Raw genomic sequence first — 57,671 nt, forward strand, 5'->3', positions numbered from 1 at the left:
AGATGTGTATAAGAGACAGGTAAAGCAGGGATATTTAAAATATAAATATTTTTCGAAATTAAGACATTTGGTTTGACAATTTCTCATTATCAAAAAACAGCTACCAGTAAGTAGCTGTTTTCGATTTATTATTTTGTTTCGTCATTTGTTTCTTCTTGGCTGATAATCCATGTATCGATTACTTCTCCCGCTTCATCTGAATCAACTACAAACGAACCATTGCTATAGCGATCATTTGGACGTAATGAAGTTGGAGCGACTGATTCAATTTTACCCTTTTGGGTTTTAAGGAAAATTTGATCTGCATCTGTAATAAAATGGGCCCCTGCAATACGGTGTGGATGATTCTTTAACTCACGAAGCATGACTAAACCACGTTTTGCTCGGGTTGCTTTATCAAATTCCGTAATTTTCATTTTCTTCACTGCACCACGTTGAGTCACAATACTTAATTCAGCTGGTGTGGATGGCGGGACAACGTATCCAGCGACGACATAATCGTCGTCTTTTAAGTTAATCCCTTTAACCCCTGCCGCTCTTTGTCCTACAACGTTTACTTCGTCTTCCCCAAACCATAATCCATAGCCTAGATGTGTAACTAAGAAGACGTCCATATTTCCATTTGTGATGTGAACATTGACGACTTCATCATCATTTTTCAAATTAACCGCAACAAGTGGTTTTGAATATCGCTGCGCTTTATATAACGAAAGCTCAGATTTTTTAACCATTCCATTTTTTGTGATGAAAAGAAGATATTCCGGCAGCTCAAAATTTGTAACCGGGAATGCTTCAATTATAGACTCATCGCGGTCGATACTGATAATATTAGCCACATGCTGGCCAAGATCTTTCCATCTAATATCAGGAAGTTCATGGACCGGAACATATAGGTAGTTCCCTTTATTTGTAAAGAGTAGTAATGTGTCCGTTGTATTAATTTCGAATTGCCGTAACAATCGATCCGTATCTTTCATGCCGAAATCAAGACCATTTGATGCGGCGTACGATCGCGGACTGGTTCGTTTTACATAGCCATCCTGGGTAACTGTTACAATGACATCCTCTGATGGAATCATAACCTCAAGATTAATTTTAATCTCTTCAATCTCGTCTTCGATTTTTGATCGGCGATTATCGGCATATGTCTTTTTCACGCGTTTTAGGTCTGTTTTAATGACTTGTAACAGCTTGCGTTCGTTTTGAAGAATTTCTACCAATTCCGCAATCTTTTTGTTTAACTCATCAAATTCCTGCTGAAGTGCTGTAATGTCTGTATTTGTTAAACGATATAATTGCAAGGAAACAATTGCTTCTGACTGAGGCTCCGTAAAATCAAATTTAGCGATTAAGTTATTTTTCGCATCCTTTTTATCTTTTGAAGCACGAATGGTTGCAATGACCTCATCCAAAATGGATAAAGCCTTAATAAGTCCTTCTACGACATGCTGTCGATCACGGGCTTTTTCCAATTCAAATTGAGAACGGTTGGTAATAACTTCTTTTTGATGGTCAATATACGCATCTAAAATTTTTGGCAAGCTCATTAATACTGGTCTTCTATCTAAAATCGCAACCATATTAAAGTTATAGGTTATTTGAAGATCCGTATTTTTATAGAGGAAGTGTAGCACTCCCTGTGCATCTGCGTCCTTTTTTAGTTCAATGACCACTCTCAAGCCTGTCCGGTCAGTTTCATCACGGACTTCGCTTATCCCTTCCACTTTTCGGTCTAAACGAATCTCGTCAATCTTTTTAACCATATTCGCTTTATTTACTTCATATGGAATTTCCGTTACGACAATTTGCTGTTTTCCACCACGAAGATCCTCAATGTCCGCTTTTCCACGCACGATGATTTTTCCTTTTCCGGTTTCATAAGCTTTTTTAATGCCTTCAATTCCTTGAATAATTCCACCAGTCGGAAAATCAGGGCCTTTAATCACTTGCATAAGTTCATCGACAGTTGAATTTGGGTTTTCAATTCTCTTGATGACACCATCAATGACCTCAGCAAGATTATGAGGAGGAATATCTGTTGCATATCCTGCTGAGATTCCAGTCGAACCATTTACGAGCAAATTAGGAAAACTAGCTGGTAATACAACAGGTTCCTTACTTGTATCATCAAAGTTTGGTATGAATTCGACTGTATTTTTCTCAATATCACGTAAGAGCTCGGAAGCAAGACTGGAAAGACGAGCTTCCGTATAACGCATGGCTGCTGGTGGGTCACCGTCATTACTACCGTTATTTCCATGCATTTCAACTAAGACATTTCGAACCTTCCAGTCCTGACTCAAACGAACCATCGCATCATATACAGAAGTATCACCATGTGGATGATAGTTACCAATTACATTACCTACTGTTTTGGCCGATTTACGGAAACCTTTCTCAGACGTATTTCCTTCAACATGCATGGCATATAAAATACGTCGTTGAACTGGCTTTAGACCATCCCTTGCATCTGGCAATGCACGATCTTGAATAATATATTTACTGTATCTACCGAAGCGATCACCAATTACCTCCTCAAGAGGCAGATCACGAAATTTTTCTGCTTGTACCATCTATCTGTTACTCCCCTTCTACGACCGATAAATTTTCATTGTCCAAAATATTCGAATCATCCTCAAGACCAAAGGCAACATTGGATTCAATCCACTTACGACGCGGCTCTACTTTATCGCCCATAAGTGTTGTTACTCTACGCTCGGCTCTTGCTCCATCATCGATTCGGACTCGAATTAGCGTTCTCGTTTCAGGGTTCATAGTTGTATCCCATAGCTGGTCAGCATTCATTTCTCCTAAACCTTTATAGCGCTGAATGATATAACCTTTTCCTATTTTGCTAATTGCATCCTTTAACTCGTCATCACTCCATGCATATTCAATGACTTCCTTCTTGCCAGTTCCTTTGCTTACCTTATAAAGTGGTGGAAGGGCAATATAAACCTTACCCGCTTCAATTAAAGGTTTCATATAACGATAAAAGAACGTTAAGAGCAAGACTTGAATATGCGCCCCATCGGTGTCAGCATCCGTCATAATGACGACTTTGTCATAATTGATATCCTCAACAGTAAAGTCCGCACCTACTCCGCCACCGATTGTATGGATAATCGTATTGATTTCTTCATTTTTAAAAATATCAGCAAGTTTTGCCTTTTCCGTATTGATAACCTTACCTCTTAATGGAAGAACCGCTTGGAAACGACGATCCCGTCCTTGTTTAGCTGAACCTCCAGCAGAATCACCCTCAACTAAGTAAAGCTCATTTTTATCAGGGTTACGAGATTGAGCAGGAGTTAGCTTACCACTTAATAGTGTTTCGGATTTCTTTCTCTTTTTTCCACTTCTAGCTTCTTCTCTTGCTTTTCTCGCAGCCTCTCTTGCTTGGGATGCTTTAATTGCTTTTTTTACAAGCAGGGTACTGACATCTGGATTTTCCTCAAGGAAATAAGCAAGGTTTTCAGATACAACTGAATCTACAGCTGAACGTGCTTCACTTGTACCAAGCTTACCTTTTGTTTGTCCTTCAAATTGTAAGAGTTCTTCAGGTATACGAACAGACACAATTGCCGTTAACCCTTCACGAATATCAGAGCCATCGAGATTTTTATCCTTCTCTTTTAATTGGCCGATTTTCCGAGCATATTCATTAAATGCACGTGTTAATGCCGTTTTTGAGCCAACTTCATGAGTCCCTCCATCCTTTGTTCTAACATTGTTTACAAAGGATAAGATATTTTCTGAATACCCATCATTAAATTGAAATGCAAAATCTACTTCAATTCGGTTCTGAACACCTTCAAAAGATACAACAGGATGTAACGTATCCTTTTCCTCGTTCAAGTAGTCAACAAACGCTTCTAGACCATTTTCATAATGATAAACTTCCTGAACATCATTTCGCTCATCGATGATTTCTATTTTTAGCCCTTTTAATAAAAAGGCTGATTCTCTCAAGCGTTCACTAAGTATTTCAAAATTAAAAGTGGTTGTACTAAAAATCGTTGTGTCTGGTTTGAAATGAATCGTTGTCCCTGATTGATTCGTTTTTCCAATGTTTTCAAGTGTAGTGGCAGGTTTTCCGCCGTTTTCAAAGCGCTGCTCATAGACAAATCCATTACGCTTGATCGTAACAGTTAGCCATTCTGATAATGCATTAACAACAGAAGCTCCAACCCCATGGAGACCTCCACTTGCTTTGTAGCCGCCTTGTCCAAATTTTCCACCTGCGTGTAGGACAGTGAAAATAACTTCAGGTGTTGGTTTACCCATTTTATGCATTCCCGTTGGCATACCACGTCCTTTATCCTGAACGCTAATACTATTATCTTTATGGATCTTAACGATGATGTGATTTCCATAACCAGATAATGCCTCATCCACAGAGTTGTCTACAATTTCATAAACAAGGTGGTGAAGACCTTTGCTATCTGTGCTTCCTATATACATACCAGGTCTTTTTCTTACAGCTTCTAGTCCCTCTAGTACCTGTATTGCATCATCATTGTAATCAAATTGTTGCTTTACCAAAAAACATACCCCTTTCATATACAAAACACTTGGGAGATCCCCCAAGCATATAGCTAAAAATTAGCCTCTCTCTATATAAGTAGTACTATTAGAAGTATTTCTTACTTTACAGAACAAATGTTTTGTTTTTTGATGCCCTATCTTTTATTTTATATCTTTATCCGGATTTGGCAAACCGTTTCTCGAAAAAAGGCGAAAATCCTTGTGTAAGAACAAGGATTTTTGTCTCGTGATTTGTTATTTTGTCAGCGCATGCTCAACCTTAATACAGCGATCCATGACAACAGTATATCCACGATCCTTTAAGAAATTGTATGCTTCCTCACTGACACAACCAAGCTGTGACCAAAATACATCTGCATCCATTTCAATAAAATCTTTCGCAACATCCATTAAATACTCAGAGCGGCGAAAAACATTGACAATATCTATATGTCCTTCAATTTCTTTAAGTGACTTAACAGCTTTTACACCAAGAGTCTCATCAATTGTTGGGTTTACAGGAATGATTTCATATCCAGCGTCCTGCATAGCCTTACTCACCATATTGGAAGTTCTTTCAGGGTTATCAGATAAACCTACAACAGCAATCCTTTTACTTTTCTTTAAAATTTTACCAAGTTCAGCACGAGTTGGAATTTCCATTGTCATATTTGAATCCCCTTTTTTAAATAGTAGACTATTTGATATCTCTCCATAGTATTTCGGTCCCAAGCATAGATATTCCTTCATATAATTTGATTTTTGGTCGCTAATGATTGTTTCTATAAGATATTTGCCTATTTTTTGTTGAAATTTATAAAAAAAATCATTGTAAGGAAAAATTTCTAGTATAATGAGAATACTTGTACAAGCATGGTATTATAAGAAAAGAACATTCCGCCAAAACTAGACAATGACATCTAGGTTCAAATTGTACAAAGGTGCACACAAGCACTAATTTTATTTTTCTTAAAGGAGTTATTTGTATGGTACTAGAACTTGTTATTATTCTCCTGGCTTATCTTCTTGGATCGATCCCTTCTGGGTTAATCGTTGGGAAGGTTGGCTATGGTATTGATATTAGGGAGCATGGCAGCGGAAATTTAGGTGGGACAAATACTTTCAGGACCCTTGGTAAAAAAGCCGGTTTGATTGTAACTAGCGCTGATATTTTAAAAGGAACTTTGGCAACTTTGCTTCCTTCTCTATTAATGGGGCATTCTTTTCCAGATTATTTCCCTTTATTAGTTGGTATGGTGGCAGTTGTTGGCCATATGTATCCAATTTTTGCTGGCTTTAAAGGAGGAAAAGCAGTCGCAACCTCTGGTGGGGTTTTGTTGGGCTATAATCCGATCCTGTTTATAACGACCTTATTATGCTTTTTTATTTTCTTAAAATTGACGAAAATGGTTTCCTTATCTTCTATGCTAGTTGCCCTTTATTGTATCACATTCAGTATAGTGTATAGTATTTTTATTAAAACAGATTATCCTTTAATCATCGTTGTTTCATTACTGGCGGCATTTGTATTTTATCGTCACCGTGCAAACATCTCTCGAATTAAAAACAAGACAGAACCGAAGATTAAATGGTTATAAATTAGACGTGTGAACCTTTCGGGTCACACGTCTTCATTTTTATAGATGAATCGATCAAAAAACTCAAGGATTTTATGATTTACCTTGATTTCATTTTCTTTCTTTGAAAATCCATGTCCTTCATCCTCAAGAACCAGATATTCGACTTCCCTATCTTTATTTTGTAAAGCCTGTACGATTTTATCAGATTCTGCCTTTACAACACGAGGATCATTTGCCCCTTGGATGACTAGCATTGGCTTTACCATGCCTTCTAAATGAGTAATCGGTGAATATTCAACTAACTTCTCCCGATCCTTCACAGGATCACCAACCCACTGATTCATAGCCGGCTTCCAATGCTCTGGAACTGAATTAATAAAGGAGAATAGATCGCTTGGTCCAAAGATATCAATCACAGCTTTAAAGTATTCAGAATGCTTACCATGGAGTAAAAGTGCCATATAGCCACCATAACTGCCACCTAATAGGAGGATTTTGTCACGGTCTGCATAGCCATTTTTTATTAACCATTCTAATCCTTCGATATTATCTAAGCGTGGTCCATGCCCCCAGTCACCCTCGACCATTTTCGTGAATTCTAAACCGTACCCAGTTGAGCCACGAAAATTCGGTGCGAAAATACTATAACCACGATTGACTAAAAACTGAAACATCGCTCGAAAGGATTTTCGTTCTGCTGACTGTGGACCTCCATGCGGCCATAGAATGACATGCCCATTCGATACATCTTCATTTGCCTTGAAGAACAGTGCTTGAATTTCTAGCCCGTCAAATGAGGGATAGGTGATTACATCAGGATTGACTAGCTCCTCTTCATTTACCCCGGGAACCCCATAATTTGTGCATGCTGACCATGTATTGTCATTAGCTAAGCGTTTATAGATATTAAATGGACTAGTCGCAGAACGCCCCAATATGTATAGGTTATTGCTTTCTGTCACTACTAGTTTTTCAATAACAGATGTTGGAGTCTCAAGCTTTGTCAAATCACCTGACTGGATGTCAAAGGCATATAGAAAATCCTCCACGCCTTTCTCACTCACAATATAGATTATTTGAGATTGTTCATTATATTTTATTGACTTAAAATCTTCCATTTCAAGGGAAACAACCTTTGAAAATTGGTTTGAATGAACATCATATTTGGCCAGATACGAAAAATCAGCATCAAAATCTGTTAATAAGTAAATCGTCGTTTCAGATGTAAACAATGCATCCGAAACTGTATGCTGTTTATCCGTTTCTGGAGTTAAGCGATATTCCTTCCCGTCTTTATGTAAAAAGGCTAGCGAATATGTATTTGCAAAACTCTTTAAATAGATTTGACTACTTTCACCTGGACTTAGAGCAGTTAGATAAGTCGCAGCATCAATACCTTCGTTTATAATCGACTCTTCTTCTGTTTCTAAGTCAAAACAATATGAATTCAAACACATAGCATTATCCTTCGTTGACGTGTAATACAGTTTCTTTCCGTCCTTTGACAGAATGGCAATCATATGACGATGCCCTTCTTGAATTCTTACTGGCCTTAACTCCCCACCTTGTGGCTGTATTGCATATAATTGAGTGTTTTCATCACCATCTTTATCAAAGCCTGCAATTAAAAATTGACCATTTTTATCATAGGTAAGCTCTTGACAACTTTGATCAATGAAGGTTAGTGGATAAGGAAATTGGTTCGGTAAATCCATAGCCCAAAGATTATATCTACCACTTAAATTCGTACTAAATACTAACTGTTTTTCATCAGGACTAAGCGTAAAATTTTGAATACCAAAAGTTTTAAAAAACTGTTCTACATCTGGCTTTTGAAATTTCATTCTGAACACCTACTTCACCTTTATTTGATTTTCATCTTAAATAATTCGACAGACTTCCAAATTTCCCTTCCTACTTATTTCGACTTGTGAAATATACAGAAAGTTATAGACAATATTCGATAAATTCCTAACATTTTTTCATAGTTTTGTATTATAGTAGAGTTATCATACATTACGGGGTGCAGTGTCATATGAGAAGAAGCAGAAGGAAACGAAAAAAAACAAGCATCATTAAATATCTGATGAGTCTACTTATTTTATTGCTTATTCCATTAGGGGTTTATTTTTCACTAAATAGTGTGAAGGCTAATTCAGTGACTAAAAGTTACATTGCCCATAATCACGATTATAAAAAGATGGAGCAGGAATTTAAGTCATTTACAACTTCAATGACACTCGCAGCAATAGGAGATATATTAATCCATTCAATTGTTTATGATGATGCGAAAACAGGCAGTGGTTATGATTTCAAACCAATGATTGCTAATGTAAAGGGATTGCTAGAAAATGCTGACCTTACGATTGCCAATCAGGAAACAATTGTTGGTGGAACCGAAATAGGTTTATCAACCTACCCTAGTTTTAATAGCCCTTTTGAGGTTGCTGATGCATTTAAGGATGCTGGTGTTGATATTGTTTCTATAGCGAATAACCATACGCTTGACCGGGGTGAAAAGGCGATTATAAGCGCCACAAATTATTTAAATAAAATTGGAATGGAATATACAGGAGGCTATCAGAGTCCTGAAGATAAAAGTAAAATCCGTGTGTTAAATCGAAATGGAATCAGCATTGCATTCCTTTCCTACACATATGGAACAAATGGCATTCCCGTACCAAACGGAAAAGACTATCTCGTTAACTTAATTGATATGGAATTGATCAAAAAGGATATAAAAGCTGCAAAAGAAGTAGCCGATGTTGTTTCAGTTAGTATGCACTGGGGCAATGAATATCAACTATATCCGAATGATTATCAAAAGCAACTGGCTCAACAGCTTGCAGATCAGGGGGTTGACATCATTATTGGTCACCATCCTCACGTCTTACAGCCAATGGACTGGTTAACAGGTAAAAATGGTAATCAAACATTTGTTGTCTACTCACTAGGAAATTTCTTATCTGGACAGATGTGGGATTATAAAGATATTGGCGGGGTTTTACAGGTTGAAATCGTCAAAGAGGTAAAATCAAAGGATGAAACCATCATCCGTGTTCAAAATCCACAATTCGCACCAACATTTGTGTCAAATAGTCACTATAAAAGCTTTAATGTCGTACCACTCCAAGATGCAAACAATTTTGGGCTAAGCAATGCGTCTAGTAAATATGATGAAATAACCCAGCATATGAATCAATGGCTGGATTCAAAGCAATAGATAAAACACAAGGCATATCCCACCGATATGCCTTGTTACCTTTATTCTTCTTTCTTTTTGGCATTTTCGTACGCCTCATGCCAGTCAGGATAGTGTTTACGAATCGATATTGGCCGGAATGAGTCTTTTTTCACACAAACATGTGATGAGGTTGCGTTCACTGACACCTCACCATCTGGTCTTACAATTTGATATCCATAAACAACGCGAAGACCATCATAATGTTCAATCCATGTCTTCACTAATGCTGTTTCTCCATATCTTAACGGTTTTTTGTAAGAGACTTGCAGATCTATTACAGGAGAAATGATTCCATCGCTTTCCATAGCTGCATAGCTAAAACCTAGATCGTTAATTAACTGGGTTCTTCCTAATTCCATCCAAACTAAATAATTGGCATGGTAAACGACACCCATTTGGTCTGTTTCTGCGTAACGTACTTCGACTTCCTTCTTTGAAATGAGCAATTCGTTCCTCTCCCTACTCTTGTTTTATAAGTGTTGTTTATACAAATATAGTATCATAAATGGAAAAGCTCTCAAAAAAGAAATGAATAAAAAAATAGAGTATGCCGTTTATTCAGGCATACTCCAGAATGTTATTGATAGCCATTTTCACGATCTGACGCTTCATCTTTAATCTCTTCTCTCATAGCCGCAATTGATTCTTCACGACGTTCGTTCTTAGCCTGAATTCGTTGGCGTTCTTGTTCATTTGAGAACTCCATAGACTCTTGAGCTTCCTCGATGTTCTCAATTGTGTTTTGAACCATGTCTTGAAGTTTTTCTACATTATCACTACGATCGTCTGGTTTCGGTCTGTTGTGTGTCATCTTTAATCCTCCTATGTAATGTCGTACACCTCTATTTTGCTTCATTTATAATAAATTTATTTCTAAAAAGGAGAAGAATTCACATGTAAAAAAGGAATAATCTCACAAAAAACAAAAGGACGTTGTTATAACGTCCTTTTATCCAGTGAATACTAATTATTCACCTTTTGTTTGCATAACCTGAGCGTGCTGACCAGATTTATCCTGCATTTTTTTCCCTTTATTTCCACCAAATCCACGTGGTTGTGTTCCAATTTGGTTATTTTTAAATTGGTTATGATAATTTTTAGGCATTTTATTTCCCCCTCCTCCTTTTCATTATCACCTAGAAAGGGGGTTCTCATGTAAAAAAGAAGGGTGGAGATTATATTCAGTAAAGGATTTTGATGGAAATTTACTCTGCTTTTTCTAATCTTTTTTGCTCTAGTCTTGCCTCAATTCGATCCATTGCTTCTTGGTCTTTTAGCAATTGTTGTTTGTTTTCTTTGACCAAGTCTGCAAACGATACCTTTCTAACTTTTCTCAATTTTCTCACCTTCCTCTAACAAATATTGTAATAGTTATAATCTCCAAAAACGACTGAAATTATTACAAATTTTCGAAAATTTATTTAAAAACTTCAAAAAGGTCGGAATTTGTTGTAAAAAGGCAAAAAAAGAACCAAATCATTATTGGTTCTTTTTGATTACTTTAATTTATTGACTTTGCTTTCAAGCATTTCTAGGTCCATTTGACCTTTTATATAATCATTAATTGTCCCATCAGAGTTAATGAAAAACGTTTCAGGTAAACCTAAAACCTTATAATCACTACTTGCTTGGTTTTTCGGATCGACTAAAAGTGGAAATGTGTACCCTTTTCCTTCCACAAAATCATGTGCATTTTCTGCCTTTACTTCGGAAGCTGTCATGTTGACTGCTAACACTTCGATATCATCGCTTTTCTTTTCATAAAACGTTTGAATTTCAGGCATTTCTTCACGACATGGCTTACACCATGAAGCCCAAAAGTTTACTACAACTTTTTTTCCTTTTAAGTCGGATAAACGAATTGTCTCATTTTTATCATTTAATAATTGGAGCTCAAAATCAGGTGCCATATTTCCGATTTCAATTCCCGTTACTCCTCTTTTTTGATCTTGAACAAATTCAAAAACAGCATATCCGACTAGCCCTATTAGAACAAGTGCAATCACAATTTTTTTCACGATTTGAATCCTCCGTAAAATTTCCGCAAATATCATGTATTATCTCTATTTTCATTATATCTATTAAACCATACTAAAGAATAAAATTAAAAGGCAGTTTTGTGAACTTCACAAAACTGCCCTAAAATAATAGATATTAACCCTTCATTTTTTCACGAAGAACCATTTGAAGGATACCACCGTGACGGTAGTAATCAATTTCAACTTCACTGTCGAAACGAACTAATACTTCAAATTCTTTCTTATTTCCTTCTTCGTCAGTAGCCGTAACTTTCACATAGTCACGAGGTTTTACATTTTCATCGATTTGAACTTCAATTGTTTCTTTACCAGTTAAGCCAAGAGTTTCTGCATTTTCACCTTGTTTGAATTGTAATGGTAATACACCCATTAATACAAGGTTACTGCGGTGAATACGCTCGAAGCTTTCAGCAATAACTGTTTTAATGCCAAGTAGGTTTGTACCTTTCGCAGCCCAGTCACGTGATGAACCCATACCGTAATCGTTACCAGCGATAACAACTAAGCCAGTTTCATCTTGCTTGTATTTCATACATGCATCATAGATAGACATAACTTCTCCAGTTGGCCAGTAAGTAGTCCATCCACCTTCTGTTCCAGAAGCGATTTGGTTACGAATACGGATATTCGCAAAAGTTCCTCTTGTCATAACGCGGTCATTACCACGACGTGAACCGTATGAGTTGAAGTCACGAGGAGTAACACCTTTTTCTTGTAGGTATTTACCTGCTGGTGTATCTTTACCAATTGAACCTGCTGGTGAAATGTGGTCAGTTGTTACGGAATCACCGAATTTACCAACTACACGTAATCCACTTAATGGTTTAACTTCACCAGGTTCTTTAGATAAGCCTTCGAAGAATGGTGGATTTTGAATGTATGTTGAATCTTCATCCCACACATAAAGTGCTTCGTCCGTACTTTCAATAGCGTTCCAACGCTCATTATCATCAAATACACGCTCGTATTCTTTTCTGAATAGCTCAGGTGTAACAGTCTTTTTAACTTCTGCCTTAACTTCTTCTGCAGTAGGCCAGATGTCATTAAAGAATACATCGTTACCATCTTTATCTTTACCGATAGGTTCTTTTTGAAGATCGATATCAACAGTACCAGCTAATGCATATGCCACTACAAGTGGTGGTGATGCAAGGTAGTTACCCTTTACTAGTGGATGGATACGTCCTTCGAAGTTACGGTTACCAGAAAGAACAGATGTAATTACTAAGTCATTTTCAGCTACTGCTTTTTCAATTTCAGGAGCTAATGGACCTGAGTTACCGATACAAGTTGTACAACCATAACCAACTGTGCTAAAGCCAAGTTTTTCAAGGTATGGTAGTAGACCTGAACCTTCTAGATAACCTGTAACTACCTTAGAACCCGGTGCTAAGGATGTTTTAACATATTTAGGTACTTCTAGGCCTTTTTCAACTGCTTTCTTAGCAACGAGTCCAGCACCTAACATTACATATGGGTTTGAAGTATTTGTACAACTTGTGATTGCAGCAATTGCGATATCACCAGTCTTCATTTGTACTTTTTCGCCATCGTTGAATTTTACGGTAATTTCCTTATTGATTTCTTCAGGAGTTAAACCATATCCTTGGTTACCAGTTGCTGTTAATGCAGTTTGGTAAGCTTCTTTCATTTTTGAAAGTGGAATTAAATCTTGTGGACGCTTAGGACCAGAAAGATTCGCTTCAATTTCAGAAAGATTGATTTCAACAACATCTGTAAAAGTTGGATCTTCAGCATCAGGTGTATAGAATAAGCCGTTAGCTTTACTATATTCTTCTACAACTTTAACTTGCTCTTCGTCACGGCCTGTTAAACGAAGATATTCTAACGCTTCGTTATCTACTGGGAAGAATCCGCATGTAGCACCGTATTCTGGAGCCATATTAGATATAGTTGCACGGTCTGCAAGTGGAAGTTGAGAAACTCCAGGACCGAAGAATTCAACAAATTTACCTACAACGCCCTTTTGACGTAATACTTGAGTTACTTTAAGTGCTAAGTCAGTAGCTGTTGTACCATTAGGTAATGTACCTACTAATTTCACACCGATAACTTCAGGTACTGGGAAATATGAAGGTTGACCAAGCATTCCTGCTTCTGCTTCAATTCCTCCAACACCCCATCCAAGTACACCGATACCGTTAATCATTGTAGTATGAGAGTCAGTACCAACTAGTGTATCAGGGAATGTTTCAAATTCACCGTTCTCACCTTCAACAGCATGAACAACATTTGCTAAATATTCAAGGTTCACTTGGTGAACGATACCAGTTGCTGGTGGTACAGCACGGTAGTTATCGAATGATTTTTGAGCCCAACTTAAGAACTTATAACGCTCAGCGTTACGTTCGAATTCTAGTTCCATATTGAATTTTAAAGCATCAAGTGTACCCGCTCTGTCAACTTGTACAGAGTGGTCGATAACTAGATCTACTGGGATTTCCGGGTTGATTTTTTGTGGATCTCCACCCATGTCAGCCATTGCCTTACGAAGTGAAGCTAAATCAACTACAGCAGGTACCCCAGTGAAGTCTTGAAGAATAACGCGTGAAGGTTTGAATGGAACATCAACCTCTTGTAATTCATCAGTTCCCCATTTTGCTAAGTTTTCAACATGTTCTTTTGTAATTACTCTTCCATCAACCTGACGTAATACAGATTCTAACAGAACCTTAATGGAATATGGCAATTTTGAAACGTTACCAATTTTCGCATCTTCTAATGCTTGTAAGCTATAATAGTTATATTTTTTGCCGTTTGCTTCAAATGAAGAACGTGCATTAAATACATCATGCTTTGCCATATGTATACCCCCTTTGTTATAATAATAACGCAATTTTACACAATTGTCGAAATTTAAGAGAATTTAAAACTCTCACATGAAATCCCTTGCAATACATATATTAATATAACTATATACATAAGTAAATAACAAGATTGTTATTATCCTTCATAAGTTTTACTTATCATCCTGAAGGATAATTTGCAAAAAAGAGTAAAAAATAAGGTCGGAGGTGAAAGAAATGTCGAAACGTAAAGCAAATCATGTTCGACCTGGAATGAATGATGCAAGTGCACAAGGTGTTGGAGCGGGATATAATGAAGAATTTGCAAATGAGCCATTAACAGCGGAACAACGTCAAAACAATAAAAAGCGAAAGAAAAATCAATAAATTGTTTAAAAATGAAAGCCCGCTTTTGCGGGCTTGTTTTTATTCAGTAACTTCATTCATGATAGATTGTAAATCCTGTTGAAACTGCTGAAGCTGAGATTTTTGGTGCTCTGATGCCACTTCCAACGCATTTTCTATTTGTTGATAGGCTTCAGTTACCTCATTTTTCAATCGTTTTAGATGAGTACCATAGTCAGGATCATTATGGACGATATTTGCATAAACATCTTTTGCTTGCTCTGTCCCTTGCTGTGCTGCTTGGAACGCTTGTTGCTTATCCTTATGATACGGCATTTTTTCAACTCCCTTAAGGTAATTCGTGCAATTATAGCTTACCTTTTTTCCAAAAAATCATTCGGACCACAATCGCATAAAAAAGTGGAAAAATACAATCCTATTACATAAGGGGGGGATAATACATGGGTGAAAAAAATACATTCAAGGATATTAGAGCAAACGGTGGGCAAAGTACAGGAAGTCAACCGCAACCATTAAGTGGTTCGAAAAAAGTAAAAAATCGTAACCATACAAGACAAAATCATAACCCAGGACACGATATGTAAAAGAAATGTTTAGATAAAAAGCCGCATGATAGCCAGCGGCTTTTTATCCTATTAGGGTAAAAGCTTCTACAATTTCATTGATTTCTTCTTTTCTAATTGTCCGAAAATCTAGGACGACTTCGTTATTTTTAATCCTTACAATAATTGGAGTAGAGTGCAGACGTAGCTGTTTTGCGACATCCTCTGCTGACTTTTCAGAGTGTGTTAAACAAACTACATGAGTAGGCACCTCAACTCCAGGCATAGTCCCGCCACCGATTGGCGATCCATCTTCTCTTAATTGGATGGAAAATTGATCCGTTTTTTCTAATAATAAATGACTAAAATACTGACAGCGGTCCATGATTTCCTCTTTCGGAGCTAGGATGTCTCTTATTGTAGGTACATCCGAATATCTCCCTTTCAGGTAGGAAAATAAAGTAGCTTCAAGAGCTGCATATGTCATCTTATCAACACGTAAAACCCGAGCAAGTTGATGTTTTTTTAATCGATTAATTAACTCTTTTTTCCCTACGATAATGCCTGCCTGTGGACCACCAAGAAGCTTATCTCCACTGAATGATACAAGATCTACACCTTGTTGTAGAATTTCACTTATGACAGGCTCATCACCAATTCCAAGTTGCTTAAAATCGTAAAGGACACCACTCCCAAGATCTTCGTAAATAACCAGATCTTCTTTTTCTTCTTTTAGTGTGAGCAATTCTGAAACCTCAACTGTTTTTGTAAACCCGATTGTCTTAAAATTACTCGTGTGTACTTTAAGAATCATGGCTGTATCTTCAGTTATCGCATCGTCATAATCATCTAAATGTGTTTTATTGGTTGTGCCGACCTCAACTAGCCTTGCACCACTTTCCTCCATAATTGCGGATATGCGAAATGATCCACCTATTTCTACTAATTGTCCTCGGGAAACAATTACCTCTTGGTTTTTAGCTAAAGCTCGCAAAACAATAAAGACAGCTGCAGCGTTATTGTTTACCACCATCGCACTCTCGGCACCTGTTAATTCCTTAAGAAGGGATTCAACAATTGAATGGCGTGAACCTCGCTTCCCCTCGCTAATGTCATACTCTAAATTGGAATAGCCTTTTGAGATATCTACAACATGTTGGATGGCTTGGTCACTTAGCCTGGCTCGTCCTAAATTAGTATGTAAAACGGTTCCAGTAGCATTGATTGTTTTGGTTAAGTAGTAATTTGTTCTGTATACTAGCTCTTCTTCCCCTTCTTGGAAGATAATTGCCATCATTTCTTCTTTTGATGAAATCTGTTTATCCCACTTTCCATGAAGGATATCCTTTCGAATCTCTGTGACTACATCCCGTAGCACGTCCGTCAAATAATCCTTTTCCACTTGATGAAGAATCAGAAATTGTTCGAAGGATGGATGGGCTTGCAGATCATGTATGGCGGGAAGTAGTTTAAATATATTATTCATGCCGATTCCTCCACATAAGCTTACATATGTATTTCTATTCTTACATAATCTCTCTAGACATTCCAACAGTTTGTACCTATTCTACGTTTTCTTTATCACGAACCGCCTTCCTGTTGAATACCCTAAATATAGAATGACATGGAGGTTCATAACATGAATAATTTCGATGATTCAAATCCTCTCTCCATAAATGGTTTAGAGGACTGGATGAAACAATTCCTTGAAGACCCGTATCTGATAGACGATTATCAATTTCGCATTGATTTGTTTGAAACTCAAAATGAATACATTATTGAGGCTGAGTTATCAGGATATACGCCAGAGCAAATTCAGCTGAATGTCAAAAACGACTCCATCCTTATCAAAGTAGCAGACTGCGAAAAACCTCCAAATGATACAATTTTAACCGAAAGAATTGTTACCCTTCCTTTCGAATTAGAAAAGAAAAAAATAGAGGCGCTATTTCGAAATGAAATTCTAGAAATATACATCAAAAAAAATAGCAAACGTAAAAAGAAAAAAAGTAAAATCAAAATAAAAGTCCTGTAAATTTACAGGACTCTTTCTAATTTGTTACTTTTTCAAAATTTTTAATCGTTGTTCCTGGAAAATAAAATTGGATAATCTCTTCATACTTTTTCCCTTTATCCCCCATTATACTTGCTCCCCATTGACTCATCCCAACTCCATGCCCATATCCTCTTCCCTTCATCACATAATTAGTATCATCAGACTCGAGTGAGTCGATATAGTAGCTTTTAAAAATGGTACCACCTATCATTGGTCGAATTCGATTTAAATTTACATCTTCAAGCGTAATATTTCCTAATAGAACCGTCCCGTCAATTAATCGTTGTAAAAATTCAACTTTAATCGAACCTGTAATGGAGCGACTCGATTTGTATCTCTTTGGATTTACTTCAAATTTAGGTATTGAAAGAATGGCAATATCCCCTGGGTACCCTTGGCGATTTATGGACCTTTTCATAAAAGCTGTGATTTCCTGGTCCTTTTCTTGGAGTGAGTCCCATGCATCATCTAACTCCCAATCGATTTCTTCTAAATTTATTTGTGTTTTAGATAGTGTAAATTCCCATGGATGGATTGGATCAAACGGATCTTCTTTGATTGGGTAAAACGACCTGGTGTCTCCTCCCCACACATTTTTATTATTCTCTGTCATTCCACCATTACTTGCCGAATAAAAAGCATCAATTAACTTATTTTTATATGTAATGACCTGTCCCTTTGTAGCATCCACAGCCTTTGTTGTCCGTACGTTCCAAGCATATCCTCCGTACACTTGATAAAAGGTTGTATCATCCATATCTTCTTTAAGATGGGATACAGCATACGTTCTTGCCGCAAGTGCTTGTGCCTTAAGTGCCTCGATATTCCATGAGGGAAATACCTCAAGTGGGACTACTCCTTTTAAATAATCCTCTAATGGAAGTTGGTTAACAGGACGTACAAAAAGATGATTTTCTACTTGAAACTCCATTGCACCTAGGTATGGGCGTTCATCGATATAAACACGGTGCTCCTCATTATAGCTGCGAGGGATTAATAAAAAGCTACTTTCCACTTGTTGGTTTACTTCTCCTCCTTTTAGATAGAGACTTCCATTTTTTATATATAACCGATAGTTCACTCCTTCTTGCAATGATAAGGTAGGATCTAAAGTGAAATAATCTCCTGTAAATTTCATCTGAATTTCTTGAGAATCCCCCACAAAATTTTCAAGTCGAACACGCACTAGTTCTTCTGCATCTCCATGTGTTAAATCAAAAATAAAAATAAGTATAAACGTAAAAAATAGAATCTTTTTCATATCCGTATATTGCCCAATCACTAAAAATATATTATCGTCTATTTTTGAAATATTTTACCCTTTTCCTGTTACCAAACAATTGCAGAATAAGGTATAATGAACCAATGAGGTGAACAATTTCATGCAGCAGCTATCTGGATGGTTTTTATGGTTTATTTTAATATGGGTTATCTTTTTTATTACAATTCTTGGAATTGGCGGCTTTTTTATGTTTCGAAAGTTTTTAAAGAAACTTCCAAAGGAAGATGGGATGTCAGATATAGATTGGCAGGATTATTACATAGAACAAACACTTCATATGTGGCCAAGTGAACAGAAGGCATTATTAGAAGATTTAGTAAAGCCAGTTCCAGAGCTCTTCCGTGATGTCGCAAAACAAAAAATCGCTGGAAAAATAGGGGAACTTGCAATAGCCGAAAAAGCAAAGGAAATTTCGCAGGATTTAGTTGTTCGAGGATATATCATAGCCACGCCGAAACGTGACCATAAATTCTTACTAAAAACATTAAAAGAAAAGCAAATAGATGTTACGCCATATAATGACCTATTTTAAAAAACTCGGCATAGATGCCGAGTTTTTTTAGAGCTCTGAACCAAGCCTTTTATACTTTACATACATGGCAATCCGCCATGGGACAATCATTGAAAATGCTAGAATCCAGAACATCCCACTTAACGCTCCAAAATCAATCGTTGTACTTAATACAGATTTTAAAACAATCCGAACTACTAATAAACCTACTAGAATATAAATAAACGCCTTAGACCGTTTCATATAGATGTCATTGTCCCTAATTTCAAATGATGATGTTTTAATTAGAAGGATAGAAAAGAGCATCCCAACGACGACAGCCTCTAAAATTTCAAGCGGAGTGACACGAAACATTGGCACGATAAACATGAATGCTCCGGTGCTCATAAAAACTGGCGGCAAAATGATTTTTTTTACAGATGCAGGTTTTTGCGAAGATTTTGTTCTTAAAAAGGTTACAAAGATTGCCATCATAATTGCGACAATTGAAGATGCAATTACCAAATAAATCAGTCCTTTAATCGTCATAAAATTTATTGATATAGCCAAATGAAACCCATTTAAGAGTTTTTTCTTAAATGGGTTTACACTTAATTTAACACTCTATTAATTGCTTCAACAACCCTGCTATCGTCGAAAGGTTTTACAATATAATCCTTTGCTCCAGCTGAGATTGCATCCACAACCATTTTTTGCTGACCCATAGCAGAACACATGATAATTCGAGCCTTTGGGTCAAATTCTTTAATCAATTTAACAGCTTCAATGCCATTCATTTCAGGCATTGTAATGTCCATCGTTACAAGATCTGGTTTTGTCTCTTTGTATTTTTCAACGGCTTCAAGACCGTTCTCAGCCTCTGAAACCACTTCATGATCCGCCTTAACTAAAATGTCTGTGAGTGTAAGTCTCATAAATTTCGCATCATCAACTACTAAGATTCTAGCCACAGTACTGGTCCTCCTTGAAAACACTTATCTTGTAACATATTCGACTAAAAACCTGTAAATCCTCCAAAGAGTGCAGTTGCATATGCAATTATTTTTGTCATCCAGTCAAAATACAGTATAACTCCCATAATAATCATTGCATATCCACCAATTTTTACTATCTTTAAACTGTTTCTCCGAATCCATTGCAATCGTCCAATAAAAAATGAAAGGATAAGAAATGGAATTGAAAAGCCTAATGAATACATGACCATATACAGCATTGCAGAATCTGGATTTGTTCCTGCAAGTGCGATAACAGACATTAAGATAGGTCCCATACACGGTGTCCAGCCTGCAGCGAATGCCATTCCGATAAAAACAGACCCAACATATCCTGCTGGACGATGTTTGAATTCAATTTTGCGATCCTTCATTAAAAACTTTGGTTTAATAACGCCAAGGACAAATAGACCAAAGAAAATAATGAAAATGGCTCCAATTTGACGAATTAAATCTTTGTAATCGCTAAAAATTTGACCGACGTAAGATGTTCCAAAGCCAAGCATCACAAAAATAATCGAAAAACCAACTAAAAAGAAAATTGTATGTAAAATACTTCGTTTTTGCAGCATTGCATTTTCTGATTTTAATTCGCTAACAGATGCTCCTGTTATATACGATAAAAATGCTGGATATAACGGTAAACAACATGGTGAGATAAAAGATAAAAATCCGGCACCAAAAGCAAGGAACACATTAACATCTGCCATTTTAACAACTCCTATTTTCATGTTCATTACCATTCTAGCAAAAATACATTCGTATTCATAATTTTTAATATGAACGTTTTGTGTCATTCGACTTTCGTATGTTGAATATATTTCCAAAAAAGTTTTTATTAACTAATTACCATTATATGTTATACTATAATATAACTTGTCCATGAAGAACCTTAAAAACAAAAGAAGGGGTTTTACCTTGTGTCTAAAGAACAACTTCTACTTAAAATTGAACAAAAGAGAACCGAACTGGTTGAAATTGTCTTGAAACACGGTTTTACCGCTACGACCACCATTAAAGTAAGCCAAGATTTAGATCATCTTTTAAATCAATATAATACAGGAAGAACACAGAAAAGCCTCTCAAAAGGATGAGAGGCTTTTTACATGACTGCATTTTCAACGTGATCAACACTACCATTCTGTAGTAAGAACATTTTGTAATATAATCCTTTTCGTGCCAATAACTCCTGGTGTGTTCCTCTTTCAACGATTTCCCCTTGGTGCAAGACTAAAATTAAATTGGCATCTTGAATTGTAGACAAACGGTGGGCAATTGCAATCGTCGTTCGACCCTGCCTCATTTTTTCGAGGGCCTTTTGAATTTCGTGCTCTGTTTCTGTATCGATATTCGCAGTGGCTTCATCAAGGACCAAAATTTTCGGATTATTTACGATTGTCCTGGCAAATGCCAATAATTGCCTTTGACCACTTGAGAAGGTTGAACCACGTTCAACAACCTGATAATCATATCCATCTTCTAGTTTTCTAATAAACTGATCCACTTGAACGAATTTAGCCGCATCTTCGATATCTTGGTCCGTAATATCCGAATTATTTAAACGAAGGTTTTCCCTAATGGTTCCCACAAATAAAAATGGATCCTGAAGGACAAGACCTATCTTTTGACGTAATTCATTATTTTCATAGGATTTAATGGAAATCCCGTCTATTACTATATCTCCACGTTCAACCTCATAAAATCTCATTAATAAATTGATAACTGAACTTTTTCCACTACCCGTATGGCCAACAAGAGCTACCGTTTCTCCTTTTTTTGCTGTAAAAGAGATATTTTTTAAAACATCTCGCTTTCCATCATATGAAAAGCTAACATTTTTAAATTCAATTTCACCCTTTACAATCGATGGGTTCTTATTTCCAACCGTTTGAGGTGCTAACTCATCATAATCAAGAAGTTCGAATACCCGTTGTGACGCAACTACTGCCTGCTGCAGAAGTGATAAACGCATCATCATATGGTTAACCGGCTCGAAAAATCGTTCAAGATAATTCACAAACGCATAAAGGACACCTATTTCAATTGGACTCTCAAGTGCAGAAATCCCAAAAAAGCTTAATACCAAAATAATCGTCACGATATAAATAAAATCAACTGCTGGTCTTAATAAAAGCCCATCAAGTTTAATGTTTTTAATTCCCGCTTGATAATGAGCATCATTGATTTCATCAAATTCACGTCGTAATCGTTTTTCTTGACGAAATACCTGGATGATTGCCATACCTTGAAGGGATTCATTGAGCTTCGCATTCAGTTGGCTAAGTCGTTCCCTCATATCATGGTAATATTTTGAACTGAATTTACGATATGTTTGCATCAATATAAATAAAATCGGTAGTATGACCAAACAAAACAGTGCAAGTTGCACATTTAGATAAAACATCGCAATAAAAACTCCGATTAAAAACACACCATTTTGTACAAACGTGGCCAAAACCTCGACAAACATATCCTTTATTGCCTCTGTGTCATTTGTAACCCTAGATACTATACTTCCTCCTGGTGTCTTATCAAAATATTTCAACCCAAGCTTGTGAACTTTTGAAAACACCTCTACTCTCATTTCACGAATAATTTTTAAGGCAATTTCCTGAAATTTAACGAGCTGAAAATATTGAAGGATAACCTTTGAAAAATGAATAAAAAGATAAATTGACCCTAAATATACTAATGGTTTAACGGGAAGATGACCTGGTGTTAAATAGTCATCAATAAAGATTTTAATTAAGATTGGACCAATGATGTCCATAAGGGTAGCAAATAATAGCAAAGCAAATGCAAAAACAAATTCCTTCGTATGTGATTTTGTATATGATAGGAGCCGTATTAATGTACGCCTTTGTTCTTTTTTTGAGATTTTGTTCATGCTTTACCCTCCATGCTCAACAAGTGATTCAAGCTGTTGCCGGTGATACATATCACGATACCAGCCTTCTTCTTCCATTAACTCATCATGTGTACCTCGCTGAGCAATTTCACCATTTTCTATGACAAGAATTTGGTTTGCATGCTGAATCGCGCTTAATCGATGTGATGTAATGAATGTTGTTTTTCCTTCTCTATTCTCGCGTAAGGCACGTAAAATTCCCTCTTCCGTCTTAGCATCTACTGCGGATAACGAATCATCAAGAATCAAAATTTCAGGGTTCATTAAGAGTGCCCTTGCAATTGAAATTCGTTGCTTTTGTCCCCCTGATAATGATACTCCTCGTTCACCAACAACCGTCTCATAACCATCTGCAAACTGTAAAATATCCTCATGAATATTGGCAAGTTTCACAGCTTCGATAATTTCTGTCATTGATGCATCGGGCTTAGCAAATGCAATATTATCGGCAACGGTTGCAGAAAAGAGAAAGTGATCCTGTGGAACATAACCAATTCCCTTACGTAGTGCATCTAATGTATAGGTTTTAATTTCTTTTTCGCCAATCATAATTTCGCCTTTATAGCCTTCTATTTCACGAATGAACAGTTTTAACAAAGTTGTTTTACCAGCACCCGTCTTTCCAACTATTCCTAATGTATGGCCACGCTTTAGGCTAAAATGGATCTCTTGAAGCGTTTGCTTTGACTCTCCTGGAAAGGAAAAGTGAGAAATGGAATACGTAATATCACCTGTTGGTGTCCTTTCACTAGCATTCTCGTAATCTATTATTTCCTTTGGTTCAGCAAGTAGACTCGACACGCGGTCATAGGACGCTCTTCCCCGCTCCACTATATTAAAAAGCCAACCAAAAGCGAGCAATGGCCATATGAGCAATCCTAGATAGGTCGTAAAAGTAACCAATTCCCCTAGCGTCATTTCCCCCGAAAGGACATACCTTGAACCAAACACAATTGCGAGAAAGAAAGAAATTCCCACTATTAAAGAAATGGTTGGGTCATACAGAGCATCAACCTTTGCTACAGAAAGGTTTTTTTGGACCACATCATCTGACTGTTTCCGAAATGATTCAATATCTTCTTCTTCTTGCCCAAACGTTTTTATGACCTTAATTCCACTCACACTTTCTTGTACCTTATCATTGAGGCTAGAAAACGCTTCCTGTGCTTTGTGAAAATGTTTATGTAATAGTGTCCCATAATAATTCGTAGATAGAGCCATAAATGGCAATGGAATCAGACATATTAACGTTAGCTTCCAATTTATTGTAGTGGCCATGGTTAATAGAACAAATCCGCCTGTAGCGAGTGAGTCGACTAATGTTAAAACACCTGAACCGGCCGTTTGCTGTATCGCCTGTAAATCATTTGTCGAATGAGCCATTAAGTCGCCTATTCTTCTCTTTTGAAAGAAGCTTTGTGACATTTTCGTAAAATGCTCATATAGACGATTCCTTAATAATCTTGCTAGTTTTACAGATGAACCAAATATCATGATTCGCCAAAAGAACCGAACGACATAAACGGTACATGCCGTTACCAATAAGACAGTCAGCCAATTAAATAAGGTTTGTTTCGTTAGAGTTCCTTGTGCAATATAATCAACGATTCGACCAATTACTTTGGGAGGAACAAGCTCCAGCAAAGCAACAATCAGTAATAAGAAAATACCCGTTAAATAGGATTTTTTCTCCTGTTTAAAAAACCACATTAAATCCGTAAAGATCTTCATCTGCTAATCCTCCGAAAGATGAAATAAGTGCCATAATAGTTTACCAAATTTTTATAATTGTAGGAAGATGGTAACCAAGCTTTTCATGATGCATAAGTGAAAAGAATTATATTTATTCAAAATTTCTATTATAATTGAATGTAGATCATAGATTGAGGTGATTGATGATGATTAGCTACAAGGAGCTTCACCATGTGAGTTTAACGGTAACGAATCTTGAAAAAGCGAAGGATTTTTACAGCAATATTCTCTGTTTACAAGAAATTGAACGTCCAAATTTCGATTTCCCTGGTGCTTGGTATTCGGTCGGGAATCAACAACTCCATTTAATTGTCCTACCTGAGTCTCAAACGATTCGAAAGGATAAAAGCATTAGCAGCCGCGAGGGGCATTTTGCATTAAGAGTGGAAAACTATTATGACACGCTAAATTGGCTCTCGATGCACAATGTCACCGTGCTTGAAAAGCCGGATAGTATCAGTGGTTTTGCGCAAATCTTTTGTGCGGATCCGGATGGAAATTTAATCGAATTAAATGTGGATCAACGAGATTTATAGGCAAGAATACAAAAAAGCCACTTTATTAGCGAAAATTCACTAATAAAGTGGCTTTTTATGGAAGTTGAAACTAAGCATGTCCAACTTTTATTGCTTGTCCATTTGACCGTTCATTGCTTTTAGCATTTGATTGATCTTCTTTTGACTTGGTTTCATACCCATTTGCATCATCATTACTTTTAGCATTTGCTCATTGATTGGTGGGTTTTTCTTTAAGTAAGTCATCATGTATTTACGTGCAATAAAAAATCCTAATGCAACGCCACCAAGTAAAGCTACCACGATTAGTAAGATAGCTAACCATATTTGCATCATACAAAAACTTCCTCCTTCATGTTGTCTCATTACAGTGTACTAAACCAATAGCAATTATACAATATTTGTTTTATGTTTTCCTAGTCCCTAGACAAACTTTCTTTCCTTAATTGGATTTAACCATCCATATTTATTTGCTGAAAAATCCATCGCTAAAAAACACCGGTCATATTTACGGAGGATTTCAAAAAACGCCGTTTCTGCCTCAAAGCTTCCAGTCGACTGTAGATGGAGGTAATTATTATGTATGGTTAGTTTTGCGTAGCTATTAAATTCATTCCATTCTATAGTGTGCATATGACTTTGACGATGATAATAGGAATAATGAGCAAGGCTTGATTCAATTTTTTGTTGAATGCGGATCGTCGGAATTGACCTCGTGATGAACTCTATTTGTTTATATAAAATTTGTTTCCGCTCTTGCTTGGATTGGTTATATTCTAAAAACAAATGATAGATTAGTGATTCACGCCCAAAGTAATGAGTGGCAAATTCTTCTTCTATTAAATAGATGTAATACTCTCTCATACTCTTTCCTCCCAATACTATCGATATTGAATAGTATATTCGAAAGAGTCTGTGTTTTTTGTCTGAAACTGGAGTAAGAATCGTCTAGTTTTGTCGAAATTGGTGTTTTATAAGAAAAGGGGTCGGATTCGACCCCTTTCTTACGTTATTGAAGTAATTGCTTTACTCGATTTACGACATTTTCAACTGAGAACCCATATTCTTTCATCACAATTTCACCTGGTGCAGAAGCACCGAATTCGTGGATACCGAGGATATCTCCCTCATCTCCAGTGTATCTCTCCCACCCAAGTGGTGTTGCCATTTCAATGGCTAATCGTTTTTTTACGTTTTTAGGAATAACGGATTCCTTATACTCATTTGATTGTGCCTCAAAACGATCCCATGATGGCATACTGACTACGGATACCTCAATATTTTCGTTTGCGAGTTGTTTTTGTGCTTCTACAGCAAGACTTACTTCAGAGCCTGTTGCTAAAAGTAGAGCTGCGGGTTGTCCAGATTTTGCAGGTGATACCACATATGCGCCTTTTGATACACCTTCATACCCTTTTTCAGCTGTTCCTTCTAGAGTTGGTAGGTTCTGTCTTGTTAAAATAAGTGCAGTTGGTACATCTTTTGATTCAATAGCTAGTCTCCATGCTGCGGCAGTTTCATTTCCATCAGCAGGTCGTATCACTGATAAATTCGGCATCGCTCTTAATGCCGGTAGTTGTTCAACTGGCTCATGTGTGGGCCCATCTTCTCCAACTGCAATACTGTCATGTGTAAACACATAGGTGACCGGTACTTTCATTAATGCAGCAAGTCTAATCGCTGGTCGTAAATAATCTGAGAAAACAAAGAATGTTCCACCAAATACTTTTAATCCACCATGGAGAGCCATGCCGTTTAAGGCCGCACCCATTGCAAATTCACGAACTCCAAACCAAATATTGCGCCCACTATAATCATTAGGCATAAAATCAGCAGCATCTTTTATCATTGTTTTATTTGAACCAGCTAAATCAGCAGAACCACCAAAGAATTGTGGAACACTATTTGCGATTGCATTTAATGCTTCACCAGAAGATGCACGAGTTGCGAGTTTCTTACCTACTTCATAGACCGGTAACGTCTTTTCCCAACCCTCAGGCAGCCTGCAATCTATCGCCATCTCTAGCTGTTTTCCAAGCTCTGTATTGCTTTCTTTATAATCGTTAAACAATTGATTCCATTCTTGCTCACTTTGTTCGCCAACCCTTTTTACAGTTTCTTCAAAATGCTCATAGACCTCGCTTGGCACATGAAAGTCATTTTCAAATGTCCAATTATATGCTTCTTTTGTTAATTTTAATTCATCAGCACCTAATGGTTCGCCATGTGCTTTTGATTTACCAGCACGATTCGGAGAACCATAGCCAATTGTTGTTCGAACCTCGATGAGGGTAGGACAAGTTAAATCTCCTTTTGCTTCCTCAATTGCCTGATCAATCGCATCAACATCATTTCCATCTTCCACACGTAGATATTGCCAACCATAGGCTTTATAGCGTTGTTCAATTGATTCTGAAAAAGCCTGATCGAGGTCACCATCTAGAGAAATATCATTTGAATCATATAAAACAATTAAACGCCCTAATTTTAAGTGAGCTGCTAATGATGAAGCTTCCCCTGAAACGCCCTCCATCAAGTCACCATCTCCGCAGATGGCATATGTAAAATGGTTTACTATTTCAAATGAATCTTTATTGTAAACACCAGCTAAATGACGTTCGGCCATCGCCATCCCAACCGCCATGGCGATACCTTGCCCGAGCGGACCTGTTGTTGCATCAACACCCGCTGTATGCCCATATTCAGGATGACCCGGAGTTTTGCTGCCCCACTGACGAAATTGCTTTAAGTCATCAATTGTTAAATCATAGCCTGATAAGTGAAGCATACTGTACAATAGTGCCGATCCATGTCCCGCTGATAGCACAAAGCGGTCACGATTAAACCATTTTGGATTTTTTGGATTGTGCCTCATATGTCTGGTCCATAGAGTATATGTCATTGGGGCTGCTCCCATCGGCATCCCTGGGTGACCTGAATTTGCTTTTTCAACAGCGTCGATCGAAAGTGTACGAATCGACGCAATCGACAAGTCAGTAATTGAATTCGTCATAACACAAACATCCTTTCAAATAATTAGTCGGTTCTTATGTAGTATGCACAAAAAGAAAAGAATACATAGAAATCTATGTATTCTTTGTTAATGCAATCTTTTCCGTTTGCTCTCTTTTAATTTTTCGGGAGTTACATCATTTCCCTCTGGGTCTACAACCTTTACCGAATGTAAGGTATTTGTCATTGAATTTCTAAAAACACGTAAATACTCTTGTCTAAGCTCTTGTTGTTCTTCTTTTTCTTTATCTGTAAGACCAACTGACTTTGCTTTTTTGGCAAGAGCGTTGATCCGATTCAGTTTATCTTTTGAAAGCATCGTATTTCTCCTTGTGTCATCTTTTCTAAATCATAGTTCATAGTACTAAATGAAAAGATTTTTTACAAGTATTCCACTCTCCTTAACTTAACTAGCAGTGATAAAAACCATTCCCATGCTTAATAAAATAAATAAGACATAATAGATAAATCCACTTTGTAATTTTTTCAACATGTACATTTCCACCCCTATAGAATGTTTGTTCGTATTTTATGCTTTTATTATATACCGAACAAATGTTTTGTGTCAACAAAAATTCGAACTTATGTTTGTATGTTCGAATAAAACATGCTATACTCTACTTAAGAATTTAGGTTTTTGTCGGACAGACACATGCTTAAAAACCGATCATGAATGATGAACGAGGATTTAATACATAGAAAAATAAAGATAAGGGGATGAGTGTAGATGACGACAAAGCTTTCAAAAAGACAGCAGGACATATTGAATTACATTAAACAGGAAGTAAAAGATAAGGGTTACCCACCTTCAGTAAGGGAAATTGGAGAGGCTGTTGGGTTAGCATCGAGTTCAACAGTTCATGGCCATTTGTCCAGACTGGAAAGTAAAGGTTTAATTAGAAGAGACCCAACAAAGCCTCGTGCTATTGAAATATTACAAGCCGATACAAATGAAACTATTCCTACTGCAAATGTTGTGAATGTCCCTGTCATTGGTAAGGTTACAGCGGGTCAACCCATCACAGCCATTGAAAATATTGAAGAGTATTTTCCACTACCTGATCGATTTGCAGCGCACGATGATCAAATTTTCATGCTTGAAATTATGGGCGACAGTATGATTGAAGCGGGTATTCTTGATGGAGACTACGTAATCGTTAAGCAACAGCATTCAGCAAACAATGGGGATATTGTTGTTGCTATGACAGAAGAAGATGAAGCAACTGTAAAAAGATTCTTCAAAGAAAAAGACCATATTCGACTCCAGCCAGAAAATTCAATGCTTGAACCAATTATTTTAAAAAATGTAACCATTCTTGGAAAAGTTATCGGTGTATACCGTACTATTCATTAAATATGTAAAGGACCATTTCTTCATTGAAGTGGTCTTTTTTCATAATGAAAGACCCTTAACACAGTGTTAAGGGTCTCTTTTTTAATACATCGTCATATATTGCTCACGTTCCCAAGGGTGTACTTGGGTGCGGAACATATCCCATTCGATCTCTTTCGCTTCGATAAAGTGTTCGAACAAATGTCCGCCTAAGGCTTTAATTAACACTTCATCCTGTTTTAACATTTCTAAAGCAAGTGCCAAAGTAGATGGTAAATCCACGATTCCCGCTTCATTACGCTCTTCTTTGTTCATCACATAAATATTTCTATCAACAGGTGCGGGTGGGGTAAGCTTGTTCTTAATACCATCTAAGCCCGCAGCCAGTAATACAGCCATTGCCATATATGGGTTTGCTGCTGGGTCGACTGAACGCACCTCAACACGTGTGCTTAAACCACGTGAAGCAGGGATACGAACAAGTGGACTTCTATTTTGAGCAGACCAAGCTACATAACAAGGTGCTTCATATCCAGGCACTAAACGTTTATAAGAGTTTACAGTTGGATTTGTAACAGCTGTAAAGTTAGGTGCATGTTTTAAAACTCCTGCAATAAAATGTCTAGCATTATCACTTAATTGTAGGTCTGCGTTTGGATCGAAAAATGCATTTTCTCCACCTTTAAATAATGAAAGGTTACAGTGCATTCCGGAACCGGCTACACCAAACAATGGTTTTGGCATAAATGTTGCGTGTAAACCGTGTTTACGGGCAATTGTTTTTACAACGAGTTTAAACGTTTGAATTTCATCACAAGCAGTAAGAGCATCTTCATATTTAAAATCAATTTCATGCTGACCAGGTGCTACCTCATGATGAGACGCTTCAATTTCAAAGCCCATTTCCTCAAGCTCTAACACGATATCTCGGCGACAGTTTTCACCAAGATCTGTTGGCGCTAAGTCAAAGTACCCACCATTATCATTTAACTCAAGAGTAGGTTCACCTTTTTGATCTAATTTAAATAGGAAAAATTCAGGCTCAGGTCCAAGGTTGAAATTTGTAAATCCTAACTCTTCCATTTCTCTTAAGACTCTCTTTAAGTTATTACGAGGGTCACCTTCAAATGGAGTACCATCTGCATTATGGATGTCACAAATTAATCGAGCTACCTTCCCCTTTTCAGCAGTCCACGGGAATACTACCCATGTATTTAGATCAGGGTAAAGATACATATCCGATTCTTCGATACGCACAAAGCCTTCGATTGAAGAACCATCAAACATCATTTTATTACTCAAAGCTTTTTCCAACTGACTTACAGGAATTTCAACATTTTTAATTGTTCCAAGAATGTCTGTGAATTGTAAACGTACAAATTTTACATTCTCTTCATTTGCTAAACGAAAAATATCTTCTTTCGTATATTTGGACATTAAGTCTTCCTCCCCAAACCTTGTTGTAAGTATAGTTTTTTTCATGTTCATAATTAATGAAAAAATCGCGACATATCACTATGATGAGGACCGGATTGCTTTTTAAATCGACCCGCTTGAAGCAATTCATTCCTCAGTAATTTTCTAAGCTCTGAATTAGATATTTCATGTTTCACAGGCTCGACCGGTTTTTCTTCGGCTTCTGATCCTTGGTTTTGAACTGCGAATATTTGTTTAATTCCAGCTAGGTTAACTTTTTGTTCGATCAAGCTTTTGATTTCAAGTAATCGATCAACGTCATTAAATGAATATAGTCTTCGATTTGTTTCAGTTCTTGCAGGAGAAATCAGACCATTTTCCTCATAATACCGGATTTGCCGGGCAGATAATTCAGTTAATTGCATGACAATTCCAATTGGAAAGAGTGGCATGGAACGTCGAATTTCGTCACTCATATGGGATCCTCCTTTGCAATGAATATTTTGATTTTAATTGATGTTAGATTATCTGTCAAGTTCATGTTAGAAAACCTGACATGATTTTTTTATTTTAGAAAGAGATATGATTCTAACGAGTTGTGTAGTCCGGTTAATGGATGTGAAATTTCAGATGTTACTTAAATTTTCTAGTAACATTTCCGAAGTAACCTATTAAAATACGACCGAAGGCTTAGAAAATAATTAGACTATAGAAGGTTAACCTAATATAGACGATCTCGTATGATTATGTTTATATTTCAAAACCCAAAACTACATCATGGAGGTAATCTTTTGAAAAGAATTGTAATTACGAGAAAATTTAGCTTTATTATTATGTTAATTTTCCTTTTCCATCTTCCCTTTTATGTAAATGTCCATGCAGCCGGGTCATTTAAAACAGAAGATGTTGATAAATTTGTCACTAATTATTTAGAGCGTAATGGGCTACCTGGTGCATCCATTGTAGTTGTAAAAGACGGCAAATCAGTATATGAGAAAGGATATGGACACGATTCTGAAGGGCAACCTCTAACAGAAAACTCTTTAATGAGAATCGGTTCAGCATCCAAATCATTTACTGCTTTTGCTGTTTTGCAACTTGTTGATGAAGGGAAAATCCAACTGGATGACCCTTTAATTAACTATTTGCCAGAGGTGAAACTTGACGATTCAAGATGGAAAGAAGTGACAGTGCGGCAGGCTTTGAGTCACACATCAGGTATTCCAAACCCGGTTATTGTTCCACCAGCAAATAACGTAAAAGCTGGTGTGGAACGTATGAATGATTGGAAACTGCAATCAAACCCCGGAGAGAAATACTATTATAGCAATGGGAATTATTGGCTTCTAGCGCTTTTGGTGGAGAAAGTAAGCGGAATGGAATTTTCTCAATATCTTAAACAAAAAGTGTTTTCTCCACTCGGAATGAATGACTCAATCACTACTGTTAACTCTGGAGATGTTGTAAAAGGACTACCCAAAGGATATGTAACAGCATATGGAACTGCAATTCCCTGGACAGAGCTTGAGGCGATGAATATGGGAGCTGGGAGTATCATCTCCACTGCAGCAGATATGGGGAAATGGCTTTCCATGCAAACAAACGAAGGAAGGACTAAAACAGGAAAGCAATTATTATCTAAAAAATTATTGGAAGAATCGTATTCACCACAACTTGGAAGCAAAAAATACGGACTTGGTTGGGAGTTAAGCTCACCGAGTGTGAAACCAGCACGCATTTCACATAGCGGGGTAGTATCAACGTATCAAGCTCAACAAGACATCATACCAAGTAGTGGTTATGCAGTTGCAGTCTTACTAAATAGCTTTACCCCTACTTTAGAACACGCTTATGAGATTAGTTCAGGTATTATCCAATTGACCGAGGGCCAAGAACCCGAATTAAAGGCTCCAGTACCCAAAGTCATTGATTTATCCCTAGGCGTTGTCACTTTGATTTACTTTCTTCTAGGTATTAGAGGAATTCTGCGAAGCAAGAAATGGGCGGAAAAACGGAAACAGCATCCTACTTGGAGATTTATGCTTCGTCTAATTCCCCAGTTGGTTCCAACATTATTTATCGGATGGTTGTTTTTTATTGTCCCAACATTACAAAATAATAGCTCGACCACGATTGATGCATTCGGTCTTTATCCAGCTGCGATGCTCTTATTTGCTGTTATTTTCATATTTGGATTGGCTCTTACAATTACGAGAATCAGTTATCGAATCACTTTAAATAAAGATTAGGATTATAGAAAATTATATTCATAAAACGCTCAGATTCCTCTGAGCGTTTTTACTAGCTTTTTTTATATGTGTTAATTATCTACGAATTTTTTCTCCCAAAGCAGAACCCGTTAGGCTTATTCCTCTGTTTTTAGGGATATAAGCTGTTTTACTAATAGTTGATTTAAAGCCAAACAGATGGCAATTTTCACATGCGAATAAGTAAGGCCACCCTGAACATATGCAACATATGGTGGACGAGTTGGTCCGTCAGCTGTAAGCTCAATGCTTGCACCTTGAATAAATGTACCCGCCGCCATGATCACATCGTCCTCATACCCCGGCATATAGCTTGGATATGGAGTGACATGCGAATTGATTGGTGAAGCGAACTGAATAGCTTGACAAAAGGCCACCATCATCTCTTTATCATTAAATTGAACAGATTGAATTAAATCGGTTCGTTCACTATCCCAGCTTGGCTCAGTCTTTAGTCCAATTTTTTCTAAAATAGCAGACGTAAAGACGGCTCCTTTTAATGCTTGTCCTACAATATGTGGAGCTAGGAACAATCCTTGATACATTTCCTGGAGAGTATAAAGAGATGCTCCAGCTTCCGCTCCAATTCCAGGAGATGTCATACGGTATGAACAGGCTTCAACGTATTCTTTTTTCCCTACTAAATAGCCACCGGTTTTTGCAAGTCCGCCACCTGGATTTTTAATAAGTGAGCCGGCAATTAAATCGGCCCCAACGTGGCAAGGCTCTTCGTGTTCAACAAATTCACCATAGCAATTATCTACAAACACAACCACATCTGGCTTGATTTCCTTCACAAATTCAATCATTTCTTTTATTTCTGCAATCGTAAAGGATGGTCTTGTTGCATATCCTTTTGAACGCTGGATCCCAATCATTTTAGTATTTTCATGTATTGCATGTTTAATCGCTGTAAAATCAGGTCTTCCTTCTGTTGTTAAGTCAACAGTATTATATCCAATATTAAATTCCTTTAATGACCCATTTCCAGAACCACGAATACCAACAATTTCTTCCAATGTATCATATGGATTCCCCGTAATATAAAGCAATTCATCATTTGGACGTAAGACCCCAAAAAGTGCGATTGAGATCGCATGTGTCCCTGAAATAATTTGTGGGCGAACAAGCGCTGCCTCCCCGCCGAAAAGTTCAGCGTACACCGCTTCTAGTGTATCTCGTCCGATATCATCATAGCCATACCCTGTTGATGGGATAAAATGAGAATCACTCACTCGATTGTTTTGAAAACTTTTAAGTACACGATACTGGTTATCATCGATATTTTTTTCTATTTTTTGATGAACTTCTTTAATTTGATGTTCTGTTTCCTCAACTAACTTTGAAATTAGTTTACCATAATCTAATTCTGTAAACATGTTTTGTTCCCCTCTTTATGAATAGAAATCTCTGAGTTGTCCCATTAAAGAATGGCTAGGAAAAATAAATCCTGTGCAATCGTATTTTTCCGAATCCTCATTGTAACGCAGTTCTTTTAAAATCGTTTCTTGTTTTAAATGTGCTAATATCCTACCTTCCGAGCTAGGTAATGAAACCTTGTATTCATCCATATTCTCAATCATGGAATCCTCCACTTTTGTCTTAATCGCCACTAAGTCACTTTTATCAAACGCACTAACCAAAATAGACTTAGCTGTTGATGACGGAACAAAATCGGGATGGACTTTATCCTTTTTATTATATAGGGTTAAGACCGGAATTGATTCTACACCTAATTCATCCAAAAGTTTTAAAACTGTTTTTTCATGATTAAAATAATCTGGATTAGACGAATCAACTACATGGACAATTAAATCGGCTTCCTTCACTTCCTCCAAAGTTGAACGAAATGCTGCGATCAGTGATGTTGGCAAATCCTGAATAAATCCAACGGTATCCGTTAGAAGAGTTGTCAACCCACATGGCAGTATCATTTTTCGAGTCATTGGGTCTAATGTAGCAAACAATAAATTTTCCTCAAATGAATCTGCCTCCGTTAATCGATTAAATAATGTTGATTTTCCCGCATTTGTATAACCTACCAATGCGATTTGATATGTATTGTTTTTCTTTCTCCGTTCACGATATCGTTCACGGTGCTGCACAATGACCGATAATTGATTTTTAATATCATCTATCCGTTTATGGATATGACGTCTGTCTGTTTCTAATTTCGTTTCACCAGGTCCTCTTGTCCCTATTCCTCCACCCAGTCTTGATAATTCTATCCCTTTACCAGTTAGTCGAGGAAGCAGGTATTGAAGTTGTGCTAATTCTACTTGTAACTTACCTTCTTTGGAATTCGCTCTAGAGGCAAAGATATCAAGGATAAGCTGGGTTCGGTCAATTACTCTAGCTTCGAGCTTGGAAGATAAATTCCTAACCTGACTAGGTGATAATTCGTCATTAAAAATAATGACGTCCGGTTCTAATTCTGCTTCAAGATGAATAAGTTCCTCCACTTTCCCCTTACCAATATAAGTTGCTGAATGGACTCGTTCCCGCTTCTGCGTGACAGTCATTAAAACTTGACCCTTAGCAGTCTTCGTTAATGATTGTAATTCTTCAAGCGAATATTGAAACCTATTTTCGTCTTCGGTCTGAATCTGACATCCTACAAGTATGGCTTTTTCCAATTCCTTCTTTTGTTCGTTTGCCATTCAATTTACCTACTTTCTACAATCAAATGCGCCTTGGCGTATTTGCCCCGATTTTTTTAGGCCCACACGAGGTGGGTACAAAGACGTTGCCACAGGACGTGGCGTTCTTAGTCTTTGATCTTACTCGATCCTTTAATAAATCGTGGCATCTGCCTTTTCCTTAAGCTATCATATCAAATATATTGAAACGACACCAATTCGAAATGAAAAAATCCGCCTAGTTAGGTAGGCGGCAAGTTTATTCCTTGAAAACTAAATCCTGTGTTCTGATTGTTTGAAGTTCCTGTTTACTGTAAGAATCATCGATTAGTAATCTCATTGCCTGTGAACGTATCGATTTTTCAATTACATTCCTGACATAGCGTCCATTGCTAAATTTACCAGGGTAAGCTTCCATTTTTACAGCTATTAAATGATCACGTAATTTCCTCTCTGCTTCAGGACTAAAGGTATATTCCCGCTCCACCATCATTTTCGCTGCGATTTCCATTAACTGATCAACCGAATAATCTGGAAAATCAATAACTAATGGAAAACGTGAATACAATCCTGGATTTAATGAGAGGAAGTGGTCCATCTCTTTTGAATACCCTGCTAATATTAAAACAAATTCATGTTGTTTATCTTCCATATGCTTTACTAATGTATCAATAGCTTCTTTTCCGAAATCTTTTTCTCCACCTCTTGCTAAAGAATAAGCCTCGTCAATAAATAAAATGCCGCCAATTGCTTTTTTAATTAAATCTCTTGTTTTTTGGGCAGTATGACCAATGTATTCTCCGACTAGATCAGCTCTTTCTGCTTCAATTAAATGACCCTTTGAAAGAACATTCATTTGCAAAAATAATTTCCCTAGCAAGCGAGCGACCGTGGTCTTACCTGTTCCAGGGTTTCCTTTAAACATCATGTGTAATGCTTGCTTTCCTACCTTTAATCCCTGTTCTTCACGTTTTTTATTAATGTATATCCACGCATATATTTCTTTTACTACTTTCTTCATTTCATCCATACCAACAAGAGTGCTCATTTCTTCTTCTATTTCCACAAGAGCCGCATGCTTTGTTTGGATTTTCATTATAGTTGCTTCTTTTGAAGTTGAATGAAGTACTTTTAATTTCTTTTTTTCGCCATTTAAAACCACATTTATTTGTCCATTGTTTTTCAATGTAATAGGTTGATCCAAGAGCTCTCACCTCTCATTTTGTAGTACATTATACGCTGCTGGGTTCACTTCGTGACAAAAGCCCAAGGAAATATAAAAAGCGCTAAGCGCGCCCACCTATCGGTGACAAGCATAAGACGAACACTGACTGAAGGTGTTTTTTACCTTCCGAAGCGATTGGCTTATGATCTCAAGCCGATGGCGCCTGGAGCTAGACCTAGATCGCAAACTAAATTTCCCTTTTTATTTCAACAATTTTTTCACTTTTATGACAAAAGACTCTTGTTTTTTGTCAAAGATTGCGCTTTCCCAGAAAATATTCCATAACACTATATGTATATGAGGCACTTTTAAAATCTTGAAGAAAAAATAGACAAGATAAAAAAAACAACCTTACTTTAAAAAGTAAGGTTGTTTTTTGTTAGCTATTCAAGCTCAAGCTTAATATTTTTTTGTGGGGCAAAAGTAGAAATCGCATGCTTATAAATAAGCTGTTGCTTTCCTTCTGTCTCTAATAACACTGTAAAATTATCAAACCCTTTTACTAATCCTCGTAATTGGTATCCATTTAATAAGAATACAGTTACAAATGTTCCATCCTTACGCAGTTGGTTTAAAATCTGATCTTGAATATTAATAGCTTGTTTCATGAACTGTCCTCCTCTAAATCTTCCCGCAATATGCTGGAGCTGTCATTGCCCTTTTTTGGACAAAACGAATAATCATATTATAATCTATTCTCCTAAATTCCCAGCTTTCCTGCTATATATTTATAAATTTCATTAAATTTTTCTTCAAACCCATTTTTCCCTGTCATATCAAACCATTTTACATCCATTTTATTTCGAAACCAAGTTAATTGACGTTTCGCATATCTCCGGGTATTTTGCTTTAACTCATTGATCGCCTCTTCTAGGGATAATGAGCCATCTAAATATCGATAAAGTTCTTTATAGCCAATTGCCTGAATCGATTGGCAATCGCGTAAACCTTGAGAATGAAAAGTTGAGACCTCTTCAAGCAGCCCTGATTCTATCATCAGATCAACTCTATCGTTTATTCGGTCATATAATTTGTCTCGGTCCATTGTTAATCCAACTAGGGCAACGTCATATATTAGCTCTTGCTTCTGTTCTTTCATATATTCCGTCATTGTTTTTCCTGTTAATTTATAAATTTCCAAAGCACGAATAACTCTTCTGACATTATTAGGATGAATTCGCCCAGCACTTTCTAGATCAATCTCTTTTAGTTCCTGATAAAGTGAATCTACACCATGATCATTAGCTTGCTGTTCGAGCGTTTTTCGGTACTCGGGATTTGATGCATCATCTGTAAACTGATAATCATAAATAACAGATTGAATATAAAGCCCAGTCCCACCAACTATCATCGGTAATTTACCACGACTATGTATGTCTGTAATTAATTTTCTAACAGCGACTTGAAACTCTGCAACCGAAAAATTTTCATGGGGTTCCTTTATATCAATAAGATGATGTGGAATCCCCTCCATTTCATCAATTGAAATTTTCGCCGTGCCGATATCCATTCCTTTATAAATTTGCATGGAATCTCCACTAATGATTTCGGCATTTAGCTTCTTCGCAAGTTCTATACTTAATTTTGTCTTACCAACAGCGGTTGGACCAATTAGAACGACAAGTTTATCTTTTTTCGATTCTTCCAATCAATCACTACCTTTACTTCAATTCATACTATTATCGTAACATAGATAATTAGACGAATACTAAATTATTATAACCAAATGTACAAAGAAAATAACATTTTTTTCTAATCTTACCATAACTTTATACAACTTTTGACTTATATGGTAAAAACTCGCCAATTCAGCGAGTTTTCAACCCTTATCATTGTATCGTTACATCACACGTTTGAACATTTTCTCCATTTCATAGGTCGAATGGTGTATAATGATTGGTCGACCGTGTGGGCATGTAAATGGATCACTTGTTTTACGAAGAGTTTCAAGTAAAGCAAATATTTCGTCGTTCCGTAAATGATGATTTGCCTTAATCGATGCTTTACAACTCATCATAATCGCTGCTGCTTCTCTCAATTTCTTAATCTCTATTTTCTTATCATTCAGCACTTGCTCAATTATTTCTTCGATAACCTCTTTTTCTTCCCCTTTCGGAAACCATTGTGGGTGTGACCGAACGATGTAGCTGTTATGTCCAAAGGGTTCGAGGAATATCCCGACTTTTTCCAAGTCCTGCATGTGTGCATTTATATTTATACATTCATCTGTCGAGTACTCCAGAGTAATAGGAATAAGTAATTCCTGGAGATCCGAAATATTTTCGCCTACTTTTTCTCTGAAATATTCATATTTGATTCGCTCTTGGGCAGCATGCTGGTCAATGATGTATAATCCCTTTTCATTTTGAGCCAGGATATAGGTTCCATGCATTTGTCCAATTGGGTACATGACCGGAACACGTTCATCAATATTCATGTTCACTACAGAATTTTTGATTTCTGTTTCTTCCATTTTTTTCGATCCAACAACAATTCCATCTTCATTCTCAGCAATCACTACATTTTCCATTTCATCAGATTTCTTCACATATGAAGGTTGGCTTATATGTGTTTGAGTTTCTGATATCATTTCTTCTTTCAAGGGAACCGCATCGAACGTCTCCGTATATGTAGGGAGATATCGTTTTTGCTCCTGAGGTTCCGTTTTTATAGAATGTTGAAACACAAATTCTTGTTGCTCTGATTTCTGTCCTTCTTTTTTCTTCGGATATGCTGCATCTGGGATTAGTTGTTTATGTTTAAAAACTTCTTTGATTCCTTCATCAATTAATTGATTTAGTTCAGATTCTTTACTAATTCGAACTTCTAGTTTTGCTGGATGAACATTGACATCTACTAATAATGGGTCCATCTTAATATCAAGCAATATAATTGGAAATCTTCCAATGGGTAAAAGAGTATGATAGCCTTGTTGAATAGCTTTAACAAGTGCATAGTTTCTAATATATCTACCGTTTATAATAGTTGAAATATAGTTTCTTGAAGCTCTTGTTACCTCTGGCATAGATACGAAGCCTTCGACTGTAAAGTCTAAGGATTCTAATTGAATAGGCACCATTTGTTTTGCAATTCCTAAACCATAAATGGCTGCGAGTACTTGCCTAACATCGCCATTTCCACTTGTATATAAAAGTCGTTTCCCATTGTGAAGTAAACGAAACGAAATCTCTGGATGAGATAGCGCGATTCGATTTACGGCATCGGTAATATTCCCCAACTCGGTATGAATCGTTTTTACATATTTTAAGCGAGCTGGAGTATTAAAAAAGAGATTTGAAACCGTAATATCCGTTCCTTTTCGACTATTCGTTGCCTTTTTCCAGACAAACTGCCCGCCCTTAATTAAAATATGAGTACCCGAATTGTCGCCAGTGCTTGTCTTCATTTCCAGTTCGGAAACGGAGGCAATACTAGGGAGCGCCTCGCCTCTAAAGCCTAGCGTACGGATTCGAAATAAATCATTTTCATCCTTAATTTTACTTGTCGCATGTCGATGAAAGGCATTTACGCAATCCTCGCTATCCATCCCGTCTCCATTATCAATAATTCGAATTTTGGAAAGACCTGCTTCTTCTATTTCAATTTCGATTATTGTGCTATTTGCGTCAATGGCATTCTCGACTAATTCCTTCACAACAGAGGCTGGGCGCTCGACTACTTCCCCTGCTGCTATTTTATTTGAAAGAAGGTCATCTAATTGGATGATTTTCCCCATGCCATCACCTCATTGTCTTAGCTTATTTTTATGCTTTAAGTTGCTTTTGAATTTCATATAAACGATTGATAGCTTCTAGTGGTGTAAGACCTATGATGTCCATCTCTTTAATGGATTTTAATAGATCCTTTTCTTTTGAAGTTATTGGCTTTTCTTCTTTTTGATAGCTAGCCTTTGATTCCTCAAAAAATGAAAGTTGCAGATTATTAGAAAGATCCATTGAATCTTCCCTTGTTACTGCGATTTGCTTTTCACCTTGTTCAAGCTGGTTCAAAATTTCTTTTGCACGTTCAATCAAGTTGTCTGGAAGCTCAGCAAGCTTAGCGACATGAATCCCATAGCTTTTATCTGCAGCCCCTTCTTTAATCTTATGAAGGAAAACAACATTATCATTTTCCTCAACGGCACTTACATGAACATTGACTAAATTTTTAAGTGCTGCTTCCAAATCTGTCAACTCATGATAATGTGTGGAAAATAACGTATGAGCTCCAATATTTTCATGAATATACTCAATAATTGCTTGAGCTAATGCCATTCCATCATAAGTGGATGTCCCGCGTCCAATTTCATCAAATAATAATAAGCTCCTGGATGTTGCATTCACAATCGCATTTTTGGCCTCGAGCATTTCCACCATAAATGTACTTTGCCCTGAAATCAAATCATCCGCAGCTCCAATTCTTGTGAACACTTGATCGTAGATCGGAAGTACAGCTTCACTTGCCGGAACAAAACAGCCGATTTGAGCCAATATTGAAGTAAGGGCAATTTGTCTCATGTACGTACTCTTACCAGACATATTTGGCCCTGTGATAAGTAGTAATGAATGCCCTTGCTCCATTACACAGTCATTTGGAACATATTCCTGTGCTTGCATCACTTTTTCGACAACAGGATGACGGCCATCTTTAATAATGAGCTTATCCTCTGAAAAATGTGGCATACAATAGTGGCGTTCCTCACTAATTGTTGCAAAGCATTGAAGGACATCCAGTTCACTAATCACCTTAGCTAACGACTGAAGTCTTGGAATATATTCTTTTACTTGTTCACGAATAGTAAGGAAAATATCATATTCCAACTGAACAATCTTTTCCTCTGCTTCAAGAATTAATGTTTCTTTTTCTTTAAGCTCAGGGGTAATAAAACGTTCCGCATTTGTTAATGTTTGTTTTCTTTCGTACATTCCTTCCGGCAAAAACTGTAAGTTTGCCTTAGTTACTTCAATATAATAGCCAAATACACGGTTATATCCAATTTTTAAGGACTTAATTCCAGTCTTTTCTCGTTCCTGTTTTTCTAAGGCTGCAATCCATGTTTTTCCATTACGACTTGCATCACGATATTGGTCAAGAGTGTCATTGAAACCATCCTTGATAATATCTCCTTCCTTAATCGTCATTGGAGGTGATTCTTTAATAGACCTCTGTAACAGATCAGTGAGTGATTCACACAGATCCATTTGATTTCCTAAATTGTTTGCATATGGATGCTCTAGCTTGGTCACAAGATTATAAATTCCAGGTACTTGCTCGAGCGATTTTTTCAACTGTAACAGGTCCCTTGCGTTGACATTCCCATAAGCTACTCGTCCAGCAAGACGTTCTAAGTCATAGACTTCCTTTAATAAATCCCTTAGTTCTAACCTCTCAAAATATTGATTAATAAAGGTTTGAACCATATTTAGACGTGCTTCAATTTCGTTTTTATTTAATAATGGTCGGTCAATCCACTGCTTTAACAGACGTCCACCCATCGCTGTAACTGTTTGATCTAAAAGCCATAATAAAGAACCTTTCTTTCCTTTACTTCGAATCGTCTCAGTCAATTCCAGGTTACGCTTAGAATAAAGGTCGATTTTCATAAATTGATTTGTATAATAGACCTGAACCTGCTGCAAATGATCAAGAGATCGTTTTTGTGTTTTTATTAAATAATTTAATAATCTTCCAAACGCGAGGACTAACTTTTCATCATCAAGGTGATTTGTTAGCTGTTTTACATGATCTGCTATTTCGCAATTATCTTCATGTGAAATTGTAACCTGACAGCGATCGATCATCGCTTTTTTAAACATTTCCTCTAAATCAGATGGAACCACTACCTCTTTAACACCATTTGCATAAATTTCTCCAATAACATCTTCAAAATTTGAAGACAATAAGGATACCCTATTTTCACCAGTTGATAAGTCGGTTAATGCAAATCCAAAATGACCATCTAAAAAACGGGTAATAGAAGCTAAAAAGTTATTCTCTTTATCTAAAAGGTTCTTTCCTTCCATCACGGTACCAGGTGTTACTAATTGAATAACCTCACGTCTGACGACACCTTTTGCTTGTTTCGGATCTTCTGTTTGCTCACAAATTGCCACTTTATATCCTTGATTCACTAATTGTTCAATATATCCAGCAGCTGAGTGATAGGGAACCCCACACATCGGGATTTTTTCATCTGCTCCACCATCTCTAGCCGTTAAGGTTATTTCTAAAATCTGGGATGCGTTTATTGCATCCTCAAAAAACATTTCATAAAAATCTCCAAGTCGAAAAAATAAAAAGGCATCTTGATAATCTGCCTTTATCGCTAAGTATTGCTTTATCATCGGCGTATATTCTGCCATTTATTAATCCCCCAACTACAATAGTTCTGTTCATATTATAACATAGTTTAAAAATGGGATGGGGGAGACTTGTCTTCAATTTAATGAAAAAAAACTAGGAAGTCGTGCCTCCTAGTTTCAATTATTCTTCTAAATCCCCTACTAAGAAGTCAGGATTTAAATCCTCGAATTCTTCGTCGTCTACATCCCAATCTTTTATGTCGTCATAACAACCATCTGGATTTACGTGGACGCATACCTTTGTTTCACCAATTACTTCTGCAAGAAGCTCTCTTTCTACCTCAACAAGAATTTTGTTCCCATTAGGTGAAATTGTGCATTCTAAGCAATTTGGCTGTTGCAACACATCAACAATCACGTCAAAGTCATCACCTAAGAAATTCTCATCTCTATACTTGAGTTTGATGTAATCTTTGTATGAAAGTGTTTCCGTAACAACCTCTGTTTTTGTATTGTTACCAAAAGAATACCATGTATTGACATCGAATCTGCCGCTTACTTCTACCGTATTCCCTTTTTTCTCCGCTACATACTGATGGTTAATGATCCAGCATCCTAAAATGTTGGATGGGTGGTGTGGTGGTGAAATTGTATAAGTAGACTGCGAAAACTTACGTCCCTTTCCTACAACAGCTTTTGTGATAATCTCTCTGTATTCAGACATTCGAACATACCCTCCTCAATCAATCTTCAATTCATCCTATGCGGGACATTTGACTAGTGTGATAAAGACTGATTTCTTTTTCAAAACTTTTTGCAGTACCTCGAAATCTTACTTGTAAGTACCTGAAAAAAAGTTAATTAACCATTCAAAATAAGTACTAAAAAAACGCAATGTCCTTCTCTTTATACATCAACCTTACGATTACTGTATAGTTCATTGTATGCGCGTTCGCCCATTTATGTACCTTTTTTTAAAAGCAGTACAAGCAAAAATATAATCTTGCCGATGACCATGCAAAAAAATAAGGCAAAAGCTTAACGCTTTTGCCTCTAACCTTTAGTGGCAGCCACAGCCACTTTTGTTATTCAGTTTTGAACCAGTTTCACCTGCTAATAAGTCTCCACCAGTAGACGTAATGATTTCATTTGTTACATTGTTAGAAATCGTATGAGCTACAAGCTGTAGAAGATCATTCACTTCAAGTTGTGAGTTTTTGAATTCTTCTACAACTGGAATGCTGTCAAGTTCTGCTTGCAGATTATCAATTTTTGCTTCAACTTGCTTTAATGCTTCAGACTTACCATAGTGCTGGAAATTCACTGCTTGTTTTTGTAAGCTTTTAATTGTATCTATAATCTCTTGAACCTTTTTGTTCTCATTGATTTGCGCTTCTGCACGTTTAAAAAAATCAACTTCTTCTGTTTCTGCAATCATTTTTGCAAGCTCAGTTGCACGCTCAACGATTTGCTCTTTTGTGTATTGTGCCATCTTAGTTCACCTCTACCGCTTCTTCGATCATTTCCCCATCTAATGACCAAGTTTTTGCTTGTGTAATTTTCACTTTTACAATTTTACCAATTGCTGATTTTGGACCTTTGAAGTTGACCAGCTTATTCTTACTTGTGTATCCAGCTAAAACATCTGGATTGTTTTTACTCTCACCTTCCACAAGAACTTCAACAATTTGATCTTGATATGCAAGATTTTTCTTTGCTGAAATTTCATTTACAAGTGCATTAAGACGCTGAAGTCTTTCCTTCTTCACTTCCATTGAAATGTTATCTTCCATTTTTGCTGCTGGTGTTCCCTCACGTGGTGAATAAATGAAGGTATAAGCAGAATCAAATTCTACTTCTCTGTATAAAGAAAGAGTTTCTTCAAATTGTTCATCCGTTTCATTAGGGAAACCAACTATGATATCCGTCGTAAAGGAAGCATTCGGAATTTGTTCCTTCATTTTACGAACTAACTCTAAATATGATTCTCTCGTATATTTACGAGACATTAGTTTTAATACTTGAGAGCTTCCGGATTGTACTGGTAGGTGGATGTGCTCCATCAGGTTTCCACCTTTAGCAAGTACTTCAATTAAATGATCATCAAAATCACGTGGATGACTTGTTGTGAAACGAATCCGCGGGATATCAATCTTGCGCAGCTCGTCCATTAAGTCACCTAAACCATATTTGATATCTGTGAAATCCTTACCATAAGCATTTACGTTTTGACCAAGTAAGGTAATTTCTTTATATCCTTGTCTTGCTAAATGTCTAACCTCTTCAATAATATCCTCTGGGCGACGGCTCCGTTCCTTACCGCGTGTATAAGGCACGATACAGTAAGTACAGAATTTGTCACAACCATACATAATGTTGACCCAACCCTTGATATTTCCTTTACGCACTTTTGGAAGGTTTTCAATAATGTCACCTTCCTTAGACCATACTTCAACGACCATCTCTTTACTAAACATAGCTTCTTTAACAATATGAGGAAGGCGGTGAATATTATGAGTACCAAAAATCATATCAATAAATTGATGTTTTTCAAGAATTTTATTAACCACTGATTCTTCTTGGGACATACATCCACAAACACCGATTAAAAGATTTGGATTTTCAAGTTTTAATGGTTTAAGGTGTCCGATTTCACCAAATACTTTATTTTCTGCGTTTTCGCGAATCGCACAAGTATTAAGTAAAATAATGTCTGCGTCTTCGGTATTTTCAGTTGGCTCATAGCCCATTTCCATAAAAATACCGGCCATTACTTCCGTATCATGCTCATTCATTTGGCAGCCATACGTACGAATTAAAAAGCGTTTTCCTTTTCCTGCATTTTTCATATCCTCAGGGATTGAAAACTCTTTTAAGTAATTAACTTGTTCTTTACCACGTTTTTTCGCATCTTTTAATGAAGGTGGTTGATAAACAGATTGAAAATACTTACTGTAATCCTTTTCGGATTTTTTGTCCGCAGGTTTTACTTGAGTACTTTCAAGACGTTGGTTTTCGTTCATGTGGTATCTCCTTCCTTTTTACAAAAACGATCTGATGTAAAGTTTTTAAATTCTTTAACACTACAAACCTACACATTTAACTAGTATAAGGTTTAACAAGTTTTAATACAATAAAACCATAGAAAATGTAGAAATTTGTACATTTTTAACAGCCAAGACATACATGCCTATTTTATCATTCAAAAAACAGGGAGTAAAGGTTAAAACAAAAACCCTACTAAGACAAGAATCCTTAGTAGGGTTATCGTTATATTACATAAATTCTGCAACAAGCTTATTGAATTTTTCTTCATTCAGATTCAAATCTGCATGCACAAGTGGAGTTTCATTATATCCATGTACAAGTTCTTGATAGGAAGGCTTTTCTGTATTCTGATAGATAAGCCCTGTTACGAGACTATTATGCTTCATTAAAGTCTGCATAGCCATAGAACGATCAGATGGATCATATCCTTCTACATCCGCTAGTTTTGTTAGGTTTTCTTTAAACCAATCATATGTGTTCACTTTGTTATAAGTAACACATGGGCTAAATACGTTAATTAATGAGAACCCTTTATGCTTAATGCCAGCCTCAATTAGTGCTGTCAAATCTTTAAGGTCCGTCGAGAAGCTTTGCGCAACAAAAGTTGCCCCTGCAGTTAAAGCCATTTCCATAACAGAAAGTGCAGACTCAATTGAGCCTTGTGGCGTACTTTTTGTTTTAAAGCCCATTTCACTTCTTGGTGACGTTTGGCCTTTAGTTAAACCATAAATTTGATTATCCATAACAATGTATGTGATATCGATATTACGACGAATCGCATGAATTGTGTGACTCATTCCAATTGCATAACCATCTCCATCTCCACCTGAAGCAATAACGGTTAAATCACGGTTAGCCATTTTTACCCCTTGAGCAATTGGTAGAGAACGTCCATGAATACCGTGCAATCCATAGGCATTGATATATCCTGAAATACGTCCTGAACACCCAATCCCCGAGATAACTGCTAACTGTTCAGGCTCAAGTCCAACATTTGCAGCCGCACGCTGAATTGCTGCTTGTACGGAGAAGTCGCCACATCCTGGACACCAGTTAGGTTTTACATTATTACGAAAGTCTTTAAATGTTGCCATATTCGAACAACTCCTTACATTTTGTGTGAACTTCATGAGGTAGGAACGGATTACCATCATACTTTAAGAAATTAGTAATCTTGTCCGCATGTCCTACATTCATCTTCATAATGTTTGCGAGCTGACCTGTAGCGTTATTCTCAACCACTAATACTTTTTTAGCTGATTGAACTAAAGGTAAAATGTCGTCAGTTGGGAATGGATGAATTAATCGAACCTGTGCATGGTTTACTTTAATACCATCATTCTCAAGGCGTGTCATTGCTTCTTCAATCGCACCGCGAGTTGAGTTAAAACCTACAACTAAAAGATCCGCCTCTTCATGTTTCACATTTTTATAAACAGGAGTCTTAAATTGAATGTTTTTAATTTTTCTAAGGCGCTTTTCCATTTGATCCTTACGGTTGCTTGCAACCTCGGATGGTTTACCTTGTTCATTATGTTCAACACCCGTTACATGGTGGATTCCATTTTTTACACCTGGTACTACACGTGGTGATACTCCACTTTCTGTCACTTCATATCGCTTAAAATATTCCTTATTCTCTAATTCTGGTAATTCATCATCAAGAAGTAGATTTCCACGTCTGATTTCAATCTGTGAATAATCAAGTGGTTCAACAGTTTGCTTACCAAGCGAAAGTTGTAAGTCTGTTAGAAAGATAACCGGACATTGATATTCCTCAGCTAGGTTAAATGCTTCGATGATGTCATAAAACGCTTCCTGTACAGTACTAGGAGCCATTACGATCTTAGGAATTTCTCCGTGCGTACCGTAAATCATTGCCATTAAATCAGATTGTTCTTGTTTTGTTGGCAAACCCGTACTAGGACCACCACGTTGTGTATCAATAATAACAAGTGGTGTTTCAGTAATACCTGATAATCCGATTGATTCCATCATTAATGATAAACCTGGTCCAGCAGAAGCAGTAAATGCACGAACTCCGGCATAGTTAGAGCCAATTGCCATTGTACAAGCAGCAATTTCGTCCTCAGTTTGGATCACTGTTCCGCCAAATTCAGGCAGTTTACTAATTAAGTATTCCATGATTTCAGAAGCTGGGGTAATTGGGTATGCAGGCATAAATCTTGCCCCACCCGCTAGAGCACCCAAAGCAATTGCGTCATTACCAATCATGAACATGCGTTGCTTTCCGTCAGCTTTTTCTAACTTCATCTTTACGTCTTCGCTGAGCTGATTCTCTAGGAATTCAGCACCTGCTTTGATTGCTTCCATATTCTTTTCCACAACCTGCTGACCTTTTCGACCAAAGATTTCTTCTACCACATTTAAATATACATTTAAATCGAGGTCCAATAATGAACTAGTTGCACCAATGGCAACCATGTTTTTCATAAGGGACGTTCCAAGTTCAGTTGCGATTTGAGTAAATGGAACAGAATACAAATGAACATTGGTGTTTTCAGGAATGGTTGGTCCGAATTTTGCATCTGCCAACACAACTCCCCCGTCTCGTAATTCGTGAAAATTAAAATCAATTGTTTCCTGGTCAAAGGCTACTAAAATATCAAGATCGTCTGAAATTGAACGAACTTGAGTTGTACTTACGCGAATTTTGTTATTCGTATGACCACCTTTAATACGTGATGAAAAGTGGCGATAACCGTATAAATAGTAGCCTAAACGATTTAAAGCAATGGAAAAGATTTCCCCTGTACTCTCGATTCCTTCCCCTTGTTGTCCGCCAACTTTCCACGAAAGTTGATTGATCATGACTTACACCCCTTTGGAATACGTTCTATATAAGACTTTTTTTAGGTTTAAGTGTATAGCACTTTCCAACTCTGATGTAGTTGATTTTTTATGTGAATTCTAGTTTATCGAAACAGGGTCTTTTCCAACTACAAAATTGGGAGTAAATCACCAAAAATGAATTGAAAAAAACTGTCTAATATTATACTGTTGGATATGTACTAAACGCTTTCATTCTAGACCTATCAACGAAAAAAAGCAACCCTTAGTAAGCAAATTATGAAGAAAAATGTATATTTTGTTATTTTTCAATTAATTTCATTTTATTCAGTTTGAACATGGGTTAATTTCACACGGTAAATGCTCTATAAAATTATGATATAAGAATTTTTCCACCTGGGTCTCTGTGTAATGTTTTAACAAGTTATTTACAAGAACATCGTACCCTATGAAAGATTCAAGTCCAAAGGTTGTTTCTGTTATACCATCAAAATCAGATCCAAATCCTACATGGTTTTCTCCGCCTAATGAACAAATATAGTCAAGATGCTTTACTACATCATCTATAGATGCATGGCCCTGATTGCTTAAAAATTGCGGGACAAACGTGATTCCAATCATGCCGTTCTTTTGTATAAGTGCGCGTATTTGATCATCCTGAAGATTGCGTCGGTGATTACAAACTGCGATTGCATTTGAATGAGAGGCAATTGGATAATCCGCTACTTCCATGACATCCCAAAATCCTTTGATTGATAAATGAGATACATCTGTCCAAATTAATGCCTTATTGTGCTCCTGCACAACCTCTTTCCCAAAGCTCGATAGCCCCCCTCCACGAGGTTCTCCAATGCCATCCGCAACAAAGTTAGCGTAATTCCACGTTAACCCAACAGATGACACGCCAAGCCTTATTAGCGTTTGAAGTTTTACAATACTTTGATCAATGGCGTCACATCCTTCTAACGTTAAGAAAGCGCCTATCTCATTCTCTTTCAAGGCCAATATGTCCTCTTTTGTTCGTACCGCTTTTAATAACGGGGAAGGGGCAATAACTCTCTTATAAAAAATTTCTACCATTTCTAACGCTGTTTCAAACCGACTTTCCGGCCTTACTTCTTCAGGAATGTAGATGGCAAAGCATTGCACCTTGCTGCCTGTTGCTTTTAATTGGTTATATGTAATATGTAATTTCGGCGAATCAGCAAAATCAATGGTAGGATCCATCCACATTTTATATAAAACATCAGAATGCGCATCAAATATTTTCAAATTAATCAACTCCCTTTTCTTTCTATTTTACACAAAAATACCTGTTTGTCTTTTAGGACAAACAGGCAACTATCCATCACTTGACCACTTTATAAAAATGGACATACGATTATCTTGGTTCAACGATTAATTTTATAGCCGTTCTTTCTTCACCATCAATTAGAATATCTGTAAATGCCGGAATACAAATTAGGTCCACTCCACTCGGTGCTACAAATCCTCTAGCTATCGCTACTGCTTTCACTGCCTGATTTAATGCACCTGCACCAATCGCCTGGATTTCTGCAGCTCCTCTTTCACGCAATACACCTGCAAGAGCTCCAGCTACAGAGTTAGGATTAGATTTTGCTGAAACTTTTAATATTTCCATTTCTACTTTCCTCCTTGTTCTTTACAATGTTTCCCTGAGTGATCGGTAGAACCATACAAACCAATACTGACTGATAATTTTTACGATCTATTACTTTTTTCACTGAGTCTAACATGATCGCAAGACTTACCAGAGGCTATCTTTATTCAATCAGGGATTACCAAGCCCTGTTGAACAATGAATAATGATCCCATAACTACTATATTCACTAGAAACTACCAGTATTCCTGCTTGTTTCTAAGTTTTTTCTAAAAATTCAAAAACTTGTTCAACACAAAAAAACCAAGATTTCAAAATGAATATCTTGGTTAAATAATTCAGTCAAAAAATGGATGATCGTCATTAATGAGAATTCGTTGAATCCCTTTTGCCTTTCCACTCTTTTGGTCTACGTCTACGAGAACTCCATTTAATTGGGTTCTTCCTTGAACGACTTCAAAGCGTGTAGGTAAAGCCGTTTTAAATTTATGAATAACAGCCTCTTTATCCATACCTAAAATACCATCGTATGGCCCTGTCATACCAACATCAGTGATAAATGCAGTGCCTTTTGGTAAAACACGATTGTCCGCTGTTTGCACATGTGTATGTGTTCCAACCACAGCAGTTACACGTCCATCAAGATACCAGCCCATTGCAATTTTCTCACTAGTAGCTTCTGCATGAAAGTCAACAAAAATGATGGAAGTTCGCTTTTTGGCTTGTTCAATTAATTCATCGCATATGTTAAAAGGATCGTCAATGGCCGGGAGAAATGTCCGCCCTTGCAAATTAATAATAGCAACTTCTTGTCCGTTCACTTTACTATACATAATTCCTTGACCAGGAGTGCCTTCAGGGAAATTGGCTGGACGAATCATATGTTTAGCTGTATCAATAAACTCGAAAATGTCTTTGTTGTCCCATGTATGATTACCCAGAGTGATAGCTTGGGCACCACTTTCCAGAAATTGGTTGTATATTTTTTTGGTAATTCCTCGTCCGGATGCTGCATTTTCACCATTCACGATGGTAAGTGTTGGATGGAATTTTGCTTTTAGTTTCGGGAGATATTCACGAATCATATCTCTTCCTGGTGAGCCAACAACATCACCAATAAATAAAATCTTCATGTAAAAGCCCCTTTCATATCAAGTGAAGCACAAAAAGCGAAAAATCTCAATGTCAAAGGCTATTTTTTTAGAGTATTTGCCAGTTTTACATTTTCTAAAAAAATTTTGAGCAAAAAAATAAAGTGGTCAAAAAGACCACTTTATTTTGCGTATTCAACCGCTCTTGTTTCACGAATAACGGTTACCTTGATATGTCCCGGATAATCCAACTCTTCTTCGATTCGTTTACGGATATCGCGGGCTAAGCGATGAGCATTTAAGTCATCGATGGCATCAGGTTTTACGATAATTCGAACTTCACGTCCAGCTTGTATAGCAAAGGATTTTTCAACACCATCATAGGATTCTGAAATCTCCTCTAGCTTTTCAAGGCGACGTATATAGTTTTCAAGTGTCTCACTTCTTGCACCAGGTCTTGCGGCAGATAAAGCATCAGCTGCTGCAACTAAGACAGCAATGATAGATGTTGGTTCCGTATCACCATGGTGGGAAGCAATACTATTGATTACAATTGGATGCTCTTTATACTTCGTGGCTAGTTCTACACCGATTTCAACGTGGCTACCTTCCACTTCATGGTCAATAGCTTTACCGATATCATGTAATAGCCCCGCACGACGAGCAAGTGTTTCGTCTTCACCTAACTCAGCAGCCATTAAGCCTGCTAAGAATGATACTTCCATTGAGTGCTTTAAGACGTTTTGGCCATAGCTTGTACGATACTTCAAGCGACCTAAAATCTTAATTAAATCAGGATGGAGTCCATGAACACCAACCTCAAAGGTTGTTTGTTCACCCACTTCACGAATATATTCATCAACCTCACGTCTTGATTTATCAACCATCTCTTCAATTCGTGCTGGATGAATACGTCCGTCTTGGACAAGTTTTTCAAGTGCGATTCTCGCTGTTTCACGGCGAATTGGGTCAAAGCCAGATAAAATAACAGCCTCAGGTGTATCATCAATAATGAGGTCAATACCCGTTAATGTTTCTAGTGTACGGATGTTTCGTCCCTCTCTACCAATAATACGTCCTTTCATCTCATCATTAGGCAAGTTAACTACAGACACTGTAGTTTCTGCAACATGATCAGCGGCACATCTTTGAATAGCTAGCGAAAGTATTTCTTTAGCCTTTTTATCAGATTCTTCCTTTGCACGATTTTCTGCCTCTTTCACCATCATCGCAATATCATGGGAAAGTTCATTTTCAATACGTTCAAGGATGATTTGCTTTGCTTCTTCACGTGTTAAGCTAGAAATGCGCTCAAGTTCAACTTGTTGCTTGTGTACCATCTCTTCCACTTTGCTTTCCATCTCTTCAATATGCTGTTGTCTTTGAGCGAGAGAATCCTCTTTCTTTTCTAACATGGATTCACGTTTATCTAAGGTTTCATCCTTGCGATCAAGGTTCTCTTCTTTTTGCAATAAACGATTTTCTTGTTTTTGTAGTTCGTTTCTTCGATCACGGATTTCTTTTTCTGCCTCTGTGCGAAGTTTGTGAATTTCATCCTTTGCCTCTAACAGTGCTTCCTTCTTTACTGAATCAGCTTCTCTATTGGCATCTTCAATAATTTGTTCGGCAACACTTTTTGCTCCTGCAATTTTTGTTTCGGCAATAGATTTACGAACATAAAAGCCAACAATCGCACCGACGATAAGGCCAAACAAAGCGGAGATGATTATAGAAATGGGATCCATCTTCTTCACCTCCTCTTGCTATGAACTTTTTCTTGCTAGATCAAAATGTCGGCATGTACATTAATCAAACGCACCTTGCGTATTTGCACCCAGTTTTTCGAGCTAACTCAAAAAATTGCTGATAAAAATTGCATATATACGCCGGAGCATTTAACTTTATTAAGCTTGAATTATACGGTGCTGAATAAAGTTAGATAACATACAGCGCAAAGCCTTTTTAAGCTAATCAGAGTCTTAGGTTACGATCCGAAAGCAGCTTGAACTACTCCGGGTCTGAATAGCAAAAGCTCAAACCGAGTTTTGCTTCTAACGTTTTAATTCTAACAAAATGTAAAATATACATTTTAATTGTAAATGTGTGAATTTTTATTGTCAAGAGCTGTCAAAAATAGTGGTGCAGGAAAATGGAAATTTTGTGTAGCAGAATTGTCCATATTCGCCTGATATGAAGCTAAGGCGGGGGGTTCTTTTGGGTTCGAAATTTGAGTGAGATGATGGAGAAATTGAAGAAGAGACACAAATGCTGTGTCTCCATCTTCATTAGTCTTGTAAATCGAATTCTTCTTGCTCTTCATCTGCAGGTGCTGCTTTAACACCGTCAAGACCATAATGATTTCTAATTTGTTGCAGAATTTCATCACGTACATCAGGGTTTTCTTTTAAGAATTGTTTTGCATTTTCACGCCCTTGACCAACGCGCTCTTCGTTATAAGAATACCAAGAACCGCTCTTTTGGACGATATCAAGTTCCGAACCGATATCAATGATTTCGCCCTCAATTGAAATTCCTTCTCCGTACATAATGTCTACTTCAGCTGTTTTAAATGGTGGTGCTACTTTATTCTTAACAACCTTCACTTTTGTTCTATTACCAACAAGTTCATTGCCTTGTTTTAATTGTTCTGCACGACGAACCTCTAGTCTTACAGAAGAATAGAATTTAAGCGCACGTCCGCCTGGAGTTGTTTCTGGGTTCAGAGTGTTATCGTAAGGCTTTTTATCCTCACTTCTACAAGTTTCCTTTGTAGCTCAGCATATCTTTTCACCCACACATTAGTGCTCGGGTGGAGCGGCCTCGTGGATCCATTATAGTCTATGTTATAACACAGGATCAGGATCTATGCGTTGCCCCTGACTATCCTTTTACAGATAGCCTTCGGTTCGGGTTGCCATGACATTGTTAAAATGCTTTTAGGTTTCCCCGCTTAATTCCGCTCTAATATTCCAATAAATTACTCTATTGGACGGCAAACTGCTTAATTTTTTTTATAACTTGATCATAATTTTTATTTAAATCCAGTTCCCAAATATATAGTACTGTATAACTTAACTCTAATTTTGACCAAGCTATTCCCATAACTTCACCTACACAATAGGTTTTTGTGGAAATTAAGCAGCAATTTTACCAAACATTACCCCAATTTTTTCACGGACCTGGTTAATGAAAATTGCAATTGTATTTGATTTATTGATTGCACCTGAAAGCTTACGTAATGCTTGTGACATTAAGCGGGCTTGTAGACCCATATGGGAATCTCCCATTTCACCTTCAATTTCTGCTTTTGGAACAAGTGCTGCAACAGAGTCAACTACTAAAATATCGACTGCGCCACTTCGCACTAATGCTTCAGCAATTTCTAATGCTTGTTCACCAGTGTCAGGCTGAGATAATAATAGTTCATCAATGTTTACACCTAATTTTTGTGCATATGCTGGATCAAGCGCATGTTCCGCGTCAATAAACGCTGCTTGTCCACCAGTCTTTTGTACTTCAGCAATTGCATGAAGTGCTACAGTTGTTTTACCAGATGATTCGGGCAGGATTGTTATACACAAGGCTTTTTATCCTTGCTTCTGGAGGTCACCCTCATCACCATTTGTCTCTGGTAACAAATGGTTACAGTTAGTCATTTCTAACTCAGCTCAGCGTACATATTCTCCCTCAGCATTATCTGTTAGGGAAGGGACACTCTTGGGCATTATCGGTATGATAATGTTAAGATGAAATTGAACATCCTAAGGTATTATATTCTTTCAAGACATGTTATCTATGTCTTGTAAGGTTCAACCCCTACGCGTTACGGTGTTATGAGTTCTTTACTTCTCATAATTACCTCGGAATTGTCTCGTTAAGGTGAGATGTCTTCCGATTTTGCCCCTTTCCTCTTATCAGTTTCCCAATAAGCGGGCAATAGTTGCTTTTTATGCAACTAGTTCACCATAAATTTCAATAATTCTTCCTCTTGGATATCCTCCAACACCTAATGCTACGTCTACTGCAAGTGAACCACTAGATATAGTGGAAATTCGACGATCTGTTTGTTCTCCGAGCTTCATGATTGAGCCCTTACCAAACTGTTTCTCTATCTGCTTCAGTGCCATTTCTAAGGCCGCTTGACGATCACTCACTATTTTTCCTCCTTTATTCGTGAAACTACTATTACTATACAATGTTTTGTTCGATTTGCCAAGCAAAAAGTCGAACATTTATTCGCTTATTTTCATTAATAGTTTTTTCCCATAAATCCAATTATTAATAGTTGAAAATTGTATTTTCAAAGTTATAAAGACCATCAAATTTTAAATTTAGTCTTTCAAATAAAATTATAATAACCATAAAAAAACGTAAGCATATGCAACTTACGCCCATTATCTATTTATTTCATCCAATCGGTAAAAGGACTATTTTTTATCTTCTTCCTTCGGTTTTATCGGTCCACAGATCCCAGTGTTGACATCGCAGACAAATCCTGAGGAACTGTCAATGTCCAAGCTTTTTAATTTTTTTCCACCATTAAGTTCTTTCAACGCTCCATAGCCATCTGTTGAAGCTGTTGTTGATTTAGTTTGCTTGTTATCTGCCATCGATTTCCCTCCTCGTTGTTTCATTATGATCATTTTATATGATATTCCCCTTGATTTCTAATAATTGAACTTCGACCGTATTGGCATTATCCCTAGTCTCTGTATTTCGGCAAGATCAAACTTTTTCATTTTTAGAACGGTCTTATTAACACGTTCAATTTGTTCTGGAGTGCCATTTTTCATCATCTCATCCATTTCTCGTGGCACAATTTGCCAAGACACTCCATACATATCTTTCAGCCATCCACATTGTTCCGCTTCAGGAACAGCAGACAACTTATCCCAATACAAATCAGTCTCTTCTTGTGTGTCGCAATATACCATAAATGAAATGGTCTCGTTAAAATTGAATTCATGATCTTCGGCACTATCCATTGCTACAAACCAATGATTTTCTAGTCTAAAATCAGAAAACATAATTGTCCCTTCTTTGTTGGGTTCCATACCCTTAGGGTAACGGACCAAATTGCCCTGCTTTGAATTCTTAAATACAGATAAATAAAAATTTAGGGCTTCCTCTGTTTTACCGCATTTATCTCCAGTGAACATGAATGACGGTATAATCGTTGGCCGCTCTTCACCTTCTGGATTTGTAAGGATTAACTGCCATGACAAGCCATACTTATCTTGAATCCAACCGTATCTCTCACTAAATGGATATTTATCAAGTGGCATAAGTACTGTGCCACCTTCGGCTAATTTGTTCCAAACCTCATTCAGTTTGTCACTCGCATTTTTTTCTCTTGAAGGGTCAAAATTCACGAAGAAAGATAGGGATGGATTAAATTTAAAATATGGACCTGCACTAATTGCCATAAACTTTTGTCCCCACAATTCAAATGAGACTAAGTCGGCATCGCCGGATGGGGTATCGTGGAGTGTGGTTACATTCGTAATGCTCGAGTTCGGAAAAACGGAAGTATAAAACTCTGCTGCTTCTTTCGCCTCCTTGTCATACCATAAATGCGGAACGATGTTTTGATTCGTTTTTGTCATCTTTTTGCACCCCTTATGTATTTATTAATTATTTTACCCATATCACTTTTGTTTTGATTGTATTTTGAAAAAAACTAAAACCATTATCACCTATGCCCCTCTATTCGTGCTTGTTTATATCCATAAAATACACAAGTACCATTCATAGTAGGGTCTTTAACCTCGAATCCACATTTTTG

The 57,671-nt window shown here is 37.0% G+C and carries 54 protein-coding genes and 2 pseudogenes (1 of these 56 running past the window's edge); 10 read left to right on the forward strand and 46 right to left on the reverse strand.

Going from position 1 to position 57,671, the window contains the following annotated elements:
- Positions 1-128: 128 nt before the first annotated feature.
- The 3 genes from parC to E1I69_RS14470 form a co-directional block, all read right to left on the reverse strand.
- Complete coding sequence (parC, locus tag E1I69_RS14460) at positions 129-2,573, reverse strand: DNA topoisomerase IV subunit A (protein WP_136380291.1); 2,445 nt, start codon at positions 2,571-2,573, stop codon at positions 129-131.
- Between the two features lie 7 nt (positions 2,574-2,580).
- Positions 2,581-4,545, reverse strand: coding sequence for a DNA topoisomerase IV subunit B (gene parE, locus E1I69_RS14465; protein WP_242634605.1), 1,965 nt, complete (start codon positions 4,543-4,545; stop codon positions 2,581-2,583).
- Between the two features lie 237 nt (positions 4,546-4,782).
- A complete protein-coding gene (locus E1I69_RS14470; protein ID WP_136380293.1) occupies positions 4,783-5,196 on the reverse strand; it encodes a CoA-binding protein in 414 nt (137 codons plus the stop codon).
- Between the two features lie 317 nt (positions 5,197-5,513).
- Between E1I69_RS14470 and plsY the strand changes: the two genes are divergently transcribed.
- Positions 5,514-6,125: a glycerol-3-phosphate 1-O-acyltransferase PlsY gene (gene plsY, locus E1I69_RS14475; protein ID WP_136380294.1), complete on the forward strand. Its 612-nt coding sequence runs from the start codon at positions 5,514-5,516 to the stop codon at positions 6,123-6,125.
- 23 nt (positions 6,126-6,148) lie between these two features.
- Here the strand turns inward: plsY and E1I69_RS14480 are convergent, their stop codons facing one another.
- Positions 6,149-7,951, reverse strand: coding sequence for a S9 family peptidase (locus E1I69_RS14480; protein WP_136380295.1), 1,803 nt, complete (start codon positions 7,949-7,951; stop codon positions 6,149-6,151).
- A 191-nt stretch (positions 7,952-8,142) separates the two neighbouring features.
- On the opposite strand from E1I69_RS14480, the gene E1I69_RS14485 reads away from it, so the two are divergent.
- On the forward strand, positions 8,143-9,330 hold the full coding sequence (locus E1I69_RS14485) for a CapA family protein (RefSeq protein WP_136380296.1): 1,188 nt from the start codon (positions 8,143-8,145) through the stop codon (positions 9,328-9,330).
- A gap of 41 nt (positions 9,331-9,371) precedes the next feature.
- Here the strand turns inward: E1I69_RS14485 and E1I69_RS14490 are convergent, their stop codons facing one another.
- The 6 genes from E1I69_RS14490 to acnA form a co-directional block, all read right to left on the reverse strand.
- Positions 9,372-9,797 (reverse strand): acyl-CoA thioesterase, encoded by a 426-nt coding sequence (locus E1I69_RS14490; protein WP_136380297.1) that lies wholly within the window; start codon positions 9,795-9,797, stop codon positions 9,372-9,374.
- A 131-nt stretch (positions 9,798-9,928) separates the two neighbouring features.
- Entirely contained in the window at positions 9,929-10,162 is a 234-nt protein-coding gene (tlp, locus tag E1I69_RS14495) for a small acid-soluble spore protein Tlp (RefSeq protein ID WP_136380298.1), read from the reverse strand.
- Positions 10,163-10,318: 156 nt separating this feature from the next.
- On the reverse strand, positions 10,319-10,456 hold the full coding sequence (locus E1I69_RS14500; RefSeq protein ID WP_136380299.1) for an acid-soluble spore protein N: 138 nt from the start codon (positions 10,454-10,456) through the stop codon (positions 10,319-10,321).
- A 100-nt stretch (positions 10,457-10,556) separates the two neighbouring features.
- Complete coding sequence (locus E1I69_RS14505; RefSeq protein WP_116350479.1) at positions 10,557-10,688, reverse strand: FbpB family small basic protein; 132 nt, start codon at positions 10,686-10,688, stop codon at positions 10,557-10,559.
- Between the two features lie 159 nt (positions 10,689-10,847).
- On the reverse strand, positions 10,848-11,369 hold the full coding sequence (locus E1I69_RS14510; protein ID WP_242634606.1) for a TlpA family protein disulfide reductase: 522 nt from the start codon (positions 11,367-11,369) through the stop codon (positions 10,848-10,850).
- A gap of 136 nt (positions 11,370-11,505) precedes the next feature.
- A complete protein-coding gene (gene acnA / locus E1I69_RS14515) occupies positions 11,506-14,214 on the reverse strand; it encodes an aconitate hydratase AcnA (protein WP_136380300.1) in 2,709 nt (902 codons plus the stop codon).
- 220 nt (positions 14,215-14,434) lie between these two features.
- On the opposite strand from acnA, the gene sspO reads away from it, so the two are divergent.
- Complete coding sequence (gene sspO / locus E1I69_RS14520) at positions 14,435-14,584, forward strand: small acid-soluble spore protein O (protein WP_057999856.1); 150 nt, start codon at positions 14,435-14,437, stop codon at positions 14,582-14,584.
- Between the two features lie 39 nt (positions 14,585-14,623).
- Here the strand turns inward: sspO and E1I69_RS14525 are convergent, their stop codons facing one another.
- A complete protein-coding gene (locus E1I69_RS14525) occupies positions 14,624-14,878 on the reverse strand; it encodes a hypothetical protein (protein ID WP_136380301.1) in 255 nt (84 codons plus the stop codon).
- A 125-nt stretch (positions 14,879-15,003) separates the two neighbouring features.
- Between E1I69_RS14525 and E1I69_RS14530 the strand changes: the two genes are divergently transcribed.
- Positions 15,004-15,147 carry a small acid-soluble spore protein P gene (locus E1I69_RS14530; RefSeq protein ID WP_136380302.1) on the forward strand — a complete coding sequence of 48 codons (144 nt, stop codon included), beginning with the start codon at positions 15,004-15,006 and terminating at the stop codon, positions 15,145-15,147.
- 43 nt (positions 15,148-15,190) lie between these two features.
- On the opposite strand, the gene selA is transcribed toward E1I69_RS14530, so the two are convergent.
- The gene (gene selA, locus E1I69_RS14535; protein WP_136380303.1) at positions 15,191-16,591 is read right to left on the reverse strand and encodes an L-seryl-tRNA(Sec) selenium transferase; all 1,401 of its coding nucleotides are present in this window, start codon (positions 16,589-16,591) and stop codon (positions 15,191-15,193) included.
- A 153-nt stretch (positions 16,592-16,744) separates the two neighbouring features.
- On the opposite strand from selA, the gene E1I69_RS14540 reads away from it, so the two are divergent.
- The gene (locus tag E1I69_RS14540; RefSeq protein WP_161974907.1) at positions 16,745-17,140 is read left to right on the forward strand and encodes an Hsp20/alpha crystallin family protein; all 396 of its coding nucleotides are present in this window, start codon (positions 16,745-16,747) and stop codon (positions 17,138-17,140) included.
- Between the two features lie 16 nt (positions 17,141-17,156).
- Here the strand turns inward: E1I69_RS14540 and E1I69_RS14545 are convergent, their stop codons facing one another.
- Complete coding sequence (locus E1I69_RS14545) at positions 17,157-18,422, reverse strand: SpoIID/LytB domain-containing protein (RefSeq protein WP_136380337.1); 1,266 nt, start codon at positions 18,420-18,422, stop codon at positions 17,157-17,159.
- Positions 18,423-18,543: 121 nt separating this feature from the next.
- Between E1I69_RS14545 and E1I69_RS14550 the strand changes: the two genes are divergently transcribed.
- Positions 18,544-18,975, forward strand: coding sequence for a DUF2621 domain-containing protein (locus tag E1I69_RS14550; protein WP_136380305.1), 432 nt, complete (start codon positions 18,544-18,546; stop codon positions 18,973-18,975).
- A gap of 27 nt (positions 18,976-19,002) precedes the next feature.
- On the opposite strand, the gene E1I69_RS14555 is transcribed toward E1I69_RS14550, so the two are convergent.
- The 3 genes from E1I69_RS14555 to E1I69_RS14565 all read right to left on the reverse strand — a co-directional run bounded on the left by E1I69_RS14555 (position 19,003) and on the right by E1I69_RS14565 (position 20,656).
- Positions 19,003-19,482 carry a CcdC family protein gene (locus E1I69_RS14555; protein ID WP_136380306.1) on the reverse strand — a complete coding sequence of 160 codons (480 nt, stop codon included), beginning with the start codon at positions 19,480-19,482 and terminating at the stop codon, positions 19,003-19,005.
- Between the two features lie 62 nt (positions 19,483-19,544).
- Positions 19,545-19,904: a response regulator gene (locus E1I69_RS14560; RefSeq protein WP_136380307.1), complete on the reverse strand. Its 360-nt coding sequence runs from the start codon at positions 19,902-19,904 to the stop codon at positions 19,545-19,547.
- A gap of 44 nt (positions 19,905-19,948) precedes the next feature.
- Positions 19,949-20,656, reverse strand: coding sequence for a cytochrome c biogenesis CcdA family protein (locus E1I69_RS14565; protein ID WP_136380308.1), 708 nt, complete (start codon positions 20,654-20,656; stop codon positions 19,949-19,951).
- A 210-nt stretch (positions 20,657-20,866) separates the two neighbouring features.
- Here E1I69_RS14565 and E1I69_RS14570 point away from each other — a divergent pair, with 210 nt between their 5' ends.
- Entirely contained in the window at positions 20,867-21,040 is a 174-nt protein-coding gene (locus E1I69_RS14570; RefSeq protein ID WP_136380309.1) for an aspartyl-phosphate phosphatase Spo0E family protein, read from the forward strand.
- Positions 21,041-21,048: 8 nt separating this feature from the next.
- On the opposite strand, the gene E1I69_RS14575 is transcribed toward E1I69_RS14570, so the two are convergent.
- Both E1I69_RS14575 and E1I69_RS14580 read right to left on the reverse strand, forming a co-directional pair.
- Positions 21,049-22,833 carry an ABC transporter ATP-binding protein gene (locus E1I69_RS14575; RefSeq protein WP_136380310.1) on the reverse strand — a complete coding sequence of 595 codons (1,785 nt, stop codon included), beginning with the start codon at positions 22,831-22,833 and terminating at the stop codon, positions 21,049-21,051.
- 3 nt (positions 22,834-22,836) lie between these two features.
- Positions 22,837-24,585, reverse strand: a complete 1,749-nt coding sequence (locus E1I69_RS14580) for an ABC transporter transmembrane domain-containing protein (protein WP_136380311.1) — start codon at positions 24,583-24,585, stop codon at positions 22,837-22,839.
- A gap of 167 nt (positions 24,586-24,752) precedes the next feature.
- Here E1I69_RS14580 and E1I69_RS14585 point away from each other — a divergent pair, with 167 nt between their 5' ends.
- Positions 24,753-25,142 (forward strand): VOC family protein, encoded by a 390-nt coding sequence (locus tag E1I69_RS14585; RefSeq protein WP_136380312.1) that lies wholly within the window; start codon positions 24,753-24,755, stop codon positions 25,140-25,142.
- A gap of 87 nt (positions 25,143-25,229) precedes the next feature.
- Here E1I69_RS14585 and E1I69_RS14590 read toward each other — a convergent pair whose 3' ends face one another.
- From E1I69_RS14590 to E1I69_RS14605, 4 genes are all read right to left on the reverse strand, one after another.
- Complete coding sequence (locus E1I69_RS14590; protein WP_136380338.1) at positions 25,230-25,454, reverse strand: YneF family protein; 225 nt, start codon at positions 25,452-25,454, stop codon at positions 25,230-25,232.
- Positions 25,455-25,544: 90 nt separating this feature from the next.
- Positions 25,545-25,985: a sporulation inhibitor of replication protein SirA gene (gene sirA, locus E1I69_RS14595; RefSeq protein ID WP_136380313.1), complete on the reverse strand. Its 441-nt coding sequence runs from the start codon at positions 25,983-25,985 to the stop codon at positions 25,545-25,547.
- A 145-nt stretch (positions 25,986-26,130) separates the two neighbouring features.
- Positions 26,131-28,134 (reverse strand): transketolase, encoded by a 2,004-nt coding sequence (tkt, locus tag E1I69_RS14600; protein ID WP_136380314.1) that lies wholly within the window; start codon positions 28,132-28,134, stop codon positions 26,131-26,133.
- 87 nt (positions 28,135-28,221) lie between these two features.
- Positions 28,222-28,452: a DUF896 domain-containing protein gene (locus E1I69_RS14605; protein ID WP_136380315.1), complete on the reverse strand. Its 231-nt coding sequence runs from the start codon at positions 28,450-28,452 to the stop codon at positions 28,222-28,224.
- A 408-nt stretch (positions 28,453-28,860) separates the two neighbouring features.
- On the opposite strand from E1I69_RS14605, the gene lexA reads away from it, so the two are divergent.
- On the forward strand, positions 28,861-29,487 hold the full coding sequence (gene lexA, locus E1I69_RS14610; RefSeq protein ID WP_136380316.1) for a transcriptional repressor LexA: 627 nt from the start codon (positions 28,861-28,863) through the stop codon (positions 29,485-29,487).
- Between the two features lie 81 nt (positions 29,488-29,568).
- Here the strand turns inward: lexA and glnA are convergent, their stop codons facing one another.
- Together glnA and E1I69_RS14620 are read right to left on the reverse strand one after the other, a co-directional pair.
- Positions 29,569-30,903, reverse strand: a complete 1,335-nt coding sequence (glnA, locus tag E1I69_RS14615) for a type I glutamate--ammonia ligase (protein ID WP_136380317.1) — start codon at positions 30,901-30,903, stop codon at positions 29,569-29,571.
- A gap of 53 nt (positions 30,904-30,956) precedes the next feature.
- Positions 30,957-31,358 carry a MerR family transcriptional regulator gene (locus tag E1I69_RS14620; RefSeq protein ID WP_136380318.1) on the reverse strand — a complete coding sequence of 134 codons (402 nt, stop codon included), beginning with the start codon at positions 31,356-31,358 and terminating at the stop codon, positions 30,957-30,959.
- 315 nt (positions 31,359-31,673) lie between these two features.
- On the opposite strand from E1I69_RS14620, the gene E1I69_RS14625 reads away from it, so the two are divergent.
- Positions 31,674-33,131 (forward strand): serine hydrolase domain-containing protein, encoded by a 1,458-nt coding sequence (locus E1I69_RS14625; protein WP_242634607.1) that lies wholly within the window; start codon positions 31,674-31,676, stop codon positions 33,129-33,131.
- Between the two features lie 116 nt (positions 33,132-33,247).
- On the opposite strand, the gene E1I69_RS14630 is transcribed toward E1I69_RS14625, so the two are convergent.
- The 22 genes and pseudogenes from E1I69_RS14630 to E1I69_RS14735 form a co-directional block, all read right to left on the reverse strand.
- Entirely contained in the window at positions 33,248-34,528 is a 1,281-nt protein-coding gene (locus E1I69_RS14630) for an aminotransferase class I/II-fold pyridoxal phosphate-dependent enzyme (RefSeq protein ID WP_136380319.1), read from the reverse strand.
- A 15-nt stretch (positions 34,529-34,543) separates the two neighbouring features.
- Positions 34,544-35,809: a GTPase HflX gene (gene hflX / locus E1I69_RS14635; protein ID WP_136380320.1), complete on the reverse strand. Its 1,266-nt coding sequence runs from the start codon at positions 35,807-35,809 to the stop codon at positions 34,544-34,546.
- 238 nt (positions 35,810-36,047) lie between these two features.
- Complete coding sequence (gene spoVK, locus E1I69_RS14640; RefSeq protein ID WP_136380321.1) at positions 36,048-36,992, reverse strand: stage V sporulation protein K; 945 nt, start codon at positions 36,990-36,992, stop codon at positions 36,048-36,050.
- A 404-nt stretch (positions 36,993-37,396) separates the two neighbouring features.
- A complete protein-coding gene (gene hfq / locus E1I69_RS14645) occupies positions 37,397-37,621 on the reverse strand; it encodes an RNA chaperone Hfq (RefSeq protein WP_010282243.1) in 225 nt (74 codons plus the stop codon).
- Positions 37,622-37,713: 92 nt separating this feature from the next.
- Positions 37,714-38,661, reverse strand: a complete 948-nt coding sequence (gene miaA, locus E1I69_RS14650) for a tRNA (adenosine(37)-N6)-dimethylallyltransferase MiaA (protein WP_136380322.1) — start codon at positions 38,659-38,661, stop codon at positions 37,714-37,716.
- Positions 38,662-38,853: 192 nt separating this feature from the next.
- Positions 38,854-40,749 carry a DNA mismatch repair endonuclease MutL gene (gene mutL / locus E1I69_RS14655; protein ID WP_136380323.1) on the reverse strand — a complete coding sequence of 632 codons (1,896 nt, stop codon included), beginning with the start codon at positions 40,747-40,749 and terminating at the stop codon, positions 38,854-38,856.
- Positions 40,750-40,777: 28 nt separating this feature from the next.
- A complete protein-coding gene (gene mutS, locus E1I69_RS14660) occupies positions 40,778-43,375 on the reverse strand; it encodes a DNA mismatch repair protein MutS (RefSeq protein WP_136380324.1) in 2,598 nt (865 codons plus the stop codon).
- Between the two features lie 121 nt (positions 43,376-43,496).
- Complete coding sequence (locus tag E1I69_RS14665; RefSeq protein ID WP_136380325.1) at positions 43,497-44,039, reverse strand: outer spore coat protein CotE; 543 nt, start codon at positions 44,037-44,039, stop codon at positions 43,497-43,499.
- 336 nt (positions 44,040-44,375) lie between these two features.
- The gene (locus tag E1I69_RS14670) at positions 44,376-44,807 is read right to left on the reverse strand and encodes a RicAFT regulatory complex protein RicA family protein (RefSeq protein WP_136380326.1); all 432 of its coding nucleotides are present in this window, start codon (positions 44,805-44,807) and stop codon (positions 44,376-44,378) included.
- Position 44,808: 1 nt separating this feature from the next.
- A complete protein-coding gene (gene miaB, locus E1I69_RS14675; protein WP_136380327.1) occupies positions 44,809-46,338 on the reverse strand; it encodes a tRNA (N6-isopentenyl adenosine(37)-C2)-methylthiotransferase MiaB in 1,530 nt (509 codons plus the stop codon).
- 252 nt (positions 46,339-46,590) lie between these two features.
- Positions 46,591-47,457: a 2-oxoacid:ferredoxin oxidoreductase subunit beta gene (locus E1I69_RS14680; protein ID WP_136380328.1), complete on the reverse strand. Its 867-nt coding sequence runs from the start codon at positions 47,455-47,457 to the stop codon at positions 46,591-46,593.
- Positions 47,444-49,195, reverse strand: coding sequence for a 2-oxoacid:acceptor oxidoreductase subunit alpha (locus tag E1I69_RS14685; protein ID WP_136380329.1), 1,752 nt, complete (start codon positions 49,193-49,195; stop codon positions 47,444-47,446). Before E1I69_RS14685 ends, E1I69_RS14680 begins: the two co-directional genes overlap by 14 nt.
- A gap of 306 nt (positions 49,196-49,501) precedes the next feature.
- Complete coding sequence (locus E1I69_RS14690; RefSeq protein ID WP_136380330.1) at positions 49,502-50,446, reverse strand: dipeptidase; 945 nt, start codon at positions 50,444-50,446, stop codon at positions 49,502-49,504.
- 109 nt (positions 50,447-50,555) lie between these two features.
- On the reverse strand, positions 50,556-50,816 hold the full coding sequence (gene spoVS / locus E1I69_RS14695; RefSeq protein WP_003211281.1) for a stage V sporulation protein SpoVS: 261 nt from the start codon (positions 50,814-50,816) through the stop codon (positions 50,556-50,558).
- A 317-nt stretch (positions 50,817-51,133) separates the two neighbouring features.
- Positions 51,134-51,928 carry a TIGR00282 family metallophosphoesterase gene (locus E1I69_RS14700; protein ID WP_136380331.1) on the reverse strand — a complete coding sequence of 265 codons (795 nt, stop codon included), beginning with the start codon at positions 51,926-51,928 and terminating at the stop codon, positions 51,134-51,136.
- A 140-nt stretch (positions 51,929-52,068) separates the two neighbouring features.
- Positions 52,069-53,631: a ribonuclease Y gene (gene rny, locus E1I69_RS14705; RefSeq protein ID WP_136380332.1), complete on the reverse strand. Its 1,563-nt coding sequence runs from the start codon at positions 53,629-53,631 to the stop codon at positions 52,069-52,071.
- A gap of 540 nt (positions 53,632-54,171) precedes the next feature.
- Positions 54,172-54,606 (reverse strand): annotated as a pseudogene (locus E1I69_RS14710) (recombinase RecA); the annotation flags it as partial.
- Between the two features lie 429 nt (positions 54,607-55,035).
- Positions 55,036-55,449: pseudogene (locus tag E1I69_RS14715) on the reverse strand (recombinase RecA); the annotation flags it as partial.
- Positions 55,450-55,833: 384 nt separating this feature from the next.
- A complete protein-coding gene (locus tag E1I69_RS14720; protein ID WP_431731886.1) occupies positions 55,834-56,040 on the reverse strand; it encodes a hypothetical protein in 207 nt (68 codons plus the stop codon).
- A gap of 273 nt (positions 56,041-56,313) precedes the next feature.
- Entirely contained in the window at positions 56,314-56,496 is a 183-nt protein-coding gene (locus E1I69_RS14725; RefSeq protein ID WP_136380333.1) for a hypothetical protein, read from the reverse strand.
- A gap of 57 nt (positions 56,497-56,553) precedes the next feature.
- Positions 56,554-57,492, reverse strand: coding sequence for a VOC family protein (locus E1I69_RS14730; protein WP_136380334.1), 939 nt, complete (start codon positions 57,490-57,492; stop codon positions 56,554-56,556).
- Positions 57,493-57,578: 86 nt separating this feature from the next.
- Positions 57,579-57,671, reverse strand: the 3' portion of a protein-coding gene (locus tag E1I69_RS14735; RefSeq protein WP_136380335.1) for a GNAT family N-acetyltransferase. The gene runs 363 nt beyond the window's last position; only the last 93 of its 456 coding nucleotides appear in the window; the start codon falls outside the window, past its right edge; it ends in the stop codon at positions 57,579-57,581.

The organism is Bacillus timonensis, from assembly GCF_004799755.1.
GTDB lineage: Bacteria > Bacillota > Bacilli > Bacillales > Bacillaceae_L > Ferdinandcohnia > Ferdinandcohnia timonensis_A.

Excerpts from the sequence above, each read along its gene's own strand:
- parC (WP_136380291.1), bottom strand. The coding sequence starts at position 2,573 with ATGGTACAAGCAGAAAAATTTCGTGATCTGCCTCTTGAGGAGGTAATT.
- E1I69_RS14470 (WP_136380293.1), bottom strand. The coding sequence starts at position 5,196 with ATGACAATGGAAATTCCAACTCGTGCTGAACTTGGTAAAATTTTAAAG.
- plsY (WP_136380294.1), top strand. The coding sequence starts at position 5,514 with ATGGTACTAGAACTTGTTATTATTCTCCTGGCTTATCTTCTTGGATCG.
- E1I69_RS14480 (WP_136380295.1), bottom strand. The coding sequence starts at position 7,951 with ATGAAATTTCAAAAGCCAGATGTAGAACAGTTTTTTAAAACTTTTGGT.
- E1I69_RS14485 (WP_136380296.1), top strand. The coding sequence starts at position 8,143 with ATGAGAAGAAGCAGAAGGAAACGAAAAAAAACAAGCATCATTAAATAT.
- tlp (WP_136380298.1), bottom strand. The coding sequence starts at position 10,162 with ATGACACACAACAGACCGAAACCAGACGATCGTAGTGATAATGTAGAA.
- E1I69_RS14500 (WP_136380299.1), bottom strand. The coding sequence starts at position 10,456 with ATGCCTAAAAATTATCATAACCAATTTAAAAATAACCAAATTGGAACA.
- acnA (WP_136380300.1), bottom strand. The coding sequence starts at position 14,214 with ATGGCAAAGCATGATGTATTTAATGCACGTTCTTCATTTGAAGCAAAC.
- sspO (WP_057999856.1), top strand. The coding sequence starts at position 14,435 with ATGTCGAAACGTAAAGCAAATCATGTTCGACCTGGAATGAATGATGCA.
- E1I69_RS14525 (WP_136380301.1), bottom strand. The coding sequence starts at position 14,878 with ATGCCGTATCATAAGGATAAGCAACAAGCGTTCCAAGCAGCACAGCAA.
- E1I69_RS14530 (WP_136380302.1), top strand. The coding sequence starts at position 15,004 with ATGGGTGAAAAAAATACATTCAAGGATATTAGAGCAAACGGTGGGCAA.
- selA (WP_136380303.1), bottom strand. The coding sequence starts at position 16,591 with ATGAATAATATATTTAAACTACTTCCCGCCATACATGATCTGCAAGCC.
- E1I69_RS14540 (WP_161974907.1), top strand. The coding sequence starts at position 16,745 with ATGAATAATTTCGATGATTCAAATCCTCTCTCCATAAATGGTTTAGAG.
- E1I69_RS14545 (WP_136380337.1), bottom strand. The coding sequence starts at position 18,422 with ATGAAAAAGATTCTATTTTTTACGTTTATACTTATTTTTATTTTTGAT.
- E1I69_RS14550 (WP_136380305.1), top strand. The coding sequence starts at position 18,544 with ATGCAGCAGCTATCTGGATGGTTTTTATGGTTTATTTTAATATGGGTT.
- E1I69_RS14555 (WP_136380306.1), bottom strand. The coding sequence starts at position 19,482 with ATGACGATTAAAGGACTGATTTATTTGGTAATTGCATCTTCAATTGTC.
- E1I69_RS14565 (WP_136380308.1), bottom strand. The coding sequence starts at position 20,656 with ATGGCAGATGTTAATGTGTTCCTTGCTTTTGGTGCCGGATTTTTATCT.
- E1I69_RS14575 (WP_136380310.1), bottom strand. The coding sequence starts at position 22,833 with ATGAACAAAATCTCAAAAAAAGAACAAAGGCGTACATTAATACGGCTC.
- E1I69_RS14580 (WP_136380311.1), bottom strand. The coding sequence starts at position 24,585 with ATGAAGATCTTTACGGATTTAATGTGGTTTTTTAAACAGGAGAAAAAA.
- E1I69_RS14585 (WP_136380312.1), top strand. The coding sequence starts at position 24,753 with ATGATTAGCTACAAGGAGCTTCACCATGTGAGTTTAACGGTAACGAAT.
- E1I69_RS14590 (WP_136380338.1), bottom strand. The coding sequence starts at position 25,454 with ATGCAAATATGGTTAGCTATCTTACTAATCGTGGTAGCTTTACTTGGT.
- sirA (WP_136380313.1), bottom strand. The coding sequence starts at position 25,985 with ATGAGAGAGTATTACATCTATTTAATAGAAGAAGAATTTGCCACTCAT.
- tkt (WP_136380314.1), bottom strand. The coding sequence starts at position 28,134 with ATGACGAATTCAATTACTGACTTGTCGATTGCGTCGATTCGTACACTT.
- E1I69_RS14605 (WP_136380315.1), bottom strand. The coding sequence starts at position 28,452 with ATGCTTTCAAAAGATAAACTGAATCGGATCAACGCTCTTGCCAAAAAA.
- lexA (WP_136380316.1), top strand. The coding sequence starts at position 28,861 with ATGACGACAAAGCTTTCAAAAAGACAGCAGGACATATTGAATTACATT.
- glnA (WP_136380317.1), bottom strand. The coding sequence starts at position 30,903 with ATGTCCAAATATACGAAAGAAGATATTTTTCGTTTAGCAAATGAAGAG.
- E1I69_RS14620 (WP_136380318.1), bottom strand. The coding sequence starts at position 31,358 with ATGAGTGACGAAATTCGACGTTCCATGCCACTCTTTCCAATTGGAATT.
- E1I69_RS14630 (WP_136380319.1), bottom strand. The coding sequence starts at position 34,528 with ATGTTTACAGAATTAGATTATGGTAAACTAATTTCAAAGTTAGTTGAG.
- hflX (WP_136380320.1), bottom strand. The coding sequence starts at position 35,809 with ATGGCAAACGAACAAAAGAAGGAATTGGAAAAAGCCATACTTGTAGGA.
- hfq (WP_010282243.1), bottom strand. The coding sequence starts at position 37,621 with ATGAAACAAGCTATTAATATTCAAGATCAGATTTTAAACCAACTGCGT.
- mutL (WP_136380323.1), bottom strand. The coding sequence starts at position 40,749 with ATGGGGAAAATCATCCAATTAGATGACCTTCTTTCAAATAAAATAGCA.
- mutS (WP_136380324.1), bottom strand. The coding sequence starts at position 43,375 with ATGGCAGAATATACGCCGATGATAAAGCAATACTTAGCGATAAAGGCA.
- E1I69_RS14665 (WP_136380325.1), bottom strand. The coding sequence starts at position 44,039 with ATGTCTGAATACAGAGAGATTATCACAAAAGCTGTTGTAGGAAAGGGA.
- E1I69_RS14670 (WP_136380326.1), bottom strand. The coding sequence starts at position 44,807 with ATGGCACAATACACAAAAGAGCAAATCGTTGAGCGTGCAACTGAGCTT.
- miaB (WP_136380327.1), bottom strand. The coding sequence starts at position 46,338 with ATGAACGAAAACCAACGTCTTGAAAGTACTCAAGTAAAACCTGCGGAC.
- E1I69_RS14680 (WP_136380328.1), bottom strand. The coding sequence starts at position 47,457 with ATGGCAACATTTAAAGACTTTCGTAATAATGTAAAACCTAACTGGTGT.
- E1I69_RS14685 (WP_136380329.1), bottom strand. The coding sequence starts at position 49,195 with ATGATCAATCAACTTTCGTGGAAAGTTGGCGGACAACAAGGGGAAGGA.
- spoVS (WP_003211281.1), bottom strand. The coding sequence starts at position 50,816 with ATGGAAATATTAAAAGTTTCAGCAAAATCTAATCCTAACTCTGTAGCT.
- E1I69_RS14700 (WP_136380331.1), bottom strand. The coding sequence starts at position 51,928 with ATGAAGATTTTATTTATTGGTGATGTTGTTGGCTCACCAGGAAGAGAT.
- rny (WP_136380332.1), bottom strand. The coding sequence starts at position 53,631 with ATGGATCCCATTTCTATAATCATCTCCGCTTTGTTTGGCCTTATCGTC.
- E1I69_RS14725 (WP_136380333.1), bottom strand. The coding sequence starts at position 56,496 with ATGGCAGATAACAAGCAAACTAAATCAACAACAGCTTCAACAGATGGC.
- E1I69_RS14730 (WP_136380334.1), bottom strand. The coding sequence starts at position 57,492 with ATGACAAAAACGAATCAAAACATCGTTCCGCATTTATGGTATGACAAG.